Annotated in this window: 49 protein-coding genes (2 of these 49 only partly in view); 32 read left to right on the plus strand and 17 right to left on the minus strand. The window is 70.9% G+C overall.

Going from position 1 to position 57,671, the window contains the following annotated elements:
• Together OG407_RS39820 and OG407_RS39825 are read left to right on the plus strand one after the other, a co-directional pair.
• Positions 1-304, plus strand: partial view of a cytochrome P450 gene (locus OG407_RS39820; protein ID WP_405864900.1) — the 3' end only. The gene continues 881 nt to the left of window position 1, outside the view; only the last 304 of its 1,185 coding nucleotides appear in the window; its start codon lies beyond the left edge, outside the window; it ends in the stop codon at positions 302-304.
• A 192-nt stretch (positions 305-496) separates the two neighbouring features.
• On the plus strand, positions 497-895 hold the full coding sequence (locus tag OG407_RS39825; RefSeq protein WP_405868847.1) for a PaaI family thioesterase: 399 nt from the start codon (positions 497-499) through the stop codon (positions 893-895).
• Positions 896-945: 50 nt separating this feature from the next.
• On the opposite strand, the gene OG407_RS39830 is transcribed toward OG407_RS39825, so the two are convergent.
• Positions 946-1,962 (minus strand): Gfo/Idh/MocA family oxidoreductase, encoded by a 1,017-nt coding sequence (locus OG407_RS39830; protein ID WP_403602831.1) that lies wholly within the window; start codon positions 1,960-1,962, stop codon positions 946-948.
• A gap of 130 nt (positions 1,963-2,092) precedes the next feature.
• On the opposite strand from OG407_RS39830, the gene OG407_RS39835 reads away from it, so the two are divergent.
• The 4 genes from OG407_RS39835 (at position 2,093) to OG407_RS39850 (ending at position 7,719) form a co-directional block, all read left to right on the plus strand.
• The gene (locus OG407_RS39835; RefSeq protein WP_405868849.1) at positions 2,093-2,830 is read left to right on the plus strand and encodes a GntR family transcriptional regulator; all 738 of its coding nucleotides are present in this window, start codon (positions 2,093-2,095) and stop codon (positions 2,828-2,830) included.
• Between the two features lie 230 nt (positions 2,831-3,060).
• Entirely contained in the window at positions 3,061-4,209 is a 1,149-nt protein-coding gene (locus OG407_RS39840; RefSeq protein ID WP_266774003.1) for an ROK family glucokinase, read from the plus strand.
• On the plus strand, positions 4,206-4,787 hold the full coding sequence (locus tag OG407_RS39845; RefSeq protein ID WP_405864903.1) for a sugar kinase: 582 nt from the start codon (positions 4,206-4,208) through the stop codon (positions 4,785-4,787). Before OG407_RS39840 ends, OG407_RS39845 begins: the two co-directional genes overlap by 4 nt.
• Positions 4,788-4,884: 97 nt before the next feature.
• Positions 4,885-7,719: a DEAD/DEAH box helicase gene (locus OG407_RS39850; RefSeq protein WP_405864905.1), complete on the plus strand. Its 2,835-nt coding sequence runs from the start codon at positions 4,885-4,887 to the stop codon at positions 7,717-7,719.
• A gap of 31 nt (positions 7,720-7,750) precedes the next feature.
• Here the strand turns inward: OG407_RS39850 and OG407_RS39855 are convergent, their stop codons facing one another.
• Positions 7,751-8,005, minus strand: coding sequence for a hypothetical protein (locus OG407_RS39855; protein WP_405864907.1), 255 nt, complete (start codon positions 8,003-8,005; stop codon positions 7,751-7,753).
• 874 nt (positions 8,006-8,879) lie between these two features.
• On the opposite strand from OG407_RS39855, the gene OG407_RS39860 reads away from it, so the two are divergent.
• From OG407_RS39860 to OG407_RS39875, 4 genes are all read left to right on the plus strand, one after another.
• Entirely contained in the window at positions 8,880-10,505 is a 1,626-nt protein-coding gene (locus OG407_RS39860; protein WP_405864909.1) for an SWIM zinc finger family protein, read from the plus strand.
• Between the two features lie 203 nt (positions 10,506-10,708).
• The gene (pcaC, locus tag OG407_RS39865; protein ID WP_405868851.1) at positions 10,709-11,998 is read left to right on the plus strand and encodes a 4-carboxymuconolactone decarboxylase; all 1,290 of its coding nucleotides are present in this window, start codon (positions 10,709-10,711) and stop codon (positions 11,996-11,998) included.
• Between the two features lie 96 nt (positions 11,999-12,094).
• Positions 12,095-12,730, plus strand: a complete 636-nt coding sequence (locus tag OG407_RS39870) for an MBL fold metallo-hydrolase (RefSeq protein WP_403602826.1) — start codon at positions 12,095-12,097, stop codon at positions 12,728-12,730.
• A 30-nt stretch (positions 12,731-12,760) separates the two neighbouring features.
• Positions 12,761-13,540: an exodeoxyribonuclease III gene (locus OG407_RS39875; protein ID WP_405864911.1), complete on the plus strand. Its 780-nt coding sequence runs from the start codon at positions 12,761-12,763 to the stop codon at positions 13,538-13,540.
• A gap of 44 nt (positions 13,541-13,584) precedes the next feature.
• Here the strand turns inward: OG407_RS39875 and OG407_RS39880 are convergent, their stop codons facing one another.
• Positions 13,585-14,028: a hypothetical protein gene (locus tag OG407_RS39880; protein WP_405864913.1), complete on the minus strand. Its 444-nt coding sequence runs from the start codon at positions 14,026-14,028 to the stop codon at positions 13,585-13,587.
• A gap of 147 nt (positions 14,029-14,175) precedes the next feature.
• Between OG407_RS39880 and OG407_RS39885 the strand changes: the two genes are divergently transcribed.
• The 5 genes from OG407_RS39885 (at position 14,176) to OG407_RS39905 (ending at position 17,873) form a co-directional block, all read left to right on the plus strand.
• Positions 14,176-14,583 (plus strand): DUF6278 family protein, encoded by a 408-nt coding sequence (locus OG407_RS39885; protein ID WP_403602821.1) that lies wholly within the window; start codon positions 14,176-14,178, stop codon positions 14,581-14,583.
• Positions 14,584-14,696: 113 nt separating this feature from the next.
• Entirely contained in the window at positions 14,697-15,440 is a 744-nt protein-coding gene (locus OG407_RS39890; protein ID WP_403602819.1) for an amino acid ABC transporter ATP-binding protein, read from the plus strand.
• 17 nt (positions 15,441-15,457) lie between these two features.
• Positions 15,458-16,369, plus strand: a complete 912-nt coding sequence (locus OG407_RS39895) for a glutamate ABC transporter substrate-binding protein (protein WP_405864916.1) — start codon at positions 15,458-15,460, stop codon at positions 16,367-16,369.
• A gap of 11 nt (positions 16,370-16,380) precedes the next feature.
• Complete coding sequence (locus tag OG407_RS39900) at positions 16,381-17,025, plus strand: amino acid ABC transporter permease (RefSeq protein ID WP_366311762.1); 645 nt, start codon at positions 16,381-16,383, stop codon at positions 17,023-17,025.
• On the plus strand, positions 17,022-17,873 hold the full coding sequence (locus tag OG407_RS39905; RefSeq protein ID WP_405864918.1) for an amino acid ABC transporter permease: 852 nt from the start codon (positions 17,022-17,024) through the stop codon (positions 17,871-17,873). Before OG407_RS39900 ends, OG407_RS39905 begins: the two co-directional genes overlap by 4 nt.
• 36 nt (positions 17,874-17,909) lie before the next feature.
• On the opposite strand, the gene OG407_RS39910 is transcribed toward OG407_RS39905, so the two are convergent.
• Both OG407_RS39910 and OG407_RS39915 read right to left on the minus strand, forming a co-directional pair.
• Entirely contained in the window at positions 17,910-19,478 is a 1,569-nt protein-coding gene (locus tag OG407_RS39910; protein WP_405864920.1) for a CocE/NonD family hydrolase, read from the minus strand.
• A 116-nt stretch (positions 19,479-19,594) separates the two neighbouring features.
• Positions 19,595-20,350 carry a hypothetical protein gene (locus OG407_RS39915; RefSeq protein ID WP_405864922.1) on the minus strand — a complete coding sequence of 252 codons (756 nt, stop codon included), beginning with the start codon at positions 20,348-20,350 and terminating at the stop codon, positions 19,595-19,597.
• A 143-nt stretch (positions 20,351-20,493) separates the two neighbouring features.
• On the opposite strand from OG407_RS39915, the gene ggt reads away from it, so the two are divergent.
• Positions 20,494-22,293 (plus strand): gamma-glutamyltransferase, encoded by a 1,800-nt coding sequence (gene ggt / locus OG407_RS39920; RefSeq protein WP_405864924.1) that lies wholly within the window; start codon positions 20,494-20,496, stop codon positions 22,291-22,293.
• An 83-nt stretch (positions 22,294-22,376) separates the two neighbouring features.
• On the opposite strand, the gene map is transcribed toward ggt, so the two are convergent.
• On the minus strand, positions 22,377-23,144 hold the full coding sequence (gene map, locus OG407_RS39925) for a type I methionyl aminopeptidase (RefSeq protein ID WP_405864926.1): 768 nt from the start codon (positions 23,142-23,144) through the stop codon (positions 22,377-22,379).
• A 32-nt stretch (positions 23,145-23,176) separates the two neighbouring features.
• Between map and OG407_RS39930 the strand changes: the two genes are divergently transcribed.
• The 9 genes from OG407_RS39930 to OG407_RS39970 all read left to right on the plus strand — a co-directional run bounded on the left by OG407_RS39930 (position 23,177) and on the right by OG407_RS39970 (position 34,608).
• Positions 23,177-23,428 (plus strand): helix-turn-helix domain-containing protein, encoded by a 252-nt coding sequence (locus OG407_RS39930; RefSeq protein WP_405864928.1) that lies wholly within the window; start codon positions 23,177-23,179, stop codon positions 23,426-23,428.
• Between the two features lie 380 nt (positions 23,429-23,808).
• Positions 23,809-25,452 (plus strand): hypothetical protein, encoded by a 1,644-nt coding sequence (locus OG407_RS39935; protein ID WP_405864930.1) that lies wholly within the window; start codon positions 23,809-23,811, stop codon positions 25,450-25,452.
• 179 nt (positions 25,453-25,631) lie between these two features.
• Complete coding sequence (locus tag OG407_RS39940) at positions 25,632-26,474, plus strand: nitrilase-related carbon-nitrogen hydrolase (protein ID WP_405864932.1); 843 nt, start codon at positions 25,632-25,634, stop codon at positions 26,472-26,474.
• A complete protein-coding gene (locus tag OG407_RS39945; protein WP_405864934.1) occupies positions 26,471-27,757 on the plus strand; it encodes an aspartate aminotransferase family protein in 1,287 nt (428 codons plus the stop codon). The genes OG407_RS39940 and OG407_RS39945 overlap by 4 nt, the downstream gene beginning before the upstream one ends.
• 57 nt (positions 27,758-27,814) lie before the next feature.
• Positions 27,815-29,395, plus strand: coding sequence for a PucR family transcriptional regulator (locus OG407_RS39950; protein ID WP_405864936.1), 1,581 nt, complete (start codon positions 27,815-27,817; stop codon positions 29,393-29,395).
• 155 nt (positions 29,396-29,550) lie between these two features.
• A complete protein-coding gene (locus OG407_RS39955) occupies positions 29,551-30,393 on the plus strand; it encodes a nitrilase-related carbon-nitrogen hydrolase (protein WP_019071248.1) in 843 nt (280 codons plus the stop codon).
• Between the two features lie 96 nt (positions 30,394-30,489).
• Positions 30,490-31,893, plus strand: coding sequence for a dihydropyrimidinase (hydA, locus tag OG407_RS39960; RefSeq protein ID WP_405864938.1), 1,404 nt, complete (start codon positions 30,490-30,492; stop codon positions 31,891-31,893).
• An 11-nt stretch (positions 31,894-31,904) separates the two neighbouring features.
• A complete protein-coding gene (locus OG407_RS39965) occupies positions 31,905-32,924 on the plus strand; it encodes a TIGR03842 family LLM class F420-dependent oxidoreductase (protein WP_405864940.1) in 1,020 nt (339 codons plus the stop codon).
• 127 nt (positions 32,925-33,051) lie between these two features.
• Positions 33,052-34,608: an NCS1 family nucleobase:cation symporter-1 gene (locus tag OG407_RS39970; RefSeq protein WP_405864942.1), complete on the plus strand. Its 1,557-nt coding sequence runs from the start codon at positions 33,052-33,054 to the stop codon at positions 34,606-34,608.
• A 29-nt stretch (positions 34,609-34,637) separates the two neighbouring features.
• On the opposite strand, the gene OG407_RS39975 is transcribed toward OG407_RS39970, so the two are convergent.
• A complete protein-coding gene (locus OG407_RS39975) occupies positions 34,638-35,309 on the minus strand; it encodes a hypothetical protein (protein ID WP_405864944.1) in 672 nt (223 codons plus the stop codon).
• Positions 35,310-35,485: 176 nt separating this feature from the next.
• A complete protein-coding gene (locus OG407_RS39980) occupies positions 35,486-36,481 on the minus strand; it encodes a carboxymuconolactone decarboxylase family protein (protein WP_405864946.1) in 996 nt (331 codons plus the stop codon).
• Between the two features lie 165 nt (positions 36,482-36,646).
• Here OG407_RS39980 and OG407_RS39985 point away from each other — a divergent pair, with 165 nt between their 5' ends.
• Both OG407_RS39985 and OG407_RS39990 read left to right on the plus strand, forming a co-directional pair.
• Entirely contained in the window at positions 36,647-37,762 is a 1,116-nt protein-coding gene (locus tag OG407_RS39985; RefSeq protein WP_405864948.1) for a sensor histidine kinase, read from the plus strand.
• Positions 37,759-38,466: a response regulator gene (locus OG407_RS39990; protein ID WP_405864950.1), complete on the plus strand. Its 708-nt coding sequence runs from the start codon at positions 37,759-37,761 to the stop codon at positions 38,464-38,466. Before OG407_RS39985 ends, OG407_RS39990 begins: the two co-directional genes overlap by 4 nt.
• A 108-nt stretch (positions 38,467-38,574) precedes the next feature.
• Here OG407_RS39990 and OG407_RS39995 read toward each other — a convergent pair whose 3' ends face one another.
• From OG407_RS39995 to OG407_RS40025, 7 genes are all read right to left on the minus strand, one after another.
• The gene (locus tag OG407_RS39995; RefSeq protein ID WP_405864952.1) at positions 38,575-40,758 is read right to left on the minus strand and encodes an alpha-galactosidase; all 2,184 of its coding nucleotides are present in this window, start codon (positions 40,756-40,758) and stop codon (positions 38,575-38,577) included.
• Between the two features lie 95 nt (positions 40,759-40,853).
• Complete coding sequence (locus tag OG407_RS40000) at positions 40,854-42,215, minus strand: ABC transporter substrate-binding protein (protein WP_405864954.1); 1,362 nt, start codon at positions 42,213-42,215, stop codon at positions 40,854-40,856.
• Positions 42,212-43,249 carry an acetylxylan esterase gene (locus OG407_RS40005; RefSeq protein WP_405864956.1) on the minus strand — a complete coding sequence of 346 codons (1,038 nt, stop codon included), beginning with the start codon at positions 43,247-43,249 and terminating at the stop codon, positions 42,212-42,214. Before OG407_RS40005 ends, OG407_RS40000 begins: the two co-directional genes overlap by 4 nt.
• Complete coding sequence (locus tag OG407_RS40010) at positions 43,243-45,660, minus strand: glycosyl hydrolase family 95 catalytic domain-containing protein (protein WP_405864958.1); 2,418 nt, start codon at positions 45,658-45,660, stop codon at positions 43,243-43,245. Before OG407_RS40010 ends, OG407_RS40005 begins: the two co-directional genes overlap by 7 nt.
• A gap of 32 nt (positions 45,661-45,692) precedes the next feature.
• The gene (locus OG407_RS40015; RefSeq protein WP_405864960.1) at positions 45,693-46,625 is read right to left on the minus strand and encodes a carbohydrate ABC transporter permease; all 933 of its coding nucleotides are present in this window, start codon (positions 46,623-46,625) and stop codon (positions 45,693-45,695) included.
• A gap of 11 nt (positions 46,626-46,636) precedes the next feature.
• Positions 46,637-47,662: a carbohydrate ABC transporter permease gene (locus OG407_RS40020; RefSeq protein ID WP_405864962.1), complete on the minus strand. Its 1,026-nt coding sequence runs from the start codon at positions 47,660-47,662 to the stop codon at positions 46,637-46,639.
• 57 nt (positions 47,663-47,719) lie between these two features.
• Positions 47,720-49,780, minus strand: coding sequence for a fibronectin type III domain-containing protein (locus tag OG407_RS40025; RefSeq protein ID WP_405864964.1), 2,061 nt, complete (start codon positions 49,778-49,780; stop codon positions 47,720-47,722).
• Positions 49,781-50,148: 368 nt separating this feature from the next.
• Here OG407_RS40025 and OG407_RS40030 point away from each other — a divergent pair, with 368 nt between their 5' ends.
• The 5 genes from OG407_RS40030 (at position 50,149) to OG407_RS40050 (ending at position 56,176) form a co-directional block, all read left to right on the plus strand.
• Positions 50,149-51,303, plus strand: coding sequence for an ROK family protein (locus OG407_RS40030; RefSeq protein ID WP_405864966.1), 1,155 nt, complete (start codon positions 50,149-50,151; stop codon positions 51,301-51,303).
• An 80-nt stretch (positions 51,304-51,383) separates the two neighbouring features.
• Entirely contained in the window at positions 51,384-53,186 is a 1,803-nt protein-coding gene (locus OG407_RS40035) for a gamma-glutamyltransferase family protein (protein ID WP_405864968.1), read from the plus strand.
• Between the two features lie 116 nt (positions 53,187-53,302).
• The gene (locus tag OG407_RS40040; protein WP_405864970.1) at positions 53,303-54,145 is read left to right on the plus strand and encodes an inositol monophosphatase family protein; all 843 of its coding nucleotides are present in this window, start codon (positions 53,303-53,305) and stop codon (positions 54,143-54,145) included.
• A 109-nt stretch (positions 54,146-54,254) separates the two neighbouring features.
• Positions 54,255-55,664 carry a phytoene desaturase family protein gene (locus tag OG407_RS40045; RefSeq protein WP_405864972.1) on the plus strand — a complete coding sequence of 470 codons (1,410 nt, stop codon included), beginning with the start codon at positions 54,255-54,257 and terminating at the stop codon, positions 55,662-55,664.
• Positions 55,661-56,176, plus strand: coding sequence for an O-acetyl-ADP-ribose deacetylase (locus OG407_RS40050; protein WP_405864974.1), 516 nt, complete (start codon positions 55,661-55,663; stop codon positions 56,174-56,176). Before OG407_RS40045 ends, OG407_RS40050 begins: the two co-directional genes overlap by 4 nt.
• Positions 56,177-56,236: 60 nt before the next feature.
• On the opposite strand, the gene OG407_RS40055 is transcribed toward OG407_RS40050, so the two are convergent.
• Positions 56,237-57,271 carry a 2Fe-2S iron-sulfur cluster-binding protein gene (locus tag OG407_RS40055; protein ID WP_405864976.1) on the minus strand — a complete coding sequence of 345 codons (1,035 nt, stop codon included), beginning with the start codon at positions 57,269-57,271 and terminating at the stop codon, positions 56,237-56,239.
• Positions 57,268-57,671, minus strand: the end of a protein-coding gene (locus tag OG407_RS40060) for an aromatic ring-hydroxylating dioxygenase subunit alpha (RefSeq protein ID WP_405864978.1). Its footprint extends 850 nt past the window's final position; the window shows 404 of its 1,254 coding nt (coding positions 851-1,254); its start codon lies off the right edge, out of view; it ends in the stop codon at positions 57,268-57,270. The genes OG407_RS40055 and OG407_RS40060 overlap by 4 nt, the downstream gene beginning before the upstream one ends.

Here is a 57,671-nt window from a genome sequence, read left to right on the forward strand (position 1 = left end):
GATCGCCGGCACCTTGGTGGAGCGGGGTGACCCGGTCATGGTCGGCCTGACCGCCGCCGACCGCGACGGGCACCGTTTCCCTGCCCCGGACCGCTTCGACATCCGCCGCGACCCCCGCGGCCACCTCGCCTTCGGCCACGGCATCCACTACTGCCTCGGCGCCCCCTTGGCCCGCCTCGAAGCCCGCACGGCGATACGCGCCCTGCTGGAGCGCGCCCCCGCCCTCACCCTGGACGGCCCACCCGGCGACTGGCTCCCTGGCATGCTGATGCGCGGGATGCGCGCCCTGCCGGTGCGCTGGTAGAACGGCTGCACGGGGCGGCCGTAGCGACGGCGGAGCCCTGAAGGCCGTAGCAACAGCAACCTCGGCAGCAACTGCCGTAGCCGCAGCGGTCGTTGAAGTCGCGGCAGCCGTAACCGCCGTAAAAGTCATGGATCCTGTAGGAGGACCGCCCTCGTGACCGCAAGCGCCGAGTTCGCCGAGTTCGACCTGACCATGGCTCGGAAGGCGCTGGACAGTCAGCCCTTCAGCAGGCTGATCGGCGCGCGGCTGAGTGCCTTCGGGGACGGCGTCGCCACGCTGGAGATCGACATCAGGGAGGACCTCCAGCAGCAGAACGGGTTCGTGCACGGCGGAGTCCTCGCCTACGCCGCCGACAACGCGCTCACTTTCGCCGGCGGCACGGCACTGGGCCCCGCGGTCCTCACCGGCGGCCTCTCCATCCAGTACGTCCGCCCGGCCACCGGCCGCATCCTGCGCGCCCACGCGGAGGTCGTGCAGGCCGGCCGCCGCCAGGCCGTGGTCCGTTGCGACGTCCTCGCGGTAGCCGACGACGGCACGGAGTCCCTCTGCGCGGTCGCCCAGGGGACGGTGCTGGCGGTCCGTACGTCCTGAGCGCCCCCTGAAAGGGAGCGAGGACGGATCGCCGTCCACGGCACGACTGCTCAGCTGTAGGGGAAGGCGCCCGCGATCTCCGCGAGGCGGACGGGTCTGTGTTCGCGTCTGGACACTTCGCAGGCCTCGGCGATGCGCAGCGCCTGCAATGCCTCGCGGCCGTCGCACGGGTTGGTGCGCTGGCCGACGACGACCTCCACGAAGGCGATCAACTCGGCCTCGTAGGCGGGCCCGAAGCGCTCCAGGAAGCCGGTCCACGGCTTGGTCGCGGCCGGGGGACCGGTCGGCTCGGTGGAAGCGATCGGCGTGCGGTCGTCGAGGCCGACGACGACTTGGTCCAGCTCCCCGGCGAGTTCCATGCGGACGTCGTAGCCCGCCCCGTTCAGGCGCGCGGCCGTCGTCGTGGCGAGCGTGCCGTCGTCCAGGGTGAGGACCGCCGCGGCCGTGTCGATGTCACGGGCCTCGCGGAACATCGCGGGACCGGCGTCCGAACCGGTCGCGTACACGTCGACGACCTCGTGCCCGGTCACCCAGCGCAGCATGTCGAAGTCGTGGATCAGGGTGTCGCGGTACAGCCCGCCGGAGATCGGCAGGTAGGCGGCCGGGGGAGGCGTCTGGTCGGAGGTCATCGCGCGGACCGTGTGCAGCCGTCCCAGCCGCCCCGAGCGCACCGCTTCCCGGGCGCCCGTGTAACCCGCGTCGAACCGGCGCTGGAACCCCATCTGCAGGACCGTTCCGGCTGTCTCGACCTCGGCGATCGCCTGCAACGAGCCCGGCAGGTCCAGGGCGATGGGCTTCTCGCAGAACACCGGGAGCCCGGACCGTGCCGCTCTCCCGATTAATTCGGCGTGCGCCGATGTCGCCGTAGTGATCACCACGGCGTCCACGCCCCACTTGAAGATCTCCTCCGTACTCGGTGCCGCCGTTTCCCCCAGCCGGTTCGCCAGCTCCTGGGCCCTTGCCGGGTCCACGTCCGTGAGGATCAGCGAACCGACCTCGCGATGACGGCTGAGCGTCCTGGCATGGATGGTCCCGATGCGGCCCGTACCGATGACTCCGATGCGCATGTGAACAAACTGAGGGCCGACCAGCCACGCTGTCAATGCGTATGTCCGGACAATCGAACTACATCACTTCCCGTCAACCATTCACACAGCTACGCTCGGGCCCGTGCCGAAACCAGATGTGGACCCGACCGTGCCGCTTGAGCTCAGCGTGGACCGGAGCAGCCCGGTGCCGTTGTACTTCCAGCTGTCCCAACAGCTGGAGGCCGCGATCGAACACGGCTCGCTCACCCCCGGCAGCCTGCTGGGCAACGAGATCGAACTGGCGGCCCGGCTCGGCCTGTCCCGGCCCACGGTCCGCCAGGCCATCCAGTCACTGGTCGACAAGGGCCTCCTGGTGCGCCGCCGGGGCGTCGGCACGCAGGTCGTGCACAGTCAGGTCAAACGCCCGCTGGAACTCAGCAGCCTCTTCGACGACCTGGAGGCGGCCGGACAGCGCCCCGCCACGAAGGTCCTCGTCAACAGCATCGTCACGGCGTCCGCCGAGGTCGCGGCCGCACTCGGCGTGGCCGAGGACAGTGACGTACACCGCATCGACCGGCTGCGCCTCGCGCACGGCGAGCCGATGGCCCACCTGTCCAACCACCTGCCGCTCGGTCTCCTCGACCTGGACACCGCGCAGCTGGAGGCCACCGGCCTGTACCGCATGATGCGCACCGCCGGAATCACCCTGCACAGCGCCCGCCAGTCCATCGGCGCCCGCGGTGCCACGGAGGAGGAGGCCGAACGCCTGGCCGAGTCCGAGGGCGCCCCGCTCCTCACCATGCAGCGCACGACATTCGACGACACCGGCCGAGCGGTGGAATTCGGCAGCCACACCTATCGGCCGACGCGCTATTCGTTCGAGTTCCAGCTCCTGGTACGTCCCTGAGTGCGCAGGTTCGCCCGCCTTATTCGTCGTAATGTCCGTACAAATAAACCGGGCTGGCGTGCTTCCTGATCGAAGTGCGCCGGACGATTTACGCAGGGGGCCGCAACGAGGTCAGGGGCGCGGGGAACTGCGCGACCAGCCGCGATGCACCCGCACCAGACAACGATCCGCACCCCCCTTCACGCCCCCGCACAGCACCCCCGGTCACGGTGAGGCAGAATCGGGCCTTGATGAGCACCTACGGCAACTTCAGCGCCCCTATAGGCTCCCGGCGTGCCCCCGCACTGAGGACGGTCGGCACCCGCGAGCGGAGGTCGCACCTCACGGCCCCCCGCGTGCCCACCGTCGGCATCGACATCGGCGGCACCAAGGTCATGGCGGGCGTCGTGGACGCCGACGGCAACATCCTGGAGAAGCTCCGCACGGAGACCCCGGACAAGTCCAAGAGCCCCAAGGTCGTCGAGGACACCATCGTCGAACTGGTCCTGGACCTGTCCGACCGCCACGACGTGCACGCGGTCGGCATCGGCGCGGCCGGCTGGGTCGACGCCGAGCGCAACCGCGTCCTGTTCGCCCCCCACCTGTCGTGGCGCAACGAGCCCCTCAGGGACCGCATCACGAGCAGGCTCTCCGTGCCGGTCCTGGTGGACAACGACGCGAACACCGCCGCCTGGGCCGAGTGGCGCTTCGGCGCGGGCCGCGGCGAGGACCACCTGGTCATGATCACGCTCGGCACCGGCATCGGCGGCGCGATCCTGGAGGACGGCCAGGTCAAGCGCGGCAAGTACGGCGTCGCCGGCGAGTTCGGCCATATGCAGGTCGTCCCCGGCGGCCACCGCTGCGCATGCGGCAACCGCGGCTGCTGGGAGCAGTACAGCTCGGGCAACGCGCTGGTCAGGGAAGCGCGCGAGCTGGCCGCGGCCGACTCCCCGGTGGCGTACGGGATCATCGAGCACGTCAAGGGCAACATCGGGGACATCACCGGGCCGATGATCACCGAGCTGGCCCGCGAGGGCGACGCGATGTGCATCGAGCTGCTCCAGGACATCGGCCAGTGGCTCGGCGTCGGCATCGCCAACCTCGCCGCCGCCCTCGACCCGTCCTGCTTCGTGATCGGCGGCGGTGTCTCGGCCGCCGACGACCTGCTGATCGGCCCCGCGCGGGACGCGTTCAAGCGGCAGCTCACCGGCCGCGGCTACCGCCCCGAGGCCCGCATAGTGCGCGCCCAGCTCGGCCCCGAGGCCGGCATGGTCGGCGCCGCCGACCTCGCCCGGCTGGTCGCCCGCCGATTCCGCCGCGCCAAGCGCCGCCGGGTCGAGCGGTACGAGCGCTACGAGCGGTTCGCGGAGTTCCGGCGCGGCAGCCAGGACACGGCATGACCGCATCGCTGCCCCGCCAGGCCATGCCCCGGGACGAGCCGCCCCGACCACCCGAGGACCCCCGCCACAAGGCCCGCCGCCGAGCGATCACCCTGCTCATCATCGTGCTGCTCATCGGCGTACCGGCCGGCTATCTGGCGATCTCCGCCAACCAGAGCCGCAACAGCGGCAAGGACAAAGAGGACAAGTACTCGGCGACCGGGCTCACCGTGGGCTGGCCCTCCAAGGTGCAGCGGCGCCTCTACCAGGTACCGGTCCCGCACCCGGCCGAAGAGGTCGCCTTCTACGAGACCAACAACTGGAAGACCAGCCGCCTCTACGTCCAGTTCCAGACCAGCGACGCCGGCCTGGACACCTTCCTCGCCGGCGTAGGCGTCGACCGGGACACGCTGAAGAAGAACGACATCACCATCAGCGCCCGCGACCAGAAGATCACCGGCTGGAAGTTCACCCGCCCCGGCCCCTGGTGGGGCGTCGTCAACAAACAGAAGGACCCGGCCCCCACCCAGGACATCGTGGTGAACCTGTCCGACCCCAAGCTCCCCATGGTCTACGTCGTCGCCCGCACGGTTCCCTAGCAGGTGGCCCCGGCCGGTCGCCGGGGCCGATTGTCAGACCCCGCCCGTAGAGTCGAAGACAGCTGACACGACTGACGGGCGGGAGGTGACAGGACGTATGACGGACACGGCATCGACGGAGCAGATCTCCGTACGGCTGGCCGCGGTCTTCCTGCCGTCCGCCGTCGTCCCGCGCGAGGGCCGCATCGCCTTCTGGGACCCCGACGGCGAGCGCGCACTCCCTGAAGCGGAAGTGGGCGTGGAACAGACCGAGTTGACCGTCGTACGACGACAGGGCACCGCAGTCCGCCGCAGGTCCGCCCCCGCACTGACCCTGCCGATCGAGGCGGCCCTGCCGCTGCTCGTGCGTGCCCGCCGTGACCCGGCCGCCCATCCCGCCACGGCCTGCTGGGGCGCCGCCGCCCTGCACGCGCTACGGCTCGCGGCGCGCGGCCGACTGCTCCCCGGCCTCACCGCCACCGGCCACGACGCGTGGCGCGCGGGCCCCCTGGAGCCGGAGGACGTCGCGCACGTCCGCGCGGTGGCGGCGGCCCTTCCGTACGAGGGTCACGCGGTCCCGCTGCCCGGCCCTGGCCCGCTGCGGTTGCCCGAGCCGGAAGCGCTGATGCGGTCCTTCCTGGACGCGGTCGCGGACACCCTGCCCCGCACCCCGGCCGCGCCCTACACCTCCGGGATGCCTTTCGCGGCCCGCGCGCCCCAGCGCCTGCGCGATGCCCAGGACTGGGCGGCGGAGGTCGCCGCCGGCATGGACGCGGGCGTGCGGATCTCGCTCCGCCTGGACCTGTCGGCGTACGACCTGTTCGACGACGGCGGACGGGTGCGCAGCGCGGGCGCGGCGATCGTCCAGGTGCACAGCCTCGCCGACCCGACCCTCGTGGTCGACGCGGCAGCCCTGTGGGCGGGCGCGGCCGACACCGCCTTCGGCCCCCGCGCGCGCGTGGACGCCGCGCTGGCGGTACGGCGGGCCGCGCGTGTCTGGCCCCCGCTGGACCGTCTCTCCGAGTTGGACGTGCCTGACGTACTCGCCCTGTCCGAGGAGGAGTTGGGCGACCTGCTCGGCGTGGCGGCCACCCGGCTCGCGGCGGCCGGGGTCGCCGTCCACTGGCCCCGGGACCTGGCACAGGACCTGACGGCAGCGGCCGTGGTCCGGTCGGCGCCGGGCTCCGCCACGGACGGCACCGGCTTCTTCGAGAGCGAGGAACTCCTCCAGTTCCGCTGGCAGTTGGCGCTCGGCGGCGACCCGCTCACCGAGGCCGAGATGGACATGCTGGCCGAGGCCCACCGTCCGGTCGTACGCCTCCGGGACCAGTGGGTCCTGGTCGACCCGGCCCTCGTCCGCAAGGCCCGCAAGCGCGAACTGGGCCTGCTGGACCCGGTGGACGCGCTGTCCGTCGCGCTCACCGGCACCGCGGAGGTCGACGGCGAGCGGGTGGAGGCGGTCCCGGTGGGAGCGTTGGCGACCCTGCGTGACCGCTTGACGGCAGGCATCCACCCCGCCGAGCCACCTCAGGGCCTGGACGCGACCCTCCGGGACTACCAACTCCGGGGCCTGGCCTGGCTCGACCTCATGACCTCCCTCGGCCTGGGCGGCTGCCTGGCCGACGACATGGGCCTGGGCAAGACGATCACCCTCATCGCCCTGCACCTGCGCCGAGCCCACCGCGCCCCCACCCTGGTGGTCTGCCCCGCCTCCCTCCTGGGCAACTGGCAGCGGGAGATCACCCGCTTCGCCCCCGGAGTCCCCGTCCGCCGCTTCCACGGCGCGGACCGCACCCTGGAGGACCTGACCGGCGGTTTCGTCCTCACGACGTACGGCACGATGCGCTCGGCGGCACCTACTCTCGCCCAGCAGCAGTGGGGCATGGTCGTCGCGGACGAGGCCCAGCACGTCAAGAACCCGTACTCGGCGACCGCGAAGGCCCTGCGCACGATCCCGACCCCCGCGCGCGTGGCGCTGACCGGCACCCCCGTGGAGAACAACCTCTCCGAACTCTGGGCCCTGCTGGACTGGACGACCCCCGGACTCCTCGGTCCCCTGAAGTCCTTCCGGGCCCGGCACGCGCGTGCGGTGGAGAACGGCGAGGACGAGGAGGCGGTGGCCCGGCTCGCCCGCCTGGTCCGCCCGTTCCTGCTGCGCCGCAAGAAGTCCGACCCGGGCATCGTCCCCGAACTGCCGCCCAAGACGGAGACGGACCACCCGGTCCCGCTCACCCGCGAACAGGCCTCGCTGTACGAGGCGGTGGTACGGGAGTCGATGCTGGCCATCGAGACGACGGAGGGCATCGCCCGCCGCGGCCTGGTCCTGAAGCTCCTCACCTCCCTCAAACAGATCTGCGACCACCCGGCGCTGTACCTGAAGGAGGACCACGCGGCAGCCCAGGCCACCGGTGACCGCCTCACCGCCCGCTCCGGCAAACTCACCCTGCTGGACGAGCTGTTGGACACGCTGCTGTCCGAGGACGGCTCCGCGATCGTCTTCACGCAGTACGTAGGCATGGCCCGCCTGATCACCGCCCACCTGTCGGCCCGCGCGATCCCGGTCGAACTGCTCCACGGCGGCACACCGGTCCCGGAACGGGAGCGCATGGTGGACCGCTTCCAGGCGGGCGCGACCCCGGTCCTGATCCTCTCCCTGAAGGCAGCGGGCACCGGCCTGAACCTCACCCGCGCGGGCCACGTCGTCCACTTCGACCGCTGGTGGAACCCGGCCGTAGAAGAACAGGCCACCGACCGCGCCTACCGCATCGGCCAGACCCAGCCCGTCCAGGTCCACCGCCTCATCACCGAGGGCACGGTGGAGGACCGCATCGCCGAAATGCTCGAATCCAAGCGGGCGTTGGCAGACGCGATCCTCGGCTCCGGGGAGTCGTCGTTGACCGAGTTGTCGGATCGGGACCTGTCGGACCTTGTGTCGTTGCGGAGGTCGGAGTGACGGGGGGTGCGGGGCGGGCCGAGGGGGCGGTTCACGGTGCCGAGGAGCGTCGTCGGGGGGCTGAGGCCGCGGAGGGGGCCGAGGTGACGCCGGAGGTGGAGGACGAGCGGGGGTCGGACGTGGCGTCGGCGGGAGGAGCGCCGGAGGTGCCGCGGGGCTCGGTGGACGACGCGGCGGGGGTGCGGGTGCGCTCGGCGGGGGAGGCGTCGCAGGGCTCGGCGGATGAAACGCCGGAGGCGGAGCCGCACTTGGCGGTGGAGGGGCCGCGGGGCCTCGCGGAAGACATGGCCGAGGTGCTGCGGGGTTTGGCGGTGAAGGGGGCACGGGGCCAGGCGTCCGCAGGGTCGGCGGATGAAACGCCCGAGGTGGAGCGGCATTTGACGGCGGAGAGGCTGCGGGGCCTGCCGGGCGAAACAGCTGAGCCGAAGCGGGACCCGGCAGCCGAGGCGTCGCAGGGCTCGGCGGATGAAATGCCGGACGCGCAGCGGCACTTGGCGGTGGAGGAGCGCCCCGCGGACGTAGTACGGCGGGCGTTGCAGGCGGCCCGTGAATGCGGGGGCCAAGGGGTGGACGCGGAAGTCGCCTGGCCCCCGGAGTCTTCTCGCACACCTGGGTCTCCTCACGCACCGGGCGCGGACCGTACGGCAGTTGACAAGGCGTCCGAGCCCCAGGCCCGGCCGGGGGACGCGGCACGCGCGGCGCTGCGACGGGCCGTCGCTGAGCGGCGCGCTGTTGGCACCTCGGGGGAAGACGCCCACGCGTCGGGTGACGGTTCGGCCCAGGACGCGGGAGCGAGCAGCCCGGGAGGCAGCGCCGGAGAAGGAACAGCGGACCGGCTGCGAGACCCGGTGCGGTCCGGGGTGGCCGTTCCGGACGCGGGAGTTGGTGAAACCGGTGAAGCAGGGCGGTCCGGGGACGCAACGGGGGACGAGTCGGCCGGCCTTCCGAACTCGACCACCCTTCAGGACTCAGAGACCGTTCAGGAACCGGCGACCGTCGCGGACCGCGGTTCGACGCGGCCCGCGGATGCCGCGCGTGAGGCGTTGCGGGTGGCCCGTGGTGCGGCGCGGAAGGCTCGTGAGGATGTCGGGGCCAGGGGAGTGGAGCCCGTGTCCCGGCCAGTGTCCCGTGCGGGCGCCGGTTCCGAGGGGCGCAGGGGTGTGCGTAGCGGCGCTGGTGAGGCGGGGGCCCGTGACCTGCGGGACTTTCTCGCCGGGGCCTTTCGGTTGCCGGCCGATGTGACGGAGGCGGACGATGTGACGCCGGCTGCCGAGGAGGCCGTACCGGACAACGACCGGGCGACACCCGGGAGTTCACACTCCGAGGCGTTCACCCCGACGTCCGCCCACGCGGCCGGGATCTCTGCCCGCGTACCTGAAACGTCCACCCGCACACCCGACCGGACCGAACCCCAACCCCTGTCACCCTCGTCGCTCATCGCCCCCGACCTAGCCTCTGCCACCCCCCGAACCCCCACCACCATGGCCTCCCCCTCCCGCGACAGCGACCTCCGCCGCACCTTCCCCGCCTTCTCACCCCGCCCCTCGGGAGCGGACAAAGACGGAGACGGCGACGGAGCCGCCAACTCCCGGTTCGCCGAAACCTGGTGGGGCAACGCATGGGTCACCGCGTTGGAAGAAGGTGCCCTGGATCCCAAGCGCCTGCTGCGGGGGCGGAATTACGCGGAGAAGGGGCACGTCGACGCGATCACCGTGACGCCGGGGCTCGTGCTCGGGTATGTGCAGGGCAGCCGTGCGCGGCCGTACCGCGTGCAGGTGCGGTTGCGGACGCTGGACGACGCCGACTGGGAGCGGTTCCTGGACGCCGCCGCGGACCGGCCGGGGCACATCGCCGCGCTGCTCGACAAGGAGATGCCCAAGTCCCTTGCGGAGTGCGGGGTTTCGTTGCTGCCGGGGCCCGGCGACCTCGCCCCGCAGTGCAGTTGCCCTGATTCCGGGCATCCCTGCAAGCACGCCGCCGCCCTCTGCTACCAGACCGCCCGCCTCCTCGACGCCGACCCCTTCGTCCTGCTCCTGCTCCGCGGCCGGGGCGAACGCCCCCTGCTCGACGCCCTGTCCCGCCGTAACGCGGCCCGTGCAGCCCGCGCCGCCCAGGAACAGGAACCGGCTCCCCTCCCCGGCGTAAGAGCCACGGAGGTCCTCGCGGAGCAGGGGAAGCGCCGACTCCCCCCGCTCCCACCCCCGTTGCCCATGCCCCCGCACCCCGAGCAGCCGCCCGTGTACCCGGCGTCCCCCGGCGGCCCGGACCCCTTCGCGCTCGACCAGTTGGCGACCGACGCCGCCGCCCGCGCGCACGCGCTGCTCAGCACCGGCCGGGACCCGGTGGGCGGCCTGACGCTGTGGCAGGACGCGGTACGGCTCGCCGCGGCCCGCCCCGGTTCGGGGCTGACCGTGACCACCCGTTCCCTCTACGCCTCCCTCGCCAAGGCCACCGGACGCACCACGGGCGAGCTGGCGCGCGCGGTCGCCGCCTGGCGGCAGGGCGGCATCGAAGGGCTCGCGGTGCTCGAAGAGCCCTGGGACCCGCCGGCCGGCCGCTTCGACCGGGCCCGCCCGCTGCTCCTCGCCGCCGACCTCCCGGCCTTCCGCCCCTGGCACAACCACCTCACCCACCCCCACGGCCACGTCCAACTCCGCCTGGGCCGCGACGGCTTGTGGTACGCCTACGAATCGGAACCGGGCGACGAGGACTGGTGGCCCAGAGGAACCCCCGACCTCGACCCGGTCGGCGCACTCACGGGCCTGGGCGCGCCCAGCGACCTCTGAGCCGCCGAGCACCCCGGAGTGGCCTTCGACACAGCCCCACCGGAGTCACCGTTCGCAGCCGTCCACAACTCTCCCGCTCCCACCCCCCGTCCCGTGAAGGCGATGTGAGAATTCCCCACCGATGTGTGGGAGCCGAGTGCGGAGACCGGGGGCCCCACAGCCGGACCGTAAGAAACGGCGGTTACGTTGGAGCGGTGAGCGACATGAAGACCCCCGCACTGCAGTACCGCTTCGACGGCCCCGAAGACGCGCCCGTTCTCATCCTGGGCCCGTCCCTCGGGACGACGTGGCACATGTTCGATCGCCAGGTGCCCGAACTGGCGAAGCAGTGGCGGGTCTTCCGGTACGACCTGCCGGGCCACGGCGGCTCGCCCGCGCACCCGACGGGCTCGGTCGCCGACCTGGCCGACCGGCTGCTGGCCACGCTCGACGCCCTCGGCGTGCAGCGCTTCGGCTACGCGGGCTGCGCCCTCGGCGGCGCGGTCGGTCTCGAACTGGTCCTGCGCCACCCGGAGCGCGTGGCCTCGCTGGCGCTGATCGCCGCCTCGCCCCGCTTCGGCACGGCGGACGAGTTCCGCCAGCGCGGCGTGATCGTGCGGACGAACGGGCTCGACCCCATCGCCCGCACCTCGCCCGAACGCTGGTTCACCAGCGGGTTCGCCGCGACGCAGCCCGCGATCACCGAGTGGGCCGTCCAGATGGTGCGCACCACCGACCCCGGCTGCTACATCGCCGCGTGCGAGGCGCTGGCCGCGTTCGACGTACGGTCCGAACTCGCCCGCATCGGCGTGCCGACCCTCGTCCTCGTCGGCTCCGACGACCAGGTCACCGGCCCCGCCGAGGCCCGCACGCTGGTCGCCGGCATCCCGGATGCCCGCCTCGCCGTCGTACCCGGCGCCTCCCACCTGGTCCCGGTCGAACAGCCCGCCGCCGTCACCGACCTCCTCGTCCGGCACTTCTCCACCGCCTGGCAGCCCGCCTACGAGCACTCCACCGGGCAGTTCGCCATCGCGGCGACCCCGGTCAAACCGGTCCTCGCCCCGCCGCCGCAGCTCGCGCCCATCGCCGAGATCGCGCCGCCGCCCCCCGCACCGCCGCAGGCCATGGGCCGTCCGGACCCCTACGACGCCGGGATCAAGGTCCGCCGAGAAGTGCTCGGCGACGCGCATGTCGACCGGGCGCTGGCGCAGGCCGACGAGTTCTCCGGGGACTTCCAGGACTTCATCACCCGCTACGCCTGGGGCGAGATCTGGGACCGGCCCGGCCTCGACCGGCGCTCGCGCAGCTGTGTCACCCTCACCGCGCTGGTCGCGGGCGGCCATCTGGACGAGCTGGCCTTCCACACCCGGGCGGCGCTGCGCAACGGCCTCACCCCGGCCGAGATCAAGGAAGTGCTGATGCAGGCCGCCGTGTACTGCGGGGTCCCGGCGGCGAACAGCGCGTTCAAGGTCGCCCAGCAGGTCATCCGCGAGGAGACGACGCCCACCGAGTGACCCCACCGAGTGACCCCACGGAGTGATCTTCAGACGGGCACCGAAAGCACCAGCCTCACCAGCCCGTCCGCCGTTCCGGCGCGGCAGGATGGACCCATGAAGCTGACGAAGAATTCGCACGCCTGCATCCGCCTGGAGAAGGACGGCCGGTCGCTCGTCATCGACCCGGGCTCCTTCAACGAGGAGGACGCCGCGGTCGGCGCGGACGCGATCCTGGTCACCCACGAGCACCTCGACCACTTCAACGAGGACCGGCTACGGGCCGGCCTGGAGGCCAACCCGGCCGCCGAGATCTGGACGCTGAAGTCGGTCGCGGACCAGCTCTCCGCCGCGTTCCCGGGCCGCGTGCACACGGTCGGACACGGCGACACCTTCACGGCGGCGGGCTTCGACGTCCAGGTGCACGGCGAACTGCACGCCGTGATCCACCCGGACATCCCGCGCATCACCAACGTCGGCTTCCTCGTCGACGGCGGCCGCGTCTTCCACCCCGGCGACGCCCTCACCGTCCCCGACCACACCGTCGAGACGCTGATGCTCCCGGTCATGGCCCCCTGGAGCAAGATCTCCGAGGTCATCGACTACGTCCGCGAGGTCAAGCCGCAGCGCGCCTACGACATCCACGACGCCCTGCTCACCGACCTCGCCCGCCCGATCTACGACATGCAGATCGGCGCGCTCGGCGGCGCGGAGCACCTGCGGCTGGCGCCCGGCGAGGCGGCGGACCTGTGAGTGTCGGACCCGCCCGGTAGGTTGTGAGGCATGCGCATCGCGACCTGGAACGTGAACTCGATCACCGCCCGTCTGCCGAGGCTCCTGGCCTGGCTCGAGAGCAGCGGCACCGACGTGCTCTGCCTCCAGGAGGCCAAGCTGGCCGAGGCGCAGTTCCCGTTCGACGCGCTGCGCGAGGCGGGTTACGAGGCGGCGGTCAACGCGACCGGGCGGTGGAACGGAGTGGCGGTGCTCTCCCGCGTAGGTCTCGACGACGTGGCCAAGGGCTTTCCCGGGGACCCCGGTTACGACGGCGTCCAGGAGCCCCGCGCCGTCGCGGCGACCTGCGGCCTGGTCCGCGTCTGGTCGGTGTACGTGCCGAACGGCCGCGAGGTGGACCACCCCCACTACGCGTACAAGCTCCAGTGGTTCGAGGCCCTCAGGGCGGCCGTCGCCGACGACGCGCAGGGCAGCCGCCCCTTCGCGGTGCTCGGCGACTACAACGTGGCGCCGACGGACGACGACGTCTTCGACGTGGCCGCCTTCGAGGGCCTCACCCACGTCACCCCCGCCGAGCGCGCCGCCCTGACCGCCCTGCGCGACGCGGGCCTGTCCGACGTGGTCCCCCGCCCCCTCAAGTACGACCACCCGTACACCTATTGGGACTACCGCCAGCTCGCCTTCCCGAAGAACCGCGGTATGCGCATCGACCTGGTCTACGGCAACGAACCGTTCGCGAAGGCCGTCACCGACTCCTACGTCGACCGCGAGGAGCGCAAGGGCAAGGGCGCCTCGGACCACGCGCCCGTGGTCGTCGACCTGGACGTCTGACCCGAGGCACCCGCCGAGACACCCCTGAGGCACCGGCCCACCACTCAGCTCAGGGAGGTGAACCAGCGCACGACGGCCGCCGTCGCCGCCCGCTGGGAGCCCAGGTGGCGGGAGCCGCCGTAGTCCGGAGTGCCGAGGTCGACCAGTGGCGCCTCGACACCCCGGGCGCGGAACGAGGCCTGGCAGTGCTCGCTGTTGCCGTTCACGGCCTGCTCGTCGCCCTCGGCGTAGTACAGCCGCACCGGAGCCCGGGGCGTCCAGCCCGTGCACACCCCGTCGGTGACGCGCAACTCGGCGGCCACCTCCCGCGCGGACAGCGTCCGCAGGTGCACCACCGACACCGGCCGCCCCCGCGCCGTATCGGGCGCTCCGTGCACCGTCGCGGACGGAACGGCCCCCGCCCCCACGGCACCCGCGGACACCGAACCGCTCACCACCAGGGCGACGGTCACCGACGACAGCACCATCAACTTGCCTGTCCGCTTCATACGGCGACCGTACGAAGCGGACATCGCGCCCACCATCCGGCCAACCCGCCCTCGACGGAAGGGTTTTCCCCCTCCGGGCCGGTGCGCTGACACGCCACCGGCGACGCCCTGTGGTGCGTACGGCGGTACGAATGACACGCTGGGCGTATGAACATCCCTTTCCTGGGCAACCGGGGCGAGAAGCGCGGTGTGCACGACCCCGAGGGCATCGCCGAACCGCTGTCCGAGTGCGAACTGCTCCGCTCCCACGCGGCCCGGGAGGGCGTCCAACTCGACGACTCCGTGGGCTCGTTGGAGGCACTCGACCAACTGGTGCCCCGCTGGCGGGACGACGAGGAGACCATGTCCTGGCTCGGCAACGACGCCGGTCTGTATCTGGGGACGGTGATCGTGCGGACGGTGCCGGGCGCCGCCTGGGCGATCTGGCCGAACGGCCAGCCCGTCGTACGGCTCGACTCCGGGCGGGAGTTCGACGTCGTGGCCTCCGGACACGAGTGGGCCGCCAGCGGTGCGCCCGAACTCTCGCAGCTGTACGCCGAGGTCGCGGAAGAGTAACGCCGGGCTTAAATACGGCTAATGCCCGAAAAGTGCGTGTCGTGCCTTAACTCCACTCTTGTCTGGATAGTTTGCGGCGACCACGACACAGCTGAGAGTGAGTGGGGCTGGGCATGGCCGTCGATCCGTTGATCGAACTGCGTGACGTCAACAAGTACTACGGGGAGCTGCATGTCCTGCAGGACATCAACCTCACCGTCGGCAAGGGGGAGGTGGTCGTGGTCATCGGCCCGTCGGGGTCGGGAAAGTCGACGCTGTGCCGGGCGATCAACCGGCTGGAGACCATCGAGTCCGGGACGATCGAGCTCGACGGGCAGCCGCTGCCCGAGGAGGGCAAGGCCCTCGCGAAGCTCCGCGCCGAAGTCGGCATGGTCTTCCAGTCCTTCAACCTGTTCGCCCACAAGACGGTCCTGCAGAACGTCTCGCTGGCCCAGGTGAAAGTCCGCAAGCGCAAGCGCGAGGACGCCGACAGGCGGTCGTTGGAGCTCCTGGACCGCGTGGGACTCGCCTCCCAGGCGCCCAAGTTCCCCGCGCAGCTCTCCGGCGGCCAGCAGCAGCGCGTGGCCATCGCCCGCGCCCTCGCCATGGAACCCAAGGCGCTCCTCTTCGACGAGCCGACCTCGGCCCTCGACCCGGAGATGATCAACGAGGTCCTTGAGGTCATGCGTCAACTCGCCCACGACGGCATGACGATGGTCGTCGTCACCCACGAGATGGGCTTCGCCCGTTCCGCCGCCAACCGCGTCGTGTTCATGGCCGACGGCCGCATCGTCGAGGACCGCACCCCCGAGGAGTTCTTCACCAACCCGCGCAGCGACCGGGCCAAGGACTTCCTGTCCAAGATCCTCAAGCACTGAGCGGGGGAGTGCGATCCATGTTCCGTACCACCCGTGCGTCCCTCGCCGTCGCCGTGCTCGCCGTGCTGTGCGCGAGCGCCTGCGGCAAGGAGGGCAGCCCGCCCGTCAAGGGCCCGGCCGCCGAGAAACTCCCCAACTACCAAGTGGCACAAGGCTTTCAGCTCCCCGGCTCCCCGACCTGGAAGCGGGCGAAGAAGCGCGGCTACTTCAATGTCGGCGCCAAGGAGGACCAGCCCTACCTCGGCGAGAAGGACCCCGCGACGGGCACCTACTCCGGCTTCGACATCGAGATCGCCAGGATGATGTCGGCCTCTCTCGGCTTCGCCCCGAAGACCATCCACTTCCGCACGATCGCCTCCGCCAACCGCGAAACCGCCCTCCAGAACGGCCAGATCGACTACTACGTCGGCACCTACACCATCAACGACATGCGCAAGAAACTCGTCGGCTTCGCCGGCCCCTACTACCTGGCCGGCCAGTCGCTCCTCGTCCGCACCGACGAGCACGACATCCACGGCCCGCAGGACCTCGCCGGCAAACGCGTCTGCTCGGCGGCCGGCTCCACGCCGTACCAGCGCATCAAGGACGACTATCCGAAGGCCCAACTCGTCGCCTACGACACGTACTCGGTCTGTGTCGACAACCTGCTCACCTATCAGGTCGCCGCCGTCACCACCGACGACGCGATCCTCATCGGCTACGCGGCGAAGGTCCCCGACCAGCTCAAGGTCGTCGGCAAGCCCTTCTCGAAGGAGCCGTACGGCATCGGTGTCCCGCACGGCGACAACGCCCTGCGGTTCGCCCTCGACGACGCGTTGGAGGCCCGTGAGAAGAACGGCGACTGGAAGAAGGCGTACGAGGCGACGCTCGGCCTGTCCGGAGTGCCCGCGCCCACCCCGCCCGCGATCGACCGCTACCCGGCGAGCTGAGGGAGGCAGACGTGAACGTACTGACCGACAACTTCTCGACCTTCGGCGACGGCTTCCTCGGCACCGTCGAACTGACCGTCTACGCCTCGGTGTTGGCGCTCGTCCTCGGCTTCCTCATGGCCTCCTTCCGGGTCGCCCCGGTCGGCTCGCTGCGGGTCTTCGGGACGGTGTGGGTGACCGTGCTGCGCAACACCCCGCTCACCCTGCTGTTCTTCGCGGTGCTGCTCGGCCTGCCGCGCTTCGGACTCGTGCTGCCCTTCAAGGTGTTCGCGGTCCTCGCGCTCGGCTGCTACACCTCGGCGTTCATCTGCGAGGCGCTGCGCTCCGGCATCAACACCGTGCCCAGGGGCCAGGGGGAGGCGGCCCGCAGCCTCGGCATGTCCTTCGGGCAGAGCCTCGGACTCGTCGTCTTGCCGCAGGCGTTCCGCTCGGTGATCCCGCCGGTCGGCTCCACCCTCATCGCCCTCGCCAAGAACTCGGCGATCGCCGGCGCGTTCAGCGTCACCGAACTCCTCGGCACCTACCGGACGTTGAGCGAACTCGGCTACAACATCGTCTGGACGTTCGTCTGGATCGCCGTCGGCTACCTGATCATCACCCTCGCCATCAGCGCGCTGTTCAACGTGCTGGAGAGGAAGTGGGGAGTCGCCCGATGACCACCGCCAACGCCCTTTACGACGTCCCCGGCCCCAAGACCCGCAAACGGCACCGCCTTTACGGCATCGCGTCCACGGTCGTCATCCTCGCGCTGCTCGGCTGGATCCTCTATCTCCTGTTCGACACCGACCAGTTCACCTACACGAAGTGGATGCCCTTCGAGTACAAGGGAATTCAGGAACTGCTGCTGCGCGGCCTCGGCAACACGCTCAAGGCCTTCGGGCTCGCGGCCGTGCTGTCGCTGGCACTTGGCACCCTGCTCGCCGTGGGGCGCCTCTCGGACCACCGGCCCGTGCGCTGGCTGTCCACGCTCGTCGTGGAGTTCTTCCGCGCCATGCCCGTCCTCGTGATGATCTTCTTCATCTTCGTGGCGCTCAAGGTGCAGCCGCTGCCCGCACTGGTCGCGGGCCTCACGCTCTACAACGGCTCGGTGCTCGCCGAGGTCTTCCGCTCCGGCGTCAACAGCGTCGAACGCGGCCAGCGGGAAGCCGCGTTCGCACTCGGCATGCGCAAGGTCCACGTCATGTCGTACGTCCTCGTGCCGCAGGCCGTACGGGCCATGCTGCCCGCGATCATCAGCCAGTTGGTGGTCGCGCTGAAGGACACCTCGCTGGGCTATCTGATCACCTATGAGGAGTTTCTCCATGCCGGGAAGCTGATCGCGTCGAACCTCGACTACGATTTGCCGTTCATCCCCGTGGTGATGGTGATCTCGCCGATCTACATCGGGATGTGCATGCTGCTCTCCTGGTTCGCCGGTTGGGTGTCCCGTCGGGAGCAGCGCAGTCCCAAGACCGAGGCCGTGGCACCGGCCGAACCAGGGACGCTGCTGCCGCGGGTGCAGTAGTAGAGGGGCACTTGCCCGTCCGGCAGCAGCCGGAGATCACTGCTCGCGCAGCGGGATCGACACGTACGACGGGTCGTTCGCGGGCGAGGAGAAGGTCAGCTGCGCGCCGGTCGGGTTGTGCTCGATGTAGAGCGGGTCGACCGTGTCGACGACCAGGGCCAGATGATGCCCTGCCGGGACGTCGTAGGCCGTGGAGAACAACTCCAGGTCCACACCGAACGGTTGGCCGGGCTCCTGCCCGTGCCAGGTGTACGGCGCGTTGCTGACCAGCTTGCCGAGGCCGAGCGGGCCCACGTCGTAGAGGTACGCGACGAGGGTGCCGCTCTCCTTGGTGTCCGTGACCGTGGTGTGCAACGTCACTGTCCCGCGCACCTGTTGGGCACTCGTGTACTTCCCCGACTGCCATACGGCGGCCCACCGGCGCGGGAGCAGCGGGACGTACGCGACCGGCGGCACCTGGGCGACCTGGTCGAGGATGCTGGACAGGAAGACGATCCCGCCGTCGGCGCCCGAGTCGACGTTGGTGTGGATGGTGGTCGTGCCCGCGAGGTCGATCTTCTTCCGCGTCGCGCCGACCGACTTCCAGTCCGGATAGCCCTCGTAGCCGCCTGAGGTACGGGACTTGAGCTCCACCGGCTGCTCGCGGTCGATCCCGTTGTCCGCGCCCTTGAGGTAGTGGTCGAACCAGCGCTCGGTGTCCGTCCACACGTCGTTGGGCAGCCCGAACAGTCCGGTCAGCTCGGCGGTGGCGTGGTCGCCGGGGCGGAGTTCGAGCCGCTTCGGCACGCTCAACTTGCCGTAGAAATCGGCGATTTGGTTGGGCGGGAAGATCGTGTCGCCCCAGGCGTTGGCGAGCATGATCGCCGCGCCGTTCTTGTTGATCTGATCTACGTAGGTCGAAGCCGAACGCACCTTCCCCCAGTCGATCAACTCCTGTTCCTTGGACAGGTCGGAGGCGAAGAAGTCCTTGAAGACCTGGCTCGTCTCCGCGCTCGGGCGGCCGGTGACGAGGCCCACGCCGTCCAGCAGGGCGGTCGCCTGGGCGTGTTCGGTGCGGCCCGAGTAGATCGAGTCGATCAGGTCCGCCCAGCCGCTCAGCGAGGCAACCGCCTTGATCCGCTTGTCGTGTGCGGCCGCGAGGAGACTGATGCCGGCGCCGTACGACACGCCCGCCATGCCGATGTGCCCCGCGTCGGACGGGGTGTTGGCGAGCGCCCAGTCGATCACCGTGGACGCGTCGGCCACGTCCTTCGGACCCGCCACCTCTATCCCGCCGCCGGACTGCCAGAAGCCGCGTACGTTGTAACTCACCACGACATAGCCGGAGTTCGCGAGCTTCTCGGCCTGGACCAGGTACTGGACCTGGGGGAATCCCCAGCTCGTGGGCAGCACGAGGAGCGGGTAGTCGTGCGAGCCGTCGGCGCCCGCGGGCGTGACGACGTTCGCCGCGAGCCGCGTGCCGTCCTCGCCGGTGATGTCGACGAAGCGGACGCCGTTCGTGGCGGCCTGGGCCGCGGGGGCGAGCCCGAGGACACCTCCGGCGATCAGGGTCGCGGAGACGGCGCCCGCGGCGGTCGTACGCAGGGCCTGGCGACGGTTTCGCACGGGTCACTCCTCACACGTGTCAATGCAAAGTGACCCGACGGTAACCGGGACCCCCTACCTCAGGTAACCCGCCGGTAAGTTACGTGCCAGTAAAGATTGTTGACGTGTGTGCGACCTCAGGAGGCCCGGTGTGAACTGCGTGGAGCCGGTGCGGGCAGCGGGGTCTCCGCGGCCCGGGTGACGTCCGCGACCAGCTCCACCACATCGGGGCCGTACGCCTGCGAGTTGACCACCTTCAGCAGCAGGACGAAGGTGTTGCCGCCGTGTTTGCGGGCCAACTTCTCATGGTTGCGGGCGAGATAGCGGGACGCCGCCTGGTTGGTGATCGCGCGCTGGCCGCAGAAGAGGAACACCGGCCGCGCGCCGCCCAGTTGGCCGGCGGTGAGACGGGCGAGGAGGACGTACTCGCCCTTGCCGGGCTCAAGTCGGTAGCGCTCGCTGCCTATTTGGAACGCGCCCCGGTCCGGACCCGGTTCCGGGTCGACGTTGACGCGGATGCCCGGGAGCAGGGACGCCAGATGCGCGGCCATCCGGCGGTTGGAGGCCGGGCCGCCCACGCAGAACTCGGTGCGTTCGCCGAAGCCCTGCTGGGTCGCGTCGTGCGCGACGACCTGGGCGTGCGCGTTGCAGTCCTTGATCAGGGCGGCGAGTTCGAGGAGCGCGAACACGTCGTGCCGCATCACCGTGAGTTCGGGGCCGCCCGCCTCGCGGTTGACCACGAGCAGCGACTCGGAGTTGTCGGGCAGCCCGAAGAACGCCTGCTTGCGCCGGAGTTTGCGCTTCCACAGATAGGTGCGGGCGAGCCAGCCGAGCGCGGCGCTGATGCCGGCGGCGGCCACGCCCAGAACGATGTTGCGCACGTCGTCATTCATGGGCGCGCATGTTAGCGGCCCAGCATGGCTGGTACGTACCGGTGTTCGACGTGTGGCACTCGTGTGACAGTGGCGCGAGGTGGTCTGTTGGGGTCATGGCAATGTGGCTACGCTGCGCGGACGGTCCCGACTGGAGGTTACGGATGCGTCGCCCTGTGGCACGGAAACTGTCGGTCCTGGCGGTCTCGGCCGCCGTCGTGTCGGTCGGGTCAGCGGCCCCACCGGCCGCAACGAGCAGCACACCGACGAAGGTTCCGGTCGCCGTCGGCTACGGCGGCGCGGTCGCGAGCGTCGACGCGGACGCCACCGCGGCCGGCATCGAGGTCCTGAAGAAGGGCGGCAACGCGGTCGACGCGGCCGTCGCCACCGCCGCCGCGCTCGGCGTCACCGAGCCCTACTCCTCCGGCATCGGCGGAGGCGGCTACTTCGTCTACTACGACGCCAAGTCCCGTACGGTGCACACCATCGACGGCCGCGAGACCGCGCCGCTGACCGCCGACTCCAACCTCTTCGTGGAGAACGGCAAGGCCCTCGCCTTCAACGACGCCGTCAGCAGCGGCCTCAGCGTCGGCACCCCGGGCACGGCGGCCACCTGGCAGACGGCCCTCGACCAGTGGGGCAACGAGAAGCTCGGTACGGTGCTCAAGCCCGCCGAGCGGATCGCGAGCGGCGGCTTCACGGTCGACGACACCTTCCGCAGCCAGACGGCGTCCAACGAGACCCGCTTCCGCTACTTCCCGGACACCGCCAAGCTGTTCCTGCCGGGCGGCGCGCTGCCCGTCGTCGGCTCCACCTTCAAGAACCCGGAACTCGCCAAGACATACAAGGAGTTGGGCAAGAAGGGGATCGGCGCGATCTACCACGGCGACCTCGGCAAGGACATCCTCGCCACGGTGAACACCCCCAAGGTGAATGCGAGTTCGGGCTGGAACGCCCGCCCCGGCAAGCTGTCCACCAAGGACCTCGCCGTGTACCGGGCCAAGCTCCAGGCGCCCACGAAGACGTCGTACCGCGGACTCGGTGTCTACTCCATCGCGCCCTCCTCCTCCGGCGGCACGACCGTCGGCGAGGCCCTCAACATCCTTGAGAAGACGGACCTTTCGAAGGCGAGCGAGGTCCAGTACCTGCACCACTACATCGAGGCCAGCCGGATCGCGTTCGCGGACCGGGGGCGCTGGGTCGGCGACCCGGCCTTCGAGGACGTACCGACGAAGGAACTCCTCTCGCAGAAGTTCGCCGACTCGCGCGCCTGCCTCATCAAGGACGGCGCGGTCCTCACCAGCCCGCTGGCGCCCGCCGACCCGCGCCGCCCGACGCCCTGCACCGCCAAGGGAACGGCCGCGCCGACGACGTACGAGGGCGAGAACACCACGCACCTCACGGTCGCCGACAAGTGGGGCAACGTCGTCTCCTACACGCTCACCATCGAGCAGACCGGCGGCAGCGCGATGACCGTGCCGGGGCGCGGTTTCCTGCTCAACAACGAGCTGACCGACTTCTCCTTCACCCCGGCCAACCCGGCCGTCCACGACCCGAACCTGCCCGGTCCGGGCAAGCGCCCGCGCTCCTCGATCTCGCCGACGATCGTCCTCGACAAGCACAACAAGCCCGTCGTGGCGCTCGGTTCACCCGGTGGCGCGACCATCATCACGACCGTGCTGCAGACCCTCACCGAGTTCCTCGACCGGGGCCTGCCCCTCGTCGACGCGATCGCCGCACCGCGCGCCAGTCAGCGCAACGCGGCCAACACCGAACTCGAACCGGCGCTCTACAACAGCGACTTGAAGAAGCGGCTGGAGGCCATCGGGCACTCCTTCACCCTGAATCCGGAGATCGGCGCGGCGACCGGTGTGCAGCGGCTGCCGGGTGGGAAGTGGCTGGCGGCGGCGGAGACGGTGCGGCGGGGTGGCGGGTCCGCGCAGGTGGTGGATCCAGCTCCGTAGTTCGCGGTCCGCGGGGACGTGGGGCTGGTCGTGCCCATGCGGCGGAGCCGCACATCGACACAGTCCCGCGCCCCTAAAGGCACTCAGCGTGCCGTGAGGATCCTGGGACCGTCCTCCGTGATCGCCACCGTGTGTTCCACGTGGGCCGCTCTTGAGCCGTCGTTCGTCCTGAGGGTCCAGCCGTCCTTCGCCGCGTGGTAGTCGTCGCGGCCGCTCGCGATCAGCATGGGCTCGATCGCGATGACCATGCCGTGGCGGAGGGGGAGGCCGCGGCCGGGGCGGCCCTCGTTCGGGATTCCGGGGTCCTCGTGCATCTGGCGGCCGATGCCGTGGCCGCCGAAGTCCTCCATGATGCCGTAGCCGGCCGTGCGGCACACCGTGCCGATCGCGTGGGCGATGTCGCCGATGCGGTTGCCGACGACGGCCGCGTCGATGCCCGCCGCGAGGGCGCGCTCGGCGGTGTCGATCAGGCGGACGTCGGCGGGGCGCGGCTCGCCGACGATGAAGCTGATCGCCGAGTCGCCGGCCCAGCCGCCCAGCTTGGCGCCGAAGTCGATCGAGACCAGGTCGGCGTCGCGCAGCCGGTAGCCGTCCGGGATGCCGTGCACGATCGCGTCGTTCACGGAGGCGCAGATGACCGCGGGGAACGCGGTGGGCGCGAAGGCGGGGCGGTAGCCGAGGAAGGGCGAACTCGCACCGGCCGCGCGCAGCACGTCGTGCGCCACCTCGTCCAGTTCCAGCAGGGATACGCCCACGTCGGCGGCCTCCCGCACGGCCGTGAGGGCGCGGGCCACGACCTGGCCCGCCTCGTACATCGCATCGATAGACGTGTCCGTCTTCAGTTCCACCATGCCAATTACTATACCGGTATTAGAATGACGGCATGGTACGCACCCCTCTCACCCCCGAAGAGCGCGAACGCGGCGAACGGCTCGGCCGGCTGCTCCGCGAGGCCCGCGGTGGCCGGAGCATGACCGACGTGGCGGCGCACGCGGGCATCTCGGCGGAAACCCTCCGCAAGATTGAGACGGGCCGGGCTCCCACACCGGCCTTCTTCACCGTGTCCGCCCTCGCCGGGGCGCTCGGGCTGTCCATGGACGAACTCGTGGTCAGGTGCGCGCCGTTGGCAGCCTGAAGCGGAGAGTGTGACCTCGCCTTGGCGGGAGACGTGTGCGGGCTGTGTGCCGGAACGGGTGAGGCGTACTGGCCGATGACGCTCATGCCCGGATTCGGCGGTGCCTGTCAGGTGGCTGCCGCCTCCGCCTGTCCGACGACCCCGATCGGCGCCTGTGGAGTGGCCCGAGGGGCGGTGGTCCTCGCCCTGCCTCCGGGTCGGTTCACCCACCCCGTGACGGCCCGGTCGGTGCCGGATCCCGCATGAACCGGCGGGCGCACAGTCGGGAGGCGTAGGCTCTGAGATCTCTGCGCCCGGCTCGAAAAGCTTCCGTAGCCGCGTCGTAACACAAATGGTGTTTTCTACGGATCGGAGTATTCCGGTCTGGCGGGAGTTGGGGCATGGCTGTGGATCAACTCCCCGGACAGGTGCGGGAGTTCGCGAACTACCTCGACGGACTCCTGGCGCGCCTGGACCAGGGCGGCGGCTGGTGCGGAGTGTTCTGGCAGCGTGATCCCGACGGCATGCAGGCTTGTCTCGGCGGGCGTGAAGTACCGCCCTGGGACGTCGTGGAGGCGCTCCTCCAGGACCTCGCCGCGGAGTACGGCCACGGTGTCGCGAGCCAGGAGAAGGAGCGGGCCCGCGCCCTGCACGCCGCCGCGCTCGCCGCGTTCGACGCCCGGCCCGGCAGCCGGGACGTGCTCAGCGACCGGCTCGACGTGATGCTCCGTGAGCAGAAGTACGCGGCCGAACGGCAGGCGGAACTGGGGCGGTCGCTCAACGCCGCCACCACCCAGGAAGAGGCCGACGCCCTCCGCCTCGACCTCGCCTGGGCCCACGACGACCACGAACGCGCCACCGCCCGCTGCACCGAACTCCGCGCCCGCATCGAGCAGTTGGACAACCGCGCGCACATCCAGAGCGCTCGGACGATCCACCGCGACCGGCACGGCAACGTGTTCCGCGTCGACGACACCTACCAGGACCAGAACACCTCCGCGTACGACGGGAACCAGGCCCCGCACCGGCTGCCCCGTCAGCGCGGCGCCGAGCAGGCGCCGGTCACCGGATCGCAGGGCGGATACGGCAGTCCCGATGGTGTCGGTGGTGCCGATGGGGCGTACCGGGAAGACCGGACCCCGGACCCCCGCCACGGCTACGAGGAGTTCGAGCGAGCCAACCCCGACTACGGCAACCCCGACCCCACGTGGGCCGACCTCGCGAGCCCCGACGCCACCACCCCCGCGACCGAGACCGAGACTCCCGACCGGGCCGACGCCGAGGTCGAGACCACCGCCCCCGCCCCCAAGCAACGCAAGCGCCGCCGAGGCAGCGCCCGCTTCGCCGGCCTGGCCGAGGACGACGCCGCCGGCACCCCGGCCCCGGGCCCCGCAGCCGTCGTACCGGAACTGCCCGCTCCCGCGCCCGCCGCTCGCCGGACCCCGCGCGGAGCCCGTTTCGCCGGGGCCGCCCGGCCGGTCGAGCGGGCGCAGCCGAAGCGGGAGCCGTTGGACGCGGAGGCGCGGCAGGCGACCGTGGAGGCCGTGCGGCGGCTCGTGGGGCTGCGGCGCGAGGGCCGGAGCGGCGAGGCGCACGCGCTGCTCGTCGAGGCCGCGTACTGGCCCGCCGCGCGCTTCCCGCTGCTCGCGGCCGAGCTGCAGCGCGCCGGGCTCGGCGCGGACTGGGCGACGCTGCTGTGGGAGGCCGCCTCGCTGCCCGCGGACCGGCTGGTCGGCGCGGCGGACGCGCTGGTCGCGGCGGGCCGTACGGCGGACGGCGAGCAGATCCTGCGGCAGGGCGTGGCCCGTCCCGCCGGGGAGATAGGCGAGGCCGTGCTCGCGCTGGCCGCGGAGGGGCGCCGCCGTGAGATCAGCGCGCTTCTCGACGCCTACGTCCGGGTCCGCACCCCGGAGGAGGCGGCCCGCAGCGTCGCGGCCGACCCCCAGCAGCTCGTACCGCTCCTCCTGGAGGCCGCCCAGGGCGCCTCGGACGAATGCCACTGGGATCTGGTCCACGCCCTACGGGTAGCGGGCTTCAGCGCCTAGCGCGCGGTCGGACCCCGGCTACCCGGCGCAGCGGCTCACCCACCGGAGGGTGAAACGTGATCGACTCCGCGGGTTAACGGTGATGGTCTTGGCAAGGCTCCTCCGGAGGCTTACGTTCATCCCTCTACGGCCTTGTCTACGGGCGTAGAGGCTCTGGCGTCCCGTCGAAGGAGCAGCTCATGGCCAACGTCGTACGCGCCGCTCTGGTCCAGGCCACCTGGACCGGCGACACCGAGTCCATGGTGGCGAAACACGAGGAACACGCCCGCGAGGCGGCCCGGCAGGGCGCCCAGATCATCGGGTTCCAGGAGGTGTTCAACGCCCCCTACTTCTGTCAGGTCCAGGAACCCGAGCACTACAGCTGGGCCGAGCCGGTGCCCGACGGGCCGACCGTGCGGCGTATGCAACAGCTCGCGCGCGAGACCGGCATGGTGATCGTCGTCCCGGTCTTCGAGATCGAGCAGGACGGCTTCTACTACAACACCGCGGCCGTGATCGACGCCGACGGCACCTTCCTCGGCAAGTACCGCAAGCACCACATCCCGCAGGTCAAGGGCTTCTGGGAGAAGTACTACTTCAGGCCGGGCAACGCGGGCTGGCCCGTCTTCGACACCGCCGTGGGCAAGGTCGGCGTCTACATCTGCTACGACCGCCACTTCCCGGAGGGCTGGCGCCAACTCGGGCTCAACGGCGCCCAGTTGGTCTACAACCCGTCCGCCACCTCGCGTGGCCTCTCCGCCTACCTCTGGCAGCTGGAGCAGCCGGCCGCCGCCGTCGCCAACGAGTACTTCATCGCCGCGATCAACCGTGTGGGACAGGAGGAGTACGGGGACAACGACTTCTACGGGACGTCGTACTTCGTCAACCCGCGGGGCCAGTTCGTCGGCGAGGTCGCCGGCGACAAGGACGAGGAACTTCTCGTGCGCGACCTGGACTTCGGGCTGATCGAGGAAGTCCGCCAGCAGTGGGCGTTCTACCGCGACCGGCGTCCCGACGCCTACGAAGGGTTGGTGCAGCCGTGACCAAGGACCTGCTGGGACGCCACCGGGACGTGCTCCCCGACTGGCTCGCCCTGTACTACCAAGACCCGTTGGAGATCACGCACGGCGAGGGCCGGCACGTCTGGGACGCCGAGGGCAACAAGTACCTCGACTTCTTCGGCGGCATCCTCACCACCATGACCGCGCACGCGCTCCCCGAGGTCACCAAGGCGGTGAGCGAGCAGGCCGGGCGGATCATCCACTCGTCCACGCTCTACCTCAACCGCCCGATGGTCGAACTCGCCGAGCGTGTCGCCCAGTTGTCCGGCATCCCCGACGCCCGCGTCTTCTTCACCACCTCGGGCACCGAGGCCAACGACACCGCCCTGATGCTGGCGACGTCGTACCGCAGGAGCAACCAGATCCTGGCCATGCGCAACAGCTACCACGGCCGTTCCTTCAGCTCGGTCGGCATCACCGGCAACCGGGGCTGGTCCCCGACCTCGCTGTCCCCGCTCCAGACGCTGTACGTCCACGGAGGTGTTCGGACCCGCGGTCCCTACGCCGGCCTGAACGACGCCGAGTTCATCGCGGCCTGTGTCGAGGACCTGAAGGACCTGCTCGGTCACGTCCGTCCGCCCGCCGCGCTGATCGCCGAACCGGTGCAGGGCGTGGGCGGGTTCACCTCCCCGCCCGACGGTCTGTACGCCGCCTTCCGCGAAGTCCTCGCCGAGCGCGGGGTGTTGTGGATCGCCGACGAGGTGCAGACCGGCTGGGGGCGTACCGGCGACCACTTCTGGGGCTGGCAGGCGCACGCGGAGAACGGGCCGCCGGACATCCTCACCTTCGCCAAGGGCATCGGCAACGGCATGTCCATCGGCGGAGTCGTCGCCCGCGCCGACATCATGAACTGCCTGGACTCCAACAGCATTTCGACCTTCGGCGGCACCCAGATCACCATGGCGGCCGGCCTCGCCAACCTCACCTATCTGCTGGAGCACGACCTCCAGGGCAACGCCCGCCGGGTCGGCGGTCTCCTCATCGAGCGGCTGCGGGCCGTCGCCGCCCAGCATCCCGGCGTACGGGAAGTACGCGGGCGCGGGCTGATGATCGGTATCGAGCTGGTCAGGCCCGGCACCGACGAGGCCGACCCGGACGCGGCGTCCGCCGTACTCGAAGCGGCCCGCGAGGGCGGCCTCTTGATCGGCAAGGGCGGCGGCCACAACACCAGCGCCCTGCGCATCGCCCCACCGCTGTCCCTGACCGTCGCGGAGGCCGAGGAGGGCGCCGCGATCCTCGAACGGGCTCTGCGGAGCACGCAGTAGAGCACGACGGGCTCTGCGGAGCGCGCGGTAGAGCACGCTGAACAAGGGAAGACCGTCATGACCACCACCTTGGGAACCCTCGGAACCCTGGACGGCCTGGAGCCCGCGCTGTCGGTGCGCCAGGTCCTCGGCCTGGAACGGGTCCTCGCCGGGGAACCCGAGGTGGTGGCCGGCGCGAGCCAACTCGACCGGCCCGTGCGCTGGGTGCACGTCGCCGAGGCCGCCGACGTCGGCGTGATGCTCACCGGCGGCGAGATGGTCCTCACCACCGGCGTGCTCCTCGCCGGTGACGAGGCCGCCCAGGCCGAGTACATCCAGTCCCTGCACCGCGCGGAGGCATCTGCCGTAGTCCTGGGGCTCGGTCGCGCGTTCCCCGCCCCGCCGGACGTGATGCGCCGCGCGGCCGAGCGGTGCGGGCTGCCCATGGTGGTGCTCCACCGGCCCTTCCCCTTCGCGGAGTTGACGGAAGAGGTCCAATCCCGGCTGGTACGGCGGAAGTTCGCCGCCGTCAGTCTCTCCGAGGCGGTACGGACCGCGCTCACCGGGCTCATCACCGGCGGCGCCCCGCTGCAGAGTCTGCTCGACGAGGTCGCCGCGCACAGCGCCTGCCCGGTCGTCGTCACCAACCTCGCGCACCGTGTCCTCGCCACGGCGGGGGAGCGGTCCGCCGTCGACGACGTGCTGCGCGACTGGGAGCGCATCTCCCGGCAGGCCGGCGGCAGCGAGGGAGATGGCTGGATCCGCGCCGAGCTGGGCGGACGCGGTGAACGCTGGGGCCAGATCGTGCTGTGCGGCTACCGCGGCGACACCGCCACCGGCCGCCTCCTCGCCGACCGCGCCGCCGAGGCCCTCGTCCTGCACCGCATGCTCGGCGGCTCCGCCCACACCTGGGAGGAACAGTCCGCGCAGGGCCTGATGACCGACCTCGCGAGCGGAGTCGTACCGGCCCGCCAACTCCTGCCCCGCGCCCGCGCGGCCGGACTCCCGGTCAACCGGCGCACCTTCGTCCCGATGGTCGTACGCGACGGCGACACGGCCCAACTCGACCGCGTTCTACGGCTGTTGGGGCTCCCCGGGCTCGTGGCCGAGCTGGCCGACGGAGTCACCGCCGTACTGCTCAGCCTGCCCCGCGACCAGGACGCGGATGCCCTCGCCGCGCACTTCGCGAGCCGACTGCGCACCGAGTCGGGGGCGTTGAAGGCGGTGGTGGCCGCCGCCGGGCAGCGCACCGTCTGGGACGACGTGCCCGCCGGGCTGCGCGAGGCACAGCACGTCGCCGACGCCGTGGCCGACTCCAGCGACGCCCTCGACCTCCCGGCCGTCGTACGCCTCAAGGACGTTCATCTGCGCGGCCTGATCCGGCTGTTGAGGGACGACCCGCAGGTGCAGTCCTTCGCCGAACGGGAGTTGGACGGGCTGCTGTGCGCGGCCGACGAGGACCTGCTCGCCGTACTGCGCACGTATCTGGCCACCGGCCGCAACAAGTCGCGCACCGCGCAGCTCCACCATGTGTCGCGCCCCGCGCTGTACCGCCGGCTGGAGGCGATAGAGGGGCGGCTCGGGGTCGACCTCGACGACTTCGAGCAGGCGGCCTCGGTGCACATCGCGCTCCTCGCGCACGACGCGCAACAGGGGTGAAACATGGGACTACCTGGGAAAACGGCGGTGAAACATGCGCCCACGGCAGGGTGACACCGTGGAACGCCACGCGCCCGCAGACGTGACACCGTGCAACTCAAACCGGACATCAGGACTTCCTAGGCTCCTCACACACCTAGCGACCGGAGGTCCCGATGAGCACAGTGATTCGTGCCGCTCTCTTCCAGACAGCCTGGACGGGCGACAAGGAGTCCATGATCCAGGTACACGAGCAGGCGGTCCGCGACGCGGCCGCGCAGGGTGCTCAAGTCCTGTGCTTCCAGGAGCTGTTCTACGGACCGTACTTCTGCCAGGTCCAGGACAAGGCGTTCTACGAGTACGCCGAGGCGATCCCGGACGGCCCGATCGTCAAGCGCTTCCAGGCACTCGCCAAGGAGCACGGCATCGTCCTGGTCCTGCCGATGTACGAGGAGGAGCAGCCCGGCGTCCTCTACAACACGGCCGCCGTGATCGACGCGGACGGCTCCTACCTCGGCAAGTACCGCAAGCACCACATCCCCCAAGTACCGGGATTCTGGGAGAAGTTCTACTTCCGCCCGGGCAACAGCGGCTGGCCGATCTTCGACACCAAGGTCGGCAAGATCGGCGTCTACATCTGCTACGACCGCCACTTCCCCGAGGGCTGGCGTGCGTTGGGCCTCGCGGGCGCCGAGATCGTCTTCAACCCGTCGGCGACCTCGCGCGGCCTGTCCGCCTACCTCTGGCAGCTGGAGCAGCCCGCGGCTGCCGCCGCCAACGAGTACTTCGTCGGAGCCATCAACCGTGTCGGAGTGGAGGAGTTGGGCGACAACGACTTCTACGGCACGACCTACTTCGTCGACCCGGAGGCCCAGTTCGTAGGCGAGGTGGCCAGCGACAAGGAGCCCGAACTGGTCGTCCGCGACCTGGACTTGGCGAAGTTGCGCGAGGTCCGCGACCGCTGGCAGTTCTACCGCGACCGCCGCCCGGACGCGTACGGCCCGTTGACCGCACCGTAAAACACGCGTGGCACCCGCGCCCCGTTTTTGGGGGCGCGGGGAACCGCGCGCCCAGCCCCAACGACCCGCACCCGACGACAACCCAGCGGAGTCAAAATGAGCACCCGTACCGTAATCCGCGGCGGCCTAGTCATCACCGCGTCCGACGAACTCCACGCCGACGTCCTGATCGAAGACGGCCGCATCGCAGCCCTGGCCACCTCCGGTACGCCGACGGCCGACGCCTGGACCGCCGACCGGGTCATCGACGCCACCGGGAAGTACGTCATCCCGGGCGGGGTCGACGCCCACACCCACATGGAGATGCCGTTCGGCGGCACGAAGGCGGCCGACACCTTCGAGACCGGCACCCGGGCCGCCGCCTGGGGCGGTACGACGACCATCGTCGACTTCGCCATCCAGAGCGTCGGCGGAGCCCTCCGCGAGGGCCTCGACGCCTGGCACGCCAAGGCCGAGGGCAACTGCGCCATCGACTACGGCTTCCACATGATCGTCTCCGACGTCAACGAGGACACCCTCAAGGAGATGGACCTGCTGGTGCAGGAGGGCGTCACCTCCTTCAAGCAGTTCATGGCCTACCCGGGCGTCTTCTACAGCGACGACGGCCAGATCCTGCGCGCCATGCAACGCGCCGCCGACAACGGCGGGTTGATCATGATGCACGCCGAGAACGGCATCGCGATCGACGTCCTCGTGGAGCAGGCGCTGGCCCGCGGTGAGCGGGACCCCCGCTACCACGGCGAGGTCCGCAAGGCCCTCCTCGAAGCCGAGGCCACCCACCGCGCCATCAAGCTCGCCCAGGTCGCGGGCGCCCCGCTGTACGTCGTGCACGTCTCCGCCATGGAGGCGGTCGCCGAGCTGGCCAAGGCGCGCGACGAGGGGCTCCCCGTCTTCGGCGAGACCTGTCCGCAGTACCTGTTCCTGTCGACGGACAACCTCGCCGAGCCCGACTTCGAGGGCGCGAAGTACGTGTGCAGCACGCCCCTTCGGCCGAAGGAGCACCAGGCCAAGCTGTGGCAGGGCCTGCGCACCAACGACCTCCAGGTGGTCTCCACCGACCACTGCCCCTTCTGCTTCGTGGGCCAGAAGGAGCTGGGCCGGGGCGACTTCTCGAAGATCCCGAACGGCATGCCGGGCGTCGAGAACCGCATGGACCTGCTCCACCAGGGCGTCGTCGACGGCCACATCAGCCGCCGCCGCTGGATCGAGATCGCCTGCGCCTCCCCGGCGCGGATGTTCGGCCTCTACCCGAAGAAGGGCACCATCGCCCCGGGCGCGGACGCCGACGTCGTCATCTACGACCCGCACGCCGAGCAGACCGTCTCCGCCGAGACGCACCACATGAACGTCGACTACTCGGCGTACGAGGGCAAGCGCCTCACCGGCCGCGTCGAGACCGTCCTCTCGCGCGGCGAACTCGTCATCACCGAGCGGGAGTACACCGGGCACGCGGGCCACGGCGTCTACACCCCGCGTGCCACCAGTCAGTACCTCAACTAGGAGCGGCGCCAATGGACTTCGGACTTGTACTCCAAACCGACCCGCCGGCCTCGCGGGTCATCAGCCTGATGAAGCGCGCCGAGCGCAACGGCTTCACCTACGGCTGGACCTTCGACTCCGCCGTGCTGTGGCAGGAGCCGTTCGTGATCTACAGTCAGATCCTGGCCAACACCACGAAGTTGACGGTCGGCCCGATGGTCACCAACCCGGGCACCCGCACCTGGGAGGTCACCGCCTCCACCTTCGCCACCCTGAACGACATGTTCGGCAACCGCACGGTGTGCGGCATCGGCCGCGGCGACTCCGCGATGCGCGTGGCGGGGCGAACTCCCAACACGCTGGCCCGGATCAGCGAGGCCATGAAGGTCATCAGGGCGCTCGGCTCGGGCCAGGAGGCGGACCTCGGCGGCACGGTCATCAAGTTCCCCTGGGCCAAGGAGGACGCCCAACTCCCGGTCTGGATGGCCGCGTACGGCCCCAAGGCGCTGAAGATGACCGGCGAGGAGGCCGACGGCTTCATCCTCCAGCTCTCGGACCTCTACCTCACCGAGTACATGGTGAAGGCGGTGAAGGACGCGGCCGTCGCGGCGGGCCGTGACCCGTCCGAGGTCAAGATCTGTGTGGCCGCCCCGGCTTACGTCACCGAGGACGACTCGCCCGAGGCGCTCGCCCACGCGCGCGACCAGTGCCGCTGGTTCGGCGCCATGGTCGGCAACCACGTCGCCGACCTCGTCGCCAAGTACGGCGAGCACTCCGCCGCCGTACCCGAGGAACTCACGGACTACATCAAGGCCCGTGAGGGGTACGACTATTCGCACCACGGTCGCTCCGACAACCCCGACACCGCCTTCGTGCCCGACGAGATCGTCGACCGGTTCTGCATCATCGGATCGGCCGAGAAGCAGATCGAAAAGCTCAACGCCCTGCGCGAGTTGGGCGTCGACCAGTTCGCCGTCTACGACATGCACGACGCGCAGGAAGCGACGATCGACGCGTACGGGTCGAAGATCATCCCGGCCGTCAACGCCTGAGCCGTACCAGAAGAACCGCTCAACTCCCCGTCCCCCCACTCCAGTTCTCCCCCTCCCCGCCGTCCCGGGGAGGGGGGCCGGAGCCCCGCACGGCCTCTCCGGACCCACCTCATCGATTGGCCTGCCCATGACCGACATCGCCCCCGCGGCCATACCGCCGACCGCTCAAGTCAGCCTCGCCGACGGGCGGGTGGAGCTCGCCCCGGGGTCTCCGCTCCCCAGCGGGCCGTACGCCAACGACGACCTGCTGCCGGTTCCCGTCGAGAAGCGCACCTGGACCACGTACAACTTCTCCGCGCTGTGGGTCGGCATGGCCCACAACACGGCCTCCTGGACGCTTGCTTCGGGTCTCATCGCCGTCGGCATGGACTGGAAGCAGGCGGTGTTCACCATCGCCCTGGCCAACCTGATCGTGCTCGTGCCGATGCTGCTCACCGGGCACGCGGGGCCGAAGTACGGCATCCCCTTCCCGGTCTTCGCGCGTGCCTCGTTCGGCGTGCGCGGCGCCAACCTCCCCGCTGTCGTACGGGCGTTGGTGGCCTGCGGCTGGTTCGGCATCCAGACCTGGATCGGCGGTGAGGCGATCTACTTCCTCGCCGGCAAGCTGATCGGGGACAGCTGGGCGAACGCCTCGCACATCGGCGGGTACGCCTGGACGATGTGGCTGTCGTTCGCGCTGTTCTGGGTGCTCCAAGTGGCCATCATCTACCGGGGTATGGAGACGATCCGCCGCTTCGAGAACTGGGCGGCGCCCTTCGTGCTCGTCGGCGCCTTCGTGATGCTGTGGTGGATGAGCGACAAGGCCGGCGGCTTCGGTCCGCTCTTCGACCAGCCGTCCAAGCTGGGTTGGGGCGGCAGCTTCTGGAAGCTGTTCTGGCCCTCGCTCATGGGCATGATCGGCTTCTGGTCCACGCTGTCCCTGAACATCCCGGACTTCACCCGCTACGGCAAGAGCCAGAAGGCCCAGACGTGGGGGCAGGCGCTCGGACTGCCGACCACGATGACCCTGTTCGCGTTCCTGTCGGTGATGGTCACCTCCGGTTCGCAGGCCGTCTACGGCACGGCGATCTGGGACCCGGTGCAGCTGGCGGCGAAGACGGACAACGTCGTAGGCCTGCTGTACGCGTTGGTGACCGTGCTGGTCGCGACCCTGTCCGTGAACATCGCGGCCAACCTGGTCTCGCCCGCCTTCGACTTCTCCAACATCGCGCCCCGGAAGATCAGTTTCCGCACCGGCGCCCTGGTGACCAGCGTCCTCGCGGTGCTGATCTTCCCGTGGAAGCTGTACTCCGACCCGCAGGGCTACATCTTCACCTGGCTCGGTCTGGTCGGCGGTCTGCTCGGCACGGTCGCCGGCATCCTCATCGCCGACTACTGGGTCCTGCGCCGCGGCAAGCTGGACCTCGCCGACCTGTACCGCAAGGGCGGCCGCTACTGGTACGACGGCGGCTGGAACTGGCGGGCCGTCGTCGCCTTCGTGGTGGGTGGCGTGCTCGCCGTCGGCGGCGCCGACTTCCACCCGCTGATCGACGGCCGGCCGATCCCGGCCCTGTCCTCGCTCGCCGACTACGGCTGGGCCGTGGGCCTGGGCACGTCGATGGTGCTCTACGTAGTCCTCACGTTGCTGACCGGAAAGCGGACGGAACCGGTGACGGAAGCGGCACCGGAGACCGTCGAGGCGTAAGGACTCCGCGACTCGGGGGGCGGTCGGGGCTAGCTGGCCCTGCCGCCCTCCAGCGCGGTCACCGCCTCCTTGGCGGCCTTGATCGCACCCTTGTTGATGACGTCCGTACTCGGCGCCTTCTTGTTCTCGAAGTCGCTGCCGTTGTACGTGACGGTCACCAGCGCGTTGCCCGCGCGGACGATGACCGTGCCCTCACGCGTCTGCTGCTTGTCCTCTGTGGTGAGGTTCACGATCGAGTAGGCGGAGTCCCCGAGCCCGGGGACGACCCCGCCGCCGCTCTTCTCCGTAGTCGTCTCGGTGTACGACTTCTGTGCCGCCGCGTCCGATTCCGTGATCTCGTACGACACGTCGAGCCAGCGGTAGTCGTACCCCTTGAGCGCGTTCCACGAGCAGGTGCGGCGCACCTTCGTGTCCGTCGACGGGATCTCCTTGCCGGCCGTCTTCGCGCCCGGCACCAGCGACTTGATCGTCGCCACCGCCACACTTCCGCACGGGGCGGGGGAGGTGGAGTACGTCTTGGCCACGGGCGCCGTCGACGGGGCCGAGGCCCCGGACGAGGCGTCGGCCTCGGGCGTCGACTTGTGGTCGGCGGTCGTCGTCGCGGCGAACGGCCCGGACGTCAGGGCCCAGCCCATCGCGGCGAGCACGACGACCGGGGACAGACGCGCGGTGAGAGCGAGCGGCAGAGGAAGAGAACGCAAGTCGCACTTCTCGTGGGGGATCACGTGCGGAGCGGGTCCGCACTGCGGACGGGGACGGCCAGTGTCACATGACTGCCTGTGAGGCGGAAGTATGAACTCGCTCCGTGCCCGTGCGGTGACAGCGCCTCACTGTCGACGGGCCGTGTGTCCCCAAATGTCCCTCCCCTGTGGGTGCCTCAGGGTCGGGTGACGGGCACGCGCATCGTCGTCTCGATCCGTTCGACGGCCGCGAACGCCCCGTACGCGACGAGCCGCACGAGACTCGCGTCACTGTGCCGCGCCTCGCGCCAGGCGGTGACGTCCTCCTCCGTGATCCGGTACGGCGCGAGCGCGGCCAGCACCGCGAGGCGCGCCGCGGGCCGCTCCCGCCGGTTCGGGAAGCCGCGCAGGACGACCGGCGGATGCGAACCGTCCCAGGCCCACAGCGTCTCCCGTACGAGCGTCCGGTCGTCGGCGTCGAGCAGCTCGGCGCCCATGCGCGCGGCCGTACGCAGCGCGTCGTAGGCCGGGCCCACCGGCGTTCCGGCCGCCCACTCCGGGCCGGGCCCCGGCGCGTCGAGCAGGGGAAGTGCCGCTCCCGGTACGGCAGTTCGGCGCACGGTGCGGGCGACGCTGCGGCCAGCGAGGCTCCGTACGGCCCGGAAGCGCTGGGCGTTGCCCGGGAGGAGCTGTTCGGTCAGCAGGGCCGACACGACGCGGTTGACGAAGTGGAAGGCGAGGGCGGTGCCCAGGTAGGCGGGCGCCTGCTCGCGGGGGAACGGGTACGGCGTGAGGGCCGCACCCGGGATCCGCGTCCGGCGGCCCCAGTCGAGCACGCGCGCGTGCTCCTCGTTCTCCGGGGTGCCGCCCCGGGCCAGGTGCTCGGCGAGGGCGTGGTCGCCGGTGGCGTGCAGGAGAACGGTGTGCGCGTCCGCGCAGAACGGGCACTTGTTGGCGAGCGAGACACCGAGCGCGGCCAGCTCCTTGCCGGTGCGGCTGCCTGCACCCGCGATCAGCGACTCCCGCATCAACGCCCAGGCGGGGGCGAGGAGTTCGGGTGCGGAGGACAGGACCACGAAGGTCGGGGGCCGTTCGATCCCGAAGTCGACGGCGATCTGCTCGAAGACGTCGGCGCTGCGGCCGGTGGCGGACTTGGGCGACGGTGGCCGGGTGTGCCGGAAGGGTGTGGGCATGGCAGCAGCGTGCGCGCCGGGGGCCGGCTTGGTCGTCGTACGGGCGAAGGCAGTCGGGGCTACGACGGGGAGGTCCGGGGCGGCGCGGACTACTGCGGGGGGAGTAGTCCAGGAGTTGTCCACAGGGCTGACGCCCGGGTCGGCGCGCCGGTCTAGTGTGCGGACATGAGCGGGTATCCGGTCGAAGCGACCCCACGCAGGCGGCTCGCCGACGCGTCCCTCGCGGTCGTGATCGGCGGCCTCGTCATGACGGTCGCGGCCTTCGACGTGGACACGACCGCGGTCGACTACGTGCTGATGGCCCTCGCGGCGGCGGCCCTGGCGTTCTATCAGACGGCTCCGAGAGCGGTCCTCGCGGTGACCACGGCGGCGGAGGCTGCCTACGTCCTGCACGCCCACCCGGGGCCGGTCGCCGGTCTGCCCGTCTTCGCCGCGATGCACACGGCGGCCCGCGCGGGACACCGCGGTACGGCGGCCGTGGGCGGCGGGGTGTTCCTGGTGGCGTACTTCGCGACCGGGCCGACGACCCAGCAGGTGGTCGAGCGGACCGCGCTGCTGGCCGGCTGGTTCCTGTGCGCGGTGGTCACCGGCCTCGCCGACCGCAACTGGCAGGCGTATCTGCGCCAGACCGAACAGCGCGCCCTGGAGGCGGAACGCACCCGCGAGGAGGCCGCGTTGCGGCGCGCGGGCGAGGAACGCCTGCGGATCGCGCGGGAGTTGCACGACTCCCTCACCCACAGCATCTCGATCGTCAAGCTCCAGGCGGGAGTTGCCGTCCACCTCGCCCGCAAGCGCGGCGAGGAGGTGCCGCCCGCGCTGCTCGCCATCCAGGAGGCGGGCGGCGAGGCGATGCGCGAACTGCGGGCCACCCTGGAGGTCCTGCGCACCACCGAGGAGCCCACCGGCACCCCCGCGCTGCTCGTCGAGCGGGCCTGCGCGGCCGGCCTCGCCGTCGAACTCGCGGTGACCGGCGAGGAACGTCCCCTCGCCGCGACGGTCGACCGCGCGGTGTACCGCATCGTCCAGGAGGCCCTCACCAACGCGGCCCGGCACGCGGGCCCGGCGAAGGTCAGGGTCCAACTCGACTACGGCGACGATGACTTGACGATACGGGTCGAGGACGACGGAGCGGCCGACCCCGGCTGCCCGCCGAAACCGGGCATCGGCCTCACCGGCATGCGCGAGCGCGTCGCCGCCCTCGGCGGCACCCTGCACACGGCCCCGCGCGCGGAGGGCGGCTTCTCGGTGCGGGCCGAACTGCCGCTGGGGGAGACGGGATGATCCGGGTCGCGGTCGTCGACGACCAGGCGCTGATGCGCGCGGGCTTCCGCGCCCTCCTGGATGCCGAGGAGGGCATCGAGGTCGTCGGCGAGGCGGCCGACGGCGAGCAGGGCGTGGCCCTCGTCCGTGCCCAACTCCCGGACATCGCGCTGATCGACGTACAGATGCCGGTGATGACGGGCATCGAGGCAACCCGCCGCATCGCGGCCGACCCCACCCTCTCGGCGGTCCGGGTCGTCATCCTCACCAACTACGGCCTGGACGAGTACGTCTTCGAGGCGCTGCGCGCGGGCGCCAGCGGCTTCCTCCTCAAGGACACCGACCCGGCGGACCTGCTCCAGGCGATCGAGATCGTCGCCGGCGGCGAGGCCCTCCTCTCCCCGGCCGTCACCCGCACCCTCATCGGCGAGTTCGTCTCCCGGCCCCCGGACCGCTCCACCCCCTCCGGCCTGGAACACCTCACCCGCCGCGAACGCGAGGTCACCGCCCTGGCCGCGCACGGCCTCACCAACGAGGAGATCGCCGCCCACATGGTCATCAGCCCGTTCACGGCCAAGACCCACATCAGCCGGGCGATGACCAAACTCGGAGCCCGGGACCGGGCCCAACTCGTCGTGTTCGCCTACGAGTCGGGGCTGGTGACGGCCCGCGCTTCGGAATCCCGTTGCGCGCCGGACGCGCCGGATCACACCCTGGGGCGATGACCGAGGCGACCCGCGCGCAGGGTCCTGCCTGCCGAAGACACGTCGTACGACGTGGTGTTGCTGCTCGGGCCGCTCTGCCCCCTGCCCGAACGGGCGGATCGCGTGCGGTCAGTGGACCACCCTCGTGAGTTCGAGGAGCAGGGCCTGTTCGGGGTTGAGGTTCGGCAGGGGGAGGCCGGCGAGGGTGAGGACGGAGCCGGGGAGGGACAGGCCGTCGTCGAGGGCCGCGGGCAGCCAGGCGGGTTCCGTCACCTCGTGGAAGGACGGTCGGCCCAGTTCGGAGCGGACCCGTACCCGGTAGGTCGCCTCGGGGTCCAGGCCGGGCAACGGCACCCGCCCGTACTGGCCCTCGGGGGAGGTGGCGAGCCGCGCCCAGCAGTACAGCGCGGCCGATCCGTCGTGGGCCACCACTCCGTGCAGCAGGGTCGACTCGTCGGCGAGGTCGGCGCGGACCGTGTGCCCGCCGTGGAGCAGCGGGCGCAGCTCGCGGTGGAGCGCGGTCCAGGCGGTGAGCCGGGCGAGCTCCTCCTGGGAGCAGCGGGTGAGGTCCTGTTCGATGCCCGCGTGCCCGAACAGGGCCGTGGTCAGGCGGAGTTGATCGGAGCTGGCGCGGTCCGTGGTGTGGCTGGTGTGCGGGCCCACATGGGTGCCGACCAGTTCGGGGGGCAGCAGCTGCGCGGTCCAGCGCTGGATGGTCTGGCGCTCCACCGGGTCGTTGCAGTCCGAGGCCCAGACCCGGTCGGTCCGCTCCAGGATGCCCAGGTCGACCCGTCCGCCACCGGCGGCGCAGCTCTCGATCTCCAGCGCGGGATGGCGTTCCCGGAGCGCGTCGATCAGCCGGTAGAGGGCCACCACCTGGGCGTGCGCCACGGGACGGTCGGCGGCGGAGTGCACGGGCTCGTGGAGTTCCCGGTTGTGGTCCCACTTGAGATAGGCGATGGCGTACTTCTCCACCAGCGCGTCCAACGCGTCCAGCAGGTACTGCCAGGCATCGGGGTTGGCCAGGTCCAGCACATGCTGATGGCGGGCCGCGGGACCGACCCCGCGGGCGGGACCCAGCACCCAGTCGGGGTGCTCGCGGGCCAGGTCGGAGTCCAGGTTGATCATCTCCGGCTCGACCCACAGCCCGAACTCCATGCCGAGCGAGCGCACATGGTCCACCAGCGGGGTCAGCCCCTCCGGCCACACCACCGGGTCGACGGTCCAGTCGCCCAGCCCGGCGTCGTCCGAACGACGGCCCCGGAACCAGCCGTCGTCCAGCACGAACCGCTCGACCCCGACCTCGGCGGCCCGGTCGGCCAGCCGTAGCAGCCGGTCCAGATCGTGGTCGAAGTACACCGCCTCCCAGCTGTTGAGGATCACCGGGCGGGGGCCGCGAGGATGGCCGGGGCGGGCCCGGAGCAGGGTGTGGAAGCGGTCGGCGAGCCCGTCCAGGCCCTGGTCGGACCAGGCGAAGTGACAGACCGGGGCGGTGTACGACTCGCCGGGCGCGAGCCGGATCTCCCCGGCCCGCAGGAGTTCGCCGCCGCCGAGCACCGCCGCATGGGTACCGGCGCCCTCCGGCAACTGCTCGGCCAGATACCGCTGGTCGCCGCTCCAGGCCACGTGAACGGCCCAGATCTCCCCGTCGCGGAAGCCGAATCCGGGCACGCCCACCGCCATGACGTACGGCGAGTCCAGACCCGGCTTGCCCCGCCGCACCTCACGGGCATGGGTGCCGAAGCCCAGCGGCAGCCGCTGGGGTGAGCGCTCCCGGCTCCACTTGCCGGTGAAGTCGAGGACCTCCGAGGCCCGGCGCGGCAGCGGCAGCAGCGTCGTGATGTGCGCCAGGTCGTACGGCGCCGGGTCGGCGTCCGGCCGGCGGGTGAGCGTGGTCCGTACGCCCAGTACTCCGGAGGGCTCCAGACGGTAGGAGAGAGTGACGTCGAGCCCGGTTCCGGGGTCGGTGAGGTGAAGGGTCAACTCCCCGCCCGCCGCCCGCGGTTGGCAGGAACTGTCGGCCAGGGTCAGCCGGGGCGCGGCGAACGCGCCGGCGAGATGGCCCTCCTGGGCCGGGGTGCCCGACCAGGCGTCGGCCTCGGTGGGCCAGACGGTGAACCGGCGCGGGACGTCGACGGAGTTGTTGAGCACGGCGGGTTCGCCGGTCAGGGCGAGCGCGGCCAGGGCGTCCTGCGAGAGGTCGCCCAGGTCGGCCCCCCAGTGCAGCACCCTGGGCACCGGCTCGGTGAGCTCCACGACGAGGGCGGTGCCCGCCGCGCGCAGGAGGTGGATCCGCGCCGTGGGGTCAGACATGCGGAGGTCCTTTCCGGTCGTCCGACTCCACCGGACGGGCCCGGCTCAGTGGGCCCGTCCGGCGGTCGGACAGGGAGTGCGGAGGGGTGGTGGGGTCACTTCTTGGCGAGCAGCTGCTTGCTCTGCTTCTGCATGTCCGTGAAGACGGAGTCGCTCTTCTGTCCGGCGAAGTAGCCCTGGAACAGCGGCTGCAGGGCGTCCTGGAGAGCCGCGCCGTTGCCGTAGACCGGGGACGGGTAGAGAACCTTGTCCTTGATCATGTCTGTGAAGACGGACAGGTCGACGCCGGTCTTGGCCAGTGCCTTGGCCGAGGCGTCCATGGAGGCGGGGATCGACGGGAAGAAGGTGCCGGTCAGGGAGGCCTTGGACTGGCAGGCCTCGCTGCCCATGTAGGAGACCCACTTCCAGGCCAGGTCGGGGTTCTTGGTGCCGGCCCAGATGTTGTTCCCGTTGGAGTTGCTCAGCACGGCCCGGGTCTTGCCGTCGGGGCCGTAGGGAGTGGGCGCGATGCCGACCTTGAGGCCGGGGATCTTCACGAAGGTCGAGGCCTCCCACGAACCGCCGGTCTCCATCGCGACCTTGCCGGAGGAGAGCAGGTCGACGTCGCTGACGCTGTCCGTGAACTGCCCGATCTTGGGCGCGTAGCCCTTGTCGGTCAGCGAGCGGATCCAGTTCATGGTCTTCACGAACCGCGGGTCGGAGTAGTTGAACACCGTCGGCCAGCTGGCCTTGTCGCCCAGCCGCCAGCCCGTGGTGCTGACCAGCGGGCTCCAGGTGGTCTGGCCGATGAAGTCCTTGGCCGCGATCTCCCCGTAGCCGTAGGTCTTGATGTGGGACTTGTCGAAGCCCTTCTCGTCGCCGCGGCGCCCCTTGGTGTCGATCGTCAGGTGGGCGATCATCTTGCCCAGCGTGCCGCCGTTGTCGGGGTTCCAGTTGAGCGAGGCGACATCCTTCGCGGTGTACCCGGCCTTCTTGACGGCGTCGTCGTTGAAGTAGAGGCCGGCCGCCGCCCAGTCCAGGGGCAGGGCGTACTGCTTGCCGTCGGTGAACTTCCAGGCGTCCACACCCACCGAGAACCGGGACAGGTCGAAGTTGTCCTTCTTGATGTAGTCGTCCATCGCCAGCAGTTGGTGCTGGGAGGCGTACGCCTGGAAGAACTGGACGCTGTTCTGGAAGGCGTCGGGCGCGCTGCCGGCCACGAATCCGGCGGTCAGCTTGGTGAAGTAGTCGTTCACGTTGTACTGCGTGATCTTCACCGTGGTGCCGGGGTTGGCCTTCTCGAAGTCCGTGGCGCACACCTTGTACGCGGCGGCCTGCTTGTCGTCCCAGGTCCACCAGTTGACGGTCTTGGAACCGCCGGCGGCGGAGGAGCCGTTGGAGCACGCGGAGAGCAGGGCGGCGAGCGTGAGCGTGGCGCCCAGCGCGACCGTCTTTCGAACTCCCTTGATTCTTCTCATTGTTCCTTCTTTCGGGATGACGCGGTGGGTGCGGGGGACGGCAGCACCGCCGGATGGGACGACGTCTTGAGGAGGGCGCCGAACGCGCCCAGGGCGACGGCCAGGTCCTCCGACCCGCCGGCGTCGTGGCCGTTGAACTCCCACAGCCGCAGCTCCTTGGGGCCGGCGTAGGCGTGGTAGGCGGCGATCGCGGTGACCGGCGGGCACACCTCGTCGCGCAGTCCGGCGGAGAACCAGGCCGGGGCGGTCGCGCGGCGGGCGAAGGCGAGCCCGTCGAAGTGGCCGAGGGTGTCGAAGGCCTGCTCCACCCGGTCCCGGCGGGCCGCCAGATAGCCGATGATCTCGGCGTACGGTTCGGCGGAGGTGAGCCGGGTGGCCTGCCGGATGTCGCAGAGGAACGGCGACTGGAAGTGGGCCGCCGCCAGACCGGGCACCAGTCCGGCGACCGCGAGGGCGATGCCGCCGCCCTGGCTGGGGCCGACCAGGGCGACCCGGTCCTGGTCGACGAGGTCGGTGCGGGCGCGCAGCGCGTCGACCGCGCGGACGGCGTCGGTGAACACCCGGCGGTAGACGTAGGTGTCCTTGTCCTCGATGCCCCGGGTGAGGAAACCGGGATGCGCCGGGCCGCTGCCGACCGGGTCGGGGGTCGCGCCCCCGCCCGCCCAGGCGCCGCCCTGGCCGCGCGCGTCCACCAGGAGATGCGCGTACCCGGCGGACGCCCACAGCAGGTCGTCGATCGGGGCGCCGCGCCCGCTGCCGTAGCCGTGGAACTGGACCACGGCGGGCAGCGGGCCGCCGCGCCGACGGGGCATCCGCAGCCAGGCGTGGACCGGGTGGCCGCCGAAGCCCGGGAGGACGGCGTCGAAGACGTCGACCGTCTCCAACTCGGTCGCGACCTGCGTGAGTTGCAGCTCGGCTTCCTGCCCGGCGCGGGTCTCGGCGAGGGTGCCCTTCCAGAAGGTGTCGAAGTCGGCGGGTTCGCGGTAGGCGCTGCGGTAGGCGAACAGCTCGGGGACGTCCTGTTCGCTCAGCACGGCACCGGCTCCCCCCGGGGCCGCAGCAGAGCGTCCAGCTCCACCTGGTGACCTGCCGGAAGCAGCAGCTCGGCCGTGCGGCCGAGGCACCGGATCCGCACGGTTTCGCCGGCGTCGCCGGTGAGCCTGCGCACGGTCGCACCGGTCAACTCGCCCTCGTTCCAGGCGAAGTCGACGGCCAGGCCGCCGCGGCAGCGCAGGTCCCTGGCCTCACCCTCGGTCCACTGGACGGGCAGCGCGGGCAGCAGGTCGAGGACGCCGGTGTGGCTCTGCACCACCATCTCGGCCACGGCGGCCATCAGCCCGTAGTTGCCGTCGATCTGGAACGGCGGATGCGTGGAGAAGAGGTTGGGCAGCAGCCCGCCCCAACGGGAGCCGTCCACAGGGGCGTCCACCCCCGCGTCACCGTCGAGCGGCCGGATCGCCTCAAGGAACAGCGAGCGCGCGGTCGGGGCGTCACGCAGCCACGCCCGCAGGACGATCTTCCAGGACCACGACCACCCCATCGCCCCGGGCCCGCGCCGGTCCATCGACTTCCCTGCGGCGGCGGCGAGTTCGGGAGTCGCGTCGGAATCGATCAGACCGAGCGGGTGTACGGCGATCAGGTGCGAGAGGTGACGGTGGTGCGGGTCGGCCTCGGTCAGGTCCTCGGCCCACTCCTGGAGCCGCCCCTCCGGCGAGAGGGGCAGCGGGCGCAGCCGGGGCAGCGCCGCGCGTATCTCGCTGGTCAGTGGTGTGTCCAGACCCAGCAACTCGGCTGCCGCCAGGGTCCGTTGGAAGGTGGCCCGGATCAGCGCCAGGTCCATGGCGGCGGAGCGGGTCAGCGACCTCGGGACGCCGTCGGCCAGGAACAGGTTCTCCGGGGAGGTCGACGGCAGGGTGTCGAGATGCCCCGTGCCGTCGTCGACGAGCCAGTCGAGCAGGAACTCCGCGCAACCGCTGAGCAACGGCCAGGCCCGCTCCCGCAGGAAGCCGAGGTCGCGGGTGAAGTCGTAGTGGTCCCACAGGTGTTGGGACAGCCAGGCGCCGCCCATCATCCACATTGCCCACGAGGTGTTGCCGTGCCCCATGCCGACCGGCAGCGCCCACCCCCACGGATCGGTGTTGTGATGCGCCACCCAGCCGCGCGCACCGTACAACTCCCGTGCCACCCGCGTGCCTTGTACGGCCATGCGGTCGAGCAGGTCGAACAGGGGCTCGTGGCAGGCGCTGAGCCCGACCGCCTCCGCGCCCCAGTAGTTCATCTGCGTGTTGATGTTGATCGTGTAGTTGGACGACCAGGCGGGGCGCAGCTCGGCGTTCCAGATGCCCTGGAGGTTGGCCGGCGGGCCGGTGTGCGGGCGGGAGGCGGTGGCCAGGAGATGGCGGCCGAGCTGGAACAGCACGGTGGCGGTGAGGAGTTCGTCGTCGCCGCCGAGGATGTCGCGGGCGACGTCGTAGGTGCCGGAGCGGCGCGGCCCGACACGCAGGGAGGTGCTGCCCGACAGGGCCCGTACGTCGGCCTCGTGGTCCTTGAGGAGACGGTCGGCGCCCTGCGCGAGGGCCCGCGCCGCGAGGTCGCCGGCCCCGGCCAGATGGGCGGCGCGGTCCAGGGCCGGAGCCCCGCTCCAGTCGCGGTCCGCCGCGGTGGAAGTGGCGAGGGTGAGCAGGACGCGGGAGGCGCCGGTGACGCGCAGTCCTCCCTCGTCGTCCACGGTGGTCGTGCCGTCGGTGTGCAGGGCGAGCGCGAGGGCGCCGAAGGGGTCGTAGCCGTCGACGGGACCGTCCGCGTAGCGCAGCGGCTCCGCGACCCCGGGTTCGTGCGAAGGGGCGCCGTCCACGGGTATCTCGATGCCCAGTGTGATGCCGTCGGGCGTGGACGAACGCCGTATCTCCCGCAGCGGGGTGGAGAGTTCGACGGACAGGTCCACGGTGCCGCCGTCCGCGTCCAGCGTCACGCACAGCGCGCCGCTGACGGCGTCGGCCCAGACCCGGCGCCGTACCGCGGCCCCGTCGAGGCCGAAGCCGTCCTCGGCGACCGCGGTGTCGAGGTCGAGCGTCCTGCCGCGGTACTCGGCGCGCTCACCGCCCGGCACGGTCAGGTACAGGTCGGCGTAGGGCAGGTACTCCTGGGTGTAGGGCCCCTCGAAGGTCATGAGGAGGGACTCGGCGCGGTCCTGGTCGCCGGCGCGCAGCGCGGCGCGGACCTCTTCGAGCCGCTCGGGACCGGCCCCCCGCGCACGGAGTGCGGCGAGGGCGGTGGCCGGCCCGGCGGGGGTGCCGGACCAGACGGTGGAGTCGTTGATCTGGATACGGGCCCGGCCGGTGCCGCCGAAGACCATCGCGCCGATCCTGCCGTTGCCGACCGGGGCGGCCTCCGCCCAGGTGGCGGCGGGCGCGGGCCAGCTCAGCACCAGGTCGCTGGAGTGCATGGCTGTGTCGTCCAATCGCGGGGTACGGCCGGTCACTTGAGGCCGGAGAAGCCGATGGAGTTGACGATGCGCTTGCCGAAGGCGACGAACAGCAGCAGCATCGGCAGCGCCGCGACCAGGGCGGCGGCCATCAACCCCGCCCAGTCGGGGGCCGCTTGGGGCGAGGACTGCTTGAAGACGCCGAGCGCGAGGGTCAGCGGCTGCACGTCCTGGCTGTTGGTGATCAGCAGCGGCCAGAAGTAGTCGTTCCAGGCGTTGACGAACATCAGCAGCGAGATGGTGGCGATCGGCGCGGTCGACATCGGCAGGATGATCCGGAAGAAGATCCGCAGCGGGCCGGCGCCGTCGATGATGGCGGCTTCCTCGACCTCGGTGCTCAGGCCGAGCATGAACTGCCGCAGGAAGAACAGCGTGAAGGCCTGGAAGAGCGCCCCGGGCAGGATCAGTCCGGCGAACGTGTTGGTCAGTCCGAGGTCTTTGACGAGGACGAAGTTGGGCAGCAGCGTGAAGACGCTGGGCACCATCAGCGCGGTGATCAGGATGTTGAACACCAGGTTCCGGCCACGCCAGTGCAGCCGGGAGAACGCGTAGGCGCCGGCCGAGGCGAACAGGACGATCAGCACCGTCTGCACGGACGCGTAGATCAGCGAGTTGCGCAGATAGAGCGCGATGTTGATGGCCGCGCCCGAGCCGCCCTGGGCCTGTGCCTCGGCGGTGGAGGCGATCCCGAGGACGCGTTCGAAGGCGCCCCAGGTGAAGCCCACCGGCAGTGGCGACGACGGGTGCGTCGACAGCTTGTAGTTGTTGGACAGCGCGGTGCGCAGGATCCAGTAGAACGGGAAGAGCGTGATGACGACGACGATGCCCAGATAGATCCAGGCGACGATCCGGCCGGGGGAGAGGCTCCGGCGGTTCTTCCGGGGCCGGGCGGTGGCCGCCCGGCCGGGGGCGAGGGTGACTGCCATGACGGGCTCCTTCAGCTCAGGTCGGATTCGTTGGCGCGGGCGAGCCGCAGCTGGGTGAAGGTGACCGTGATGAGCAGGGCGAACAGGGCCAGCGAGAGGGTGGCGGCGTAGCCGAAGTCGAACTGCCTGAACGCCTTGCTGTAGATGTACATCTGCAGCACGTTCGAGGCGTTCGCCGGGCCGCCCTGGGTGGTGACCTGCACGATGTCGAACACCTGGAAGGAGTTGATCACCGTCAGGACGACCACCATGACGAGGATCGGCCGCAGCAGGGGCACCGTGAGGCGCCGGAACATCTGCACCTCACTGGCGCCGTCGACCCGGCCGGCCTCGTAGATGGTGGCCGGGATGGTCTGCAGTCCGGCGAAGATCAGCAGGGAGTAGTACCCCATCCACTTCCAGATGCTGATCGCGGCGAGGGACGGTATCGCCCAGCCGCTGCTGCCGAAGAACAGGATGGAGTGGCCCGTCAGATGCTGCAGGACGAGGCTGACGACACCGAGGGACGGGTCGAGCATCCACTGCCACACCAGCGCGGCGATCACGTTGGAGATCAGGAACGGCAGCAGGATGACGCCGCGCAGCGCCGACGACTTGGTGACCCGGTGCAGCACCACGGCCGTCACCAGGGAGGCCAGGGTGCCGAAGACGACGGCCAGGATCACGAAGTAGACGGTGACGAGCAGGGAGTGCCAGAAGACGTCGTCGCCGAACATCTCGTGGAAGTTGGCCAGTCCCACCCAGTTCGGCGGGGTGAGGACATGGAAGTCGGTGAAGCTGAGGTAGACGCCGCGCAGGGTCGGATAGGCGTAGAAGACCGCGAATCCGACGACGGAGGGAAGGATCAGCAGGAGGGCGACCGGCAGGTCGCGGCGGCGGGCCGCCGCGGACCTGGTCGGCGCGTGGCGGCTCGCCCTGCGGGCCGAACGGGTCGTGCGGACGCGGGGGGTCGAGCCGGGGGCGGTGGCCGTGGTGGTCACCGCGGCGGACGGCGGTGTGGTCGGCGTCTTGGGCTCGCCCTGTGATGTGACCACCACGGAACTCTCCTCGGATGTCGGTCGGTTGGAACGCTGGTCAGGTCGGACGGACGACGGTCAGAGGGTGATGCGGTCCACGTCGGAGGCGTAGTCCGAGGCGTTGCCGAAGGTGATCGTGTTGTCGCCGGCCTTCAGCTGGACGGGCACCGTGATCGAACTCGGTTGACCCCAGTTGTTGTCGTTGCTGCCCGGCAGGAACTGCTGGAAGGAGCTGCCACCCGTGGTGATGATCATCGTGCGGCCGGTGTCGCCGTCGATATAGTCGACCTTCATCAGGTAGGTGCCGTCGCGGGGCGCGGTGACGTGGTTGACCGCCAGGGTTCCGGTGCCGCCGAGGTTGCCGACCTTCTTGCCGCCCGAGCACGCGGAGCAGTCGCCCACGGAGGCGTTGCCGCTGAGGGTGTTCCCGGAGGCCTCCGCCTCGTAGACGACAGGTCCGCCGGCCGCCGGGGTGGTGACGTCAACTCCCTTGCTGGGGGCGGACTTTCGGCCCTGCGCGTCGTGGGCGACCACGGTGAGGGAGTAGGTGGTACCGGCCTTCAGGCCGCTCACGGTGGCGGAGGTGCCGGTGACGGTGGCCTTCTTGGTGCCGTTGGCGTACACGTCGTAACCGGTGGTCTTCGTACCGGAGTTCACCGCGCTCCAGGCGAGCGAGACGCTGCCGGCCGTCGACGCGGTGCCGTGCACGTTGAGCGGTACACCCGGGTGGCTGCCGGTGCCCGGAGGCGTGATGCGCAGCAGACGCGAGCCGTGCGGGGCCAGGTTGGCGGTGAACTTGCCGCTGGCCGAGCCGAGGTTCTTGTGGCTCCACAGGTCGCGGACCTTGGCCTTGCCGCTGATGCCGAGGTCGCTGAAGTCGGCGGTCACGTCCGAGTAGCCCTTGCCCAGGTTGAACAGGGCCACGGTGTAACTGCCGTCCGTGTTGCGGGTGTACCAGGTCTGCTGCGGGGTCTTCTGGCTGACCGGCCTGGCGGGGGTGCCCGCCTGGTCGACCGCGATGACCTCGTCGTTGGTGAGCAGCTTCAGGCCGTACTTGTCGAGCTTGGTGAGGTCGTCACCGATGTACAGCGGCGCGGCCTCGATGGCCCACAGCGTCATGTAGCTCTGCCGCTCGGTCTGGTTGACGCCGTCCATGACGTCCGAGCCCACGTCGAGCGAGTCGAGGTTGTTCCAGTGCCCCGGCCCGGCGTCGTCGATCCACGGCACGACGTCGTTCCAGCGCGCCTTCACGGAGTTGTTCCACGTCACCAGGGTGTCGCAGTAGCACTCGACGTCCGTGTCGATGCGCCAGCCGTTGGAGTTGGCCTTCCAGACGTCGGCCTGGTTGTGGCTGAGCGACCAGGACAGGGTGAACTCGATGGGCCGCCCGGTGTTCTTCAGGGCGGTGTGCCACGCCTGGATGTCGGGGACGTTGTTGTGCGCGTCGTCGCCCTGGTTCGAGCCGGGGCCCACCCCGTCGATCTTGAGGAAGTCGACGCCGAACGAGGCCAGTTGGTCGGCCTCGGACTGGATGTACTTGGTGGTGCAGGGGCTGGCGAAGTTCAGCTGGTACGAGACGTCGTCCCAGCCGCTGGTCTTGCGCAGGTCCGGGTAGACGATGTCCTTGGTGGTGCAGCCCGGGGCGTTGTAGATGGGCGTCTTGCCGTCGTTGTACGCCTGCTGGTAGAGGCCGACGGCCAGATAGAGGCCGAACTTCAGTCCCTTGCGGTGGAGTTGGTCCGCGAGGTACTTCATCCCGTGCGGGAACTTCGTCAGGTTCGGGGTCGGCCGGGCATAGGCGTCGCCCTTGGCGTCGTTCCAGCCGGCGTCCACGTTCACGTAGTTGTAGCCGTGCGACTTCAACTTCGAGGACAGCACGTCCGCCTGTTGCAGGACGTGCGCCTCGGTGAGCCAATTCCCGCCGTAGCCGGGGAAGTTGGTGGACTCGACGCTCCAGGTGCTGTAGCCCATGTACGGCTTGGCGGCCACGAGGGGCGTGCTCGTGGCGCCGGACGCCTGGGCCCCCGAGGCGTCCGCGGTGGTCGCGGCCCGTGCGGAGGCGGGCACGATGAGGGCCGCCGTGAGCGCGGTGAGGCAGGTGAGGGTTCTCAGACGTGTGGGTCGAGCTGGACGAGGCATGTGTGTACTCCGTCAGGGCGCGGCTGCAGGCGGGTTCCCGCCTGAGGTGTCGAGGTGCGGGGAGCCTCTCGGTGGTGGTCGTCCCGGGACATCACCGAGAGGGTTCGCTGGGACCAACGGGCGAGTGGGTGGGGGCCACACACTCCTCACCGGCGCAGGACCGTCCCGTCCGCCCCGACGAGGAGTGCGGCGAATCTAGGCTTAGTTTCCTTCCAGCGTCAACATAGTCAACTCTAAGAAAACTCCGACCTTTGGGCGGCCTGGTGAGGGTTTTCGGCCACCTGCTGTCGAATGACCTGCGGTTTCAGGCCGATAGGGCCGATGTATAGCCCTTGTCTTACTTTCCAAAGGAAAGGTAACGTCGCCCCATGACCCTCGCCGACCAGCCACCCGCGGCCGCACTCGTCCTGCAGACCCTGCTCCAGCACGGTCCGCTGAGTCGGGCCGAGATCGGTCGGCGGACCGGGCTGACCCCGGGAGCCGTCACCAAAGTGGCCACCTCGCTCATGGCCGACGGCTGGATCACCGAGGGCGGCCGGCCCACCACCGAGCGGACGAACGGCCGCCCGGCGACCCCGGTCGAAGTGCGGGCCGACCGCGCCCTGTTCGCGGGTGTGAAGGTCACCGGCGAGGAACTCATCGGCGTACTGGCCGACTTGACGGCCCGTCCGCTGGCCTCCCGGCGCGTCCGCCTCGACTCACGCGACGTGGGCACCGTGGTGCTGGCCATCGCCCGGCTGGTCGACGAACTGCGCACGGCGGCGAACCTGGAGGGCGGCACCGGCCTCCACGGCATCGGGGTCACCATCTCCGGTGATGTGGACAGCCAGTTGGGCACGGTCCAGTACTCGCCCTTCCTCGACTGGCGCCGGGTGCCGCTCGCCCAGCTCGTCGAGACGGCCACCGGGACACCGACGGTCATCGAGAACGACGTAAGGGCCCTGACCGTGGCCGAGCAGTGGTTCGGCGCGGGCGTCGGGCTGTCGATCTTCGCCCTGGTCACCGTCGGCGCCGGCATCGGCGCCGGGCTCTGTGTCGCCGGCCGGGTGGTCTCCGGAGCGCACGGCGTGGCGGGCGAGGTGGGGCACCTGCCGGTGAGCGGCACCGACCGGGTCTGCACCTGCGGCAACACCGGGTGCGTGGAGGCCGTCGCCTCCACCCACGCGATCGTCGAGCAGGCCCGACAGGCCACCGGCGACGCGGAGTTGACCATGGACGGCGCGATCCGCCTCGCGCACACCGGCGACCCCGCCGTCCGGACCGTCTTCGCCCGCGCCGGACACGCCGTGGGCCTCGGCCTGGCCTGCGTGGCCAACCTCATCGGACCGGAGCGGATCATCATCTCCGGCGAGGGCGTCGCCTCCTACGACCTGTTCGCCGACCACATCCGGCAGGCCTTCGTGGACCACGCCTTCGGTGCCGCGGTCGACTGCGATCTCGTGGTCCGCCCCCTGCCGTTCGAGGAGTGGGCACGCGGCGGGGCGGTCGTCGCGGCCCAACGCGTCTTCGCTCCCGCGAAGTAGGGAGGTGACGTGTGCACGCCTTCGGTCGATAGTCTGCTGCCCGATCAGGACGACCACGTGCGCGACCGCAGAGGTGAGACATGTCCTTCACCACCCGACCCACGCTCCAGGGCACCTTCGGCATGGTGTCCACAACACACTGGCTGGCCTCGCAGTCGGCGATGGCCGTCCTGGAGGACGGCGGCAACGCCTACGACGCCGCCGTCGCCGGGGCGTTCGTCCTGCACGTCGTGGAACCGCACCTCAACGGACCCGCCGGCGAGGTGCCCATCCTGCTGGCCCCGGCGGGCGGCGAGGTGCGGGTGCTGTGCGGCCAGGGCGTCGCACCCGCGGGCGCGACGATCGACCACTACAGGGGACTCGGTCTGGATCTCGTACCCGGTACGGGACCCCTGGCGGCGGCCGTCCCCGGCGCCTTCGACGCCTGGATGCTCCTCCTCAGGGACCACGGCACGAAGTCCCTGGCCGACGTCCTGAAGTACGCCATCGGGTACGCCGAGGACGGCCACGCGTGCGTGGAGAACGTCGGGGCGACCGTCGAGGCCGTACGGGAGCTGTTCGAGACGGAGTGGACCACGTCGGCGGACGTGTACCTGCCCGACGGGAAGGCACCCCGGCCCGGCGAGCTGTTCCGCAACCCCGCCCTCGCCGCCACCTGGAAGCGGCTCCTCGCCGAGGTCGCCGGGGCGGGGGACCGGGAGGCCCAGATCGAGGCGGCGCGTGAGGTGTGGCGGTCCGGCTTCATCGCCGAGGCCCTCGTACGGCAGTCCGGGCGGCCCACCATGGACACCAGCGGCGAGCGCCGCACCGGCACGCTCACGGCCGTCGACCTGGCCTCCTGGTCCGCGTCCTACGAGGCACCGGCGACGTACGGCTGGAACGGCTGGACCCTGTGCAAGGCCGGCCCCTGGAGCCAGGGCCCGGTCCTCCTCCAGCAACTGGCGCTGCTCCCGGCCGAGTTGCCCGCCTACGAATCCGCCGACTACGTCCATCTGCTGATCGAGGGCTGCAAGCTCGCGATGGCCGACCGGGAGGCCTGGTACGGGGACGCGGACCCGGACGCCGTACCGCTGGGGGAGTTGCTGTCGGCGGACTACAACGCGGCGCGGCGGGAGCTGATCGGCGAGAAGGCGTCGTACGAGCTGCGGCCCGGCAGCCCCGGAGGGCGCGCGCCGCGACTGTGCGGGCACGCGCGCGTGGTGGCGCCCGAGGAGTCCGGCTTCGACCCGATGGGGGCGGGGGAGCCGACCGTCGCGCGGGTGAGCGCCGACGGCGGTACCCGGGGCGACACCTGCCACCTCGACGTCGTCGACCGCTGGGGCAACATGATCGCGGCCACGCCCAGCGGCGGCTGGCTCCAGTCCAACCCGGTGGTGCCCGAGCTGGGCTTCCCGCTCGGCACCCGGCTCCAGATGGCCTGGCTGGAGCCCGGCCTGCCCAACTCCCTTGCCCCGGGCCGCCGTCCGCGCACCACGCTCACCCCGTCGATCGCCCTGCGCGACGGAGTACCGGTCCTGGCGTTCGGCACGCCCGGCGGGGACCAGCAGGACCAGTGGCAGCTGCACTTCTTCCTGGCGGTCGCCACGCGCGCGAAGGCACGCGGCGGCCTCGACCTCCAGGGCGCGATCGACGCCCCGAACTGGCACAACGACAGCTTCCCCGGCTCCTTCTACCCGCGCGGCATGCGCCCCGGGAGCGTCACCGTCGAGTCCCGCATGGACGCGGCGGTGGTGGAGGAGCTGCGGCGACGCGGCCATGACGTGACCGTCGGCGACGCCTGGTCCGAGGGGCGGCTGTGCGCGGTCGCCCGGGACCCGGCGGCCGGGATCCTCTCGGCGGCGGCGAATCCGCGGGGCATGCAGGGGTACGCCGTCGGGCGCTGAGCCGCCCCGGGAGGGACCGGGTTTCCGTGATCTCCGGGGCCGGGTGTTCATGGTGATTCCACCCGGAGTGCACCGGGCGGGTGGGGATTGTCAGTGACGCGTGCTCTCATGGAGGCATGATCGAAGACACCGAAACCATCGACGAGTTTCTCGTACAGCACACGGCCGACGTCGAAGAAGCCATCCGCAGGGCGGCGGCCACGGAGATCATGCCCCGCTTCCGCCAGCTCGCGGCGCACGAGGTCGACCAGAAGAGCGGCCCGCACGACCTGGTCACGGACGCCGACCGCAACGCCGAGCTGTATCTGACCAAGGTGCTCGGCTCCCTCCTGCCCGGCTCCGTCGTCGTCGGCGAGGAAGCGGTGCACGCCGACCCGGAGACGTACGAGGCGATACAGGGCGACGCCCCGGTCTGGATCGTCGACCCGGTCGACGGGACACGGCAGTTCGTGCGCGGCGAGACCGGTTTCTGCACCCTGGTCGCGCTCGCCCGGCACGGGGAGCTGCTCGCCTCCTGGACCTACGCGGCGGCCCGCGACCAGATGGCCACGGCCGTCAAGGGCGGCGGCGCCTTCCTCGACGGCGTACGGCTGCGTTCCGGCGCCCCGGACCCCGCCCGGGACCTGGAAGTGGCCACCTCCCACCCGGACTACACGACGGACGCCCAGAAGCGCGCCCTGCTCGGCCTGTGGGCGGACGGTGTGCACACGCGCCCGTGCGGCTCGGCCGGCCTGGAGTATCTCGCCGTCGCCCGGGGCGAGTTGGATGCCACCGCGTTTTCCTGGGAGGCGGCCTGGGACCACGCGGCGGGCCTGCTCCTCGTCGAGGAGGCGGGCGGCGCCCACCGCACGCTCACCGGAGAGCCGTTCCGCATCACCGGTGGCAACGCGCTGCCGTTCACGGCGGCCCGGGACGCGGCGACCGCGCAGCGTGTGATGGACCTGCTGAGGGCGTCGTAGGGTCACGGGTTGCGCTCACCTGGTGGGCTGACCCCGGGAGTGTCAGTCCCGCGGCATATCCTGATGTCGAGTGGCCATCGGCTGACGAAGGGGTCCCAAGGTGCCGTCGATGCTCGATGCGGTCGTGGTGGGTGCGGGGCCGAACGGACTGACGGCCGCCGTGGAGCTGGCCCGGCGCGGCTTCTCCGTGGCCGTGTTCGAGGCCCGGGACACCGTGGGCGGAGGCGCCCGCACCGAGGAGCTGACCCTCCCCGGCTTCCGGCACGACCCCTGCTCGGCGGCGCACCCGCTCGGCATCAACTCCCCGGCGTTCCGCGCCCTGCCGCTGGAGCGCTACGGCCTGGAGTGGCTGCACCCCGAGCTGCCCATGGCGCATCCCTTCATCGACGGCAGCGCGGCCGTGCTGTCGCGGTCGGTCGCGGAGACGGCCGCCTCGTTCGGGCCGCGTGACGCGGGCGCGTACCGCAGGCTGGTCGAGCCCTTCCTCCCCAAGTGGGACACCCTGGTCCGCGACTTCATGTCCCTGCCGCGCACCGCGCTGCCGCGCGACCCGGTCACCCTCGCCCGCTTCGGTCTGGCAGGCCTGCCCCCGTCGACCTGGCTGACCAGCCGCTTCCAGGACGAGCGCGCCAAGACCCTGTTCGCCGGACTCGTCGGCCATGTCATGGCCCCCCTCACCGGCTTCGCCACCGGCGCGATCGGCCTGGTCTTCGCCCTCGCGGCACACGCGCGTGGCTGGCCGGTGGCGCGCGGCGGCTCCCAGTCCATCTCCGACGCGCTGGCCGCCTACCTGAAGGACCTCGGCGGCGCGATCCACACCGACTACGAGGTCAAGCGCCTCGACGACCTCCCGCCGGCCCGCGCCTACGTCTTCGACACCTCGCCCACCGCCCTGGCGAAGATCGCGGGTTTCGGTGACTACTACGCGAACTACCGTTACGGCGCAGGGGTGTTCAAGGTCGACTACGCCCTGGACGGCCCGGTGCCCTGGACCGCCAAGGAGGCGCGCACCGCCGGCACGGTCCAGATCGGCGCCGACAGCACGGAGATCGGTGCCGCCCTGCGCGCCGCGTCCCGCGAGAACCGCGCCCCCGACAAGCCGTTCATGATCACCGTGCAGCCCAGCATCGTCGACCCCACCCGCGCCCCGGCCGGGAAGCAGGTCTTCTGGGCCTACGGCCATGTCCCCAGCGGCTGGACCGGCGACCTCACGGACGCCCTGGAACGCCAACTGGAGCGCTTCGCCCCGGGGTTCCGCGACCGCGTCCTCGCCCGCGCGACCGCGGGGCCGCCCGAACTCGCCGCCCGCAACGCCAACTACGTGGGAGGCGACATCGGTACCGGCGCGGTCACCGGACTCCAGATCCTGCTGCGCCCCAAGCTCTCCCTCTCCCCGTACGGCACCCCGCACCCGGCCGTCTTCATCTGCTCCTCGGCGACCCCGCCCGGCCCCGGAGTGCACGGCATGTCGGGACACAACGCGGCGAAGGCCGTCTGGCGACGACTGAGGCAGTCATGACCACCGCCATCATCACCCTCGTCCGGGGTGACATCACCCGCCGGAGCGCCGACGCGATCGTCAACGCGGCCAACTCCTCACTCCTGGGCGGCGGAGGAGTCGACGGCGCGATCCACCGCCGGGGCGGCCCCGCGATCCTGGCGGACTGCCGCAGGCTCCGCGCCTCCCACTACGGCAAGGGCCTGGCCACGGGCAAGGCGGTCGCGACGACGGCGGGGGAACTGGACGCGCGGTGGGTGATCCACACGGTGGGACCCGTGTACTCCCGCGACGAGGACCGCTCGGAGCTGCTGACCTCCTGCTACCGCGAGTCCCTGCGCGTCGCCGACGGACTCGGCGCCCGTACGGTCGCGTTCCCCGCCGTCTCGGCCGGGATCTTCGGCTGGCCGATGGACGACGCGGCGCGGATCGCCGTAACGACGGTTCGGGCGGCGGAGACATCGGTCGAGGAGGTCACGTTCGTGCTCTTCGACGAGGCGGCGTACGAGGCGTTCGGCCGGCAGGTGCGCTGACCGACGGTCGTGGCCCGTCGGCCCAACTCGCCTGAGGAACCTGGGTAGTTGTGATGGTCCTCACGCGTCGATCACGACGTCCTCCAGCGGCTTTGAACAGCACAGCAGGATCTTGTTCTGGGTGATCTCGCGTGGCCGGATGCCCCCGTTGTGCTGCATGTCGACGGAGCCGGAGAGCAGGGTCGCCTTGCAGGTGCCGCACATGCCCTGGGCGCACGAGGCCGGCAGGCTGAGGCCGGCCCGGGAGGCGGCGGCGAGGAGCGAGGTGTCGGGGTCGCAGTCGAGGGTGCGTCCGCTGCGGGTGAACTCGACCTTGAAACCGGCGTCTGTGGCGGTGGCCGGTGAGGTCTCGGCCCGCGTGGCCGGTGTCTCGAAGGTGAAGCTCTCCTCGTGGTAGCGGTCCATGTCGAGGCCCGCGTCCGCCAGCAGGTGCCGTACGGCGGCCATGTAGGGGGCGGGACCGCAGGTGAAGACCTCCCGTTCCCGGAAGTCCGGCGCGACCTGCCGGAGCGTCTCGATCGTGAGGCGGCCGCGGTATCCGCCCCAGGGGGCGTACGGGCGGTCCTCCTCGCAGATGTGGACCACCCGGATGTTGGGCGCGGTCGCGGCGATGAGGTCGAGTTCGTGGCGGAAGACGATGTCCGCCGGGGTGCGCGCGCTGTGCACGAACACCACGTCGGCGGGGTCGGCCAGGTCGTAGAGCGTCCTGGTCATCGACATCGACGGCGTCACCCCGACGCCCCCGGACAGGAACAGGTACTTGGGCGCCGGATGCCGGGCCGTGCTGAACTCGCCGAGCGGTCCGTGCGCCCGCACGGTGTCGCCGGGCCGCAGCCGGTCGTGCAGCCAGTTCGACACGAGCCCGCCCGGGATGCGCTTCACCGTGATCGAGAGCAGGAACGGGCGGGTGGGCGACGAGGAGATCGTGTAGCAGCGCTGGACCGGCCGGCCGTCGATGTCGAGGGTCAGCGTCAGGAACTGGCCCGGGTCGTGCCGGAACAGCCGGGGTTCGGCGTACTCGAACACGAACGTGGTGACGTCGTGCGTGAGCGGGTGCACCTGACGGCAGACCAGCAGCTCTTCGGTCTCGCTCATGGCTGGAGCTCCAGGTGTGCCTTGAGCCTGGTCACGTACCAGTTGACGAACGCCTCGACCTGCTCCTCCGTCGGGCCGTACGGGCCCGGCAGATAGGCCGGGCTGCTGATGCCCCGGTGGGCGCGGGCCACGAGCACCGCGTCCTGGTCGTTAGTCGCCTTCCACACCTTCGTCATCGTGTCGAGGTCGTAGTCGATCCCCTCCACGGCGTCGGCGTGCACGAGCCAGGTGGTGCGGACGAGGGTGCGGTCGGGGCCGAGCGGGATCGTGGAGAACGTGATCGCGTGGTCGGCCATGAAGTGGAACCAGGAGTTGGGCTGGAGGTGCATGGAGAGCCGGCCCAGTCGGGCCGTGGGGAAGTCCGCCAGCAGGCGTGTGCACGCGGCCGTGCCGTCCGGGG

It is taken from the genome of Streptomyces sp. NBC_01515 (genome assembly GCF_045040345.1).
GTDB lineage: Bacteria > Actinomycetota > Actinomycetes > Streptomycetales > Streptomycetaceae > Streptomyces.

Bases quoted from the DNA above. Each gene is read 5' to 3' on its own strand.
- OG407_RS39885 (WP_403602821.1), top strand. From the start codon at position 14,176: ATGAACATCCCTTTCCTGGGCAACCGGGGCGAGAAGCGCGGTGTGCAC.
- OG407_RS40055 (WP_405864976.1), bottom strand. From the start codon at position 57,271: ATGAGCGAGACCGAAGAGCTGCTGGTCTGCCGTCAGGTGCACCCGCTC.
- OG407_RS40050 (WP_405864974.1), top strand. From the start codon at position 55,661: ATGACCACCGCCATCATCACCCTCGTCCGGGGTGACATCACCCGCCGG.
- OG407_RS40000 (WP_405864954.1), bottom strand. From the start codon at position 42,215: ATGAGAAGAATCAAGGGAGTTCGAAAGACGGTCGCGCTGGGCGCCACG.
- OG407_RS39990 (WP_405864950.1), top strand. From the start codon at position 37,759: ATGATCCGGGTCGCGGTCGTCGACGACCAGGCGCTGATGCGCGCGGGC.
- OG407_RS39825 (WP_405868847.1), top strand. From the start codon at position 497: ATGGCTCGGAAGGCGCTGGACAGTCAGCCCTTCAGCAGGCTGATCGGC.
- OG407_RS39895 (WP_405864916.1), top strand. From the start codon at position 15,458: ATGTTCCGTACCACCCGTGCGTCCCTCGCCGTCGCCGTGCTCGCCGTG.
- OG407_RS39940 (WP_405864932.1), top strand. From the start codon at position 25,632: ATGGCCAACGTCGTACGCGCCGCTCTGGTCCAGGCCACCTGGACCGGC.
- OG407_RS39905 (WP_405864918.1), top strand. From the start codon at position 17,022: ATGACCACCGCCAACGCCCTTTACGACGTCCCCGGCCCCAAGACCCGC.
- OG407_RS40015 (WP_405864960.1), bottom strand. From the start codon at position 46,625: ATGGCAGTCACCCTCGCCCCCGGCCGGGCGGCCACCGCCCGGCCCCGG.
- OG407_RS39880 (WP_405864913.1), bottom strand. From the start codon at position 14,028: ATGAAGCGGACAGGCAAGTTGATGGTGCTGTCGTCGGTGACCGTCGCC.
- OG407_RS39915 (WP_405864922.1), bottom strand. From the start codon at position 20,350: ATGAATGACGACGTGCGCAACATCGTTCTGGGCGTGGCCGCCGCCGGC.
- OG407_RS39930 (WP_405864928.1), top strand. From the start codon at position 23,177: ATGGTACGCACCCCTCTCACCCCCGAAGAGCGCGAACGCGGCGAACGG.
- OG407_RS40040 (WP_405864970.1), top strand. From the start codon at position 53,303: ATGATCGAAGACACCGAAACCATCGACGAGTTTCTCGTACAGCACACG.
- OG407_RS39970 (WP_405864942.1), top strand. From the start codon at position 33,052: ATGACCGACATCGCCCCCGCGGCCATACCGCCGACCGCTCAAGTCAGC.
- OG407_RS39830 (WP_403602831.1), bottom strand. From the start codon at position 1,962: ATGCGCATCGGAGTCATCGGTACGGGCCGCATCGGGACCATCCATGCC.
- hydA (WP_405864938.1), top strand. From the start codon at position 30,490: ATGAGCACCCGTACCGTAATCCGCGGCGGCCTAGTCATCACCGCGTCC.
- OG407_RS40010 (WP_405864958.1), bottom strand. From the start codon at position 45,660: ATGCACTCCAGCGACCTGGTGCTGAGCTGGCCCGCGCCCGCCGCCACC.
- OG407_RS39995 (WP_405864952.1), bottom strand. From the start codon at position 40,758: ATGTCTGACCCCACGGCGCGGATCCACCTCCTGCGCGCGGCGGGCACC.
- ggt (WP_405864924.1), top strand. From the start codon at position 20,494: ATGCGTCGCCCTGTGGCACGGAAACTGTCGGTCCTGGCGGTCTCGGCC.
- OG407_RS39850 (WP_405864905.1), top strand. From the start codon at position 4,885: ATGACGGACACGGCATCGACGGAGCAGATCTCCGTACGGCTGGCCGCG.
- OG407_RS39855 (WP_405864907.1), bottom strand. From the start codon at position 8,005: ATGTCTTCCGCGAGGCCCCGCGGCCCCTCCACCGCCAAGTGCGGCTCC.
- OG407_RS39875 (WP_405864911.1), top strand. From the start codon at position 12,761: ATGCGCATCGCGACCTGGAACGTGAACTCGATCACCGCCCGTCTGCCG.
- pcaC (WP_405868851.1), top strand. From the start codon at position 10,709: ATGAAGACCCCCGCACTGCAGTACCGCTTCGACGGCCCCGAAGACGCG.
- OG407_RS40025 (WP_405864964.1), bottom strand. From the start codon at position 49,780: ATGCCTCGTCCAGCTCGACCCACACGTCTGAGAACCCTCACCTGCCTC.
- map (WP_405864926.1), bottom strand. From the start codon at position 23,144: ATGGTGGAACTGAAGACGGACACGTCTATCGATGCGATGTACGAGGCG.
- OG407_RS39890 (WP_403602819.1), top strand. From the start codon at position 14,697: ATGGCCGTCGATCCGTTGATCGAACTGCGTGACGTCAACAAGTACTAC.
- OG407_RS39840 (WP_266774003.1), top strand. From the start codon at position 3,061: ATGAGCACCTACGGCAACTTCAGCGCCCCTATAGGCTCCCGGCGTGCC.
- OG407_RS39950 (WP_405864936.1), top strand. From the start codon at position 27,815: ATGACCACCACCTTGGGAACCCTCGGAACCCTGGACGGCCTGGAGCCC.
- OG407_RS40045 (WP_405864972.1), top strand. From the start codon at position 54,255: ATGCTCGATGCGGTCGTGGTGGGTGCGGGGCCGAACGGACTGACGGCC.
- OG407_RS39955 (WP_019071248.1), top strand. From the start codon at position 29,551: ATGAGCACAGTGATTCGTGCCGCTCTCTTCCAGACAGCCTGGACGGGC.
- OG407_RS39870 (WP_403602826.1), top strand. From the start codon at position 12,095: ATGAAGCTGACGAAGAATTCGCACGCCTGCATCCGCCTGGAGAAGGAC.
- OG407_RS40035 (WP_405864968.1), top strand. From the start codon at position 51,384: ATGTCCTTCACCACCCGACCCACGCTCCAGGGCACCTTCGGCATGGTG.
- OG407_RS39935 (WP_405864930.1), top strand. From the start codon at position 23,809: ATGGCTGTGGATCAACTCCCCGGACAGGTGCGGGAGTTCGCGAACTAC.
- OG407_RS39845 (WP_405864903.1), top strand. From the start codon at position 4,206: ATGACCGCATCGCTGCCCCGCCAGGCCATGCCCCGGGACGAGCCGCCC.
- OG407_RS39980 (WP_405864946.1), bottom strand. From the start codon at position 36,481: ATGCCCACACCCTTCCGGCACACCCGGCCACCGTCGCCCAAGTCCGCC.
- OG407_RS39985 (WP_405864948.1), top strand. From the start codon at position 36,647: ATGAGCGGGTATCCGGTCGAAGCGACCCCACGCAGGCGGCTCGCCGAC.
- OG407_RS40030 (WP_405864966.1), top strand. From the start codon at position 50,149: ATGACCCTCGCCGACCAGCCACCCGCGGCCGCACTCGTCCTGCAGACC.
- OG407_RS39965 (WP_405864940.1), top strand. From the start codon at position 31,905: ATGGACTTCGGACTTGTACTCCAAACCGACCCGCCGGCCTCGCGGGTC.